Genomic DNA, 56,957 nt, shown 5'->3' with positions numbered 1-56,957 from the left:
TGTCGAAGCCCGTGTACCCGGTGCCGTTGTCGCCGCCCTCGAACTCGAAGGGCGCGTACGGGATGTCGGAGCAGACCGTGAGCGTGCCGGCCTCGACGAGGTCGTACTCGTCACCCGCCGCCGGCTCACCGGATCCGCCGCTTCCTGCGCCGCCCGCACAACCGGCAAGGGCGAGGGTGGCGGTCGCGGCGAGCGCGATCCCGGCGATGATGTTGCGACGCTGCATGTCAGCTCCTGAAAAGTGAGGGGTGTGTTGCTCACGGGCGGGTAGGAGAACATCTAAACACGCGCGCTCCTGCCGAGCCCGCCCCGGGCAGTGTTCTGCGGATCACATTTGTGTTGCAAGTGTGACCGAATATGACGGCCGTGTTACAGCTCGGATCGCGACGCCGATCGCGGTACCTGCAGCACACATTGTTCACCTTGCCTGAGTATCCTCTGTGCCGAACGCGTGAGCCTCTGTGCTCCGGATTCCGAGGAGACCCGATCATGGCCAAGAAGACCGCAGCCCGCCGCGACGCCGAGGCGGCCATCGATGCCGCCGCACGTGCCGCGAAAGACGCCAAGAAGCTGATCAAGAACCTGCCGGGAAAGTCGGCGAAGAAGCTCAAGCCTCTCGTCGAGGACGCGAAGGACGCCTCCAAGGTCTCGAAGAAGAAGGTCGCCGACCGGCCGAAGAAGGTCGCGAAGTCCGCCGTCGCCGCGACGGAGCGACTGCAGAAGGCGAGTGCGAAGCTGCACGCCGCTGCCGAGGCGAAGGCGGCGCCCGTGAAGAAGAGCGAGAAGACGAAAGCTCCCGACAAGAAGACGCCCGCGAAGAAGTCGACGACCGAGAAGAAGGCGGCTCCCGCGAAGAAGGCGGCGCCCGAGAAGAAGGCACCCGCCGCATCCGTCCCCGTGTCGCCGGCCCCGCAGACGCCGACCGAGAACGCCGCCGCGCACGACCTGAGCGCGCGGACAGTCGTCGAGCTCCGCGCGCTGGCGCGCGCTCAGGGCCGCATCGGATACTCGCGCCTGACCAAGGCCGCACTGCTCGATCTCCTTGCGCACTGACGTGCAGGAGGCGCTCGATCGCGGCGAATACGCACCGCTCCCCCGCACGCTGATCGACGTCCTGCGCGACACGACGGCGCGGTATCCCGATGCCTCCGCGGTCGAAGACGGCGACGGCGCGCTCAGCTATGCCGAGCTGCTCGCACGGGTGTGGCGCACGGCGGCCATGCTCCACGAGAACGGGGTGCGGCAGGGCGACCGAGTCGGCATCCGGATGACGTCGGGGCGCCGCGAGCTGTACATCGCGATCCTCGGCACGATGGCGGCCGGCGCCGCCTACGTTCCGGTCGACGCCGATGACCCGCAGGAGCGCGCGGACCTCGTGTTCCGGGAGGCGGGCATCGCCGGCACGATCACCGATGCGGGCTATCGCCCTGCCGAGGGCGTCGCATCCGCCGCGCTGTTCGACAGCGGGTCTCCGCACCCCAGCACCTCCGCGATCCCGGTCGTCGCCCCGCCGACCACCGAGGACGACGCCTGGATCATCTTCACCTCGGGTTCGACCGGGGTGCCCAAGGGTGTGGCGGTCTCTCATCGATCGGCCGCGGCCTTCGTCGACGCCGAGGCGCGCCTCTTCCTGCAGGAGGCACCGCTCGGGCCGGGCGACCGCGTACTGGCGGGGCTGTCGGTCGCGTTCGACGCGTCGTGCGAGGAGATGTGGCTGGCCTGGGGGCACGGCGCCTGCCTCGTGCCGGCGCCCCGGGCGCTCGTGCGCTCCGGCGAGGACCTCGGTCCCTGGCTGCTCGGCCACGGCATCACGGTCGTGTCGACGGTGCCGACCCTCGCGGCGCTCTGGCCGCAGGACGCGATCGAGAACGTGCGGCTGCTGATCTTCGGCGGCGAGGCGTGCCCTCCCGAGCTGGTGGCGCGGCTGGCCTCCGAAGGGCGCGAGGTGTGGAACACGTACGGGCCGACCGAGGCCACGGTCGTCGCCTGCGCGTCTCTCATGGACGGCATCGGACCGGTGCGCATCGGCCTGCCGCTCGACGGCTGGTCGCTGGCCGTCGTCGACGCCGAGGGGCATCGGGTCGCCGACGGCGAGGCGGGCGAGCTCATCATCGGGGGTGTCGGGCTGGCGCGCTATCTCGATCCCGCCAAGGATGCCGAGAAGTACGCGCCCATGCCGACGCTCGGTTGGGAGCGGGCCTACCGCTCCGGCGACGTGGTCCGCGTGGAGCCCGAGGGACTGATCTTCCAGGGCCGCGCCGACGACCAGGTCAAGATCGGCGGCCGCCGCATCGAGCTGGGCGAGGTCGAGACCGCACTCCAGGCCCTCACCTCGGTGTCCGCCGCCGCAGTGGTCGTGCAGAAGACCGATGCCGGCCTTCCTCTCCTCGTCGGCTACGTGGTCCCGGACGAGGGCTTCGACCGGCAGACCGCCCGCTCCGAGCTCGCCGCGCTGCTGCCCGCCCCGCTGATCCCGCTGCTCACGACCGTCGACGATCTGCCCGTGCGCACCTCGGGCAAGGTCGACCGTGCCGCACTTCCCTGGCCGCTCGAGTCCGGCGACGCGGGAGACTCCTCGCTGTCCGGCACGGCCGCGTGGCTCGCCGAGCAGTGGTTCGCCGTGCTCGGCATCCGCCCGGACGACGAGGACGCCGACTTCTTCCAGCTCGGCGGGGGCTCGCTCGCCGCCGCCCAGCTGGTGTCGCGCCTGCGCACTCGCGCCCCCGAGTTCACGATGACCGATGTCTACGACCTGCCGCGGTTGCGTCAGATGGCGGATGCCGTCGACGAGGATGCCGACGACGACGACACCGAGCAGCGGGTCTTCAGCCAGCCGGTTCCCACGCCGCGGCGGATGCAGTGGGTGCAGACGATCGCCGGTCTGCCGCTGTTCGTGTTCACCGGCATCCGCTGGCTGCTCTTCCTCCTCGCCGCGAGCTGGATCCTGCGGCTCTCGCCCGGATTCGAGTTCCTGCCCGATGTCCCCGTGTGGACCGTGATCGTCGGGCTGCTCGTGTTCGTGACCCCGCTGGGCAAGATGACGATCGCGGCGGTCGCAGCCCGACTGCTGCTCGCCGGACTGCGCCCCGGCGACTACCCGCGCGGCGGCGGGGTGCACCTGCGACTGTGGCTCGCCGAGCAGATCGCCCAACAGGTGGATCCGGTCGGGCTGGCCGGCGCTCCCTGGGTCGTCTACTACGCCCGAGCCCTCGGCGCCCGCATCCACCGGGATGTGGACCTGCACACGGTGCCCCCGATCACGGGGATGCTCGACATCGGTCCCGGCGCCTCGATCGAACCCGAGGTCGACCTCACCGGCTATTGGATCGACGGCGACACCGTGCGCATCGGCGGCATCCGCATCGGCGCCGACGCGACCATCGGCGCGCGCAGCACCCTCGCACCCGGCACGAAGATCGGTCGCGGCGCGGAGATCGCCCCGGGGTCGGCGGTGTTCGGGCGCGTGCGCGCGAAGCAGCGATGGGCGGGCTCCCCGGCGGCTCGGATCGGCGGCACCTCGTCGCCGTTCGCCCCCGACCGTCCGCCGACCCGGGTCCGGTGGCTGTGGGCGTACGCCGCGTCGTCGGCGCTTCTCGGCCTCCTCCCCGTCATCTCGCTGGCCGCCGGGGCCGGGATCCTGGTGCTCGGCATCCGAGGCTCCGACTCGCTGCTCGCGGCGGTCCCCGGCATCCTCGCGCTGCTGGTGCCCGCGGTGCTGGTGGCCGGTCTCGTGTTCGCCGGCCTGGTGCTGCTCTTCGTGCGCGTGCTCGGTCTCGGGCTCGCCGAGGGCGTGTACCCGGTGCGCTCGAGAGTCGCCTGGCAGGCATGGACGACCGAGCGCCTGCTCGATTCCGCCCGTACCTTCCTCTTCCCGCTGTACTCCAGCATCGTCACCCCGATCTGGCTGCGTGCACTGGGCGCCGACGTCGGTCGCGACGTCGAGGCGTCGACCGTGCTCCTCATCCCGACGCTCGCGACGATCGCCGACGGCGCGTTTCTCGCCGACGACACCATGGTGGCGACCTACGAGCTGCGGGGCGGGTGGATGCGGTTGCGCAGAGCGCGGATCGGCAAGCGCGCCTTCCTGGGCAACTCGGGCATGGCCGCAGGAGGCCACAACGTGCCGCGCGACGGCCTGGTCGCCGTGCTGTCGGTCGCTCCCCCCAAGGCCAAGGCCGGATCGTCCTGGCTGGGTTCGCCGGCGGCGCGCCTTCGTCGGGTGGTCAACGACTCCGACCTCGAGCGCACCTATCGGCCGCGCGCGAGTCTGCGCCTCGCCCGTGCGCTGTGGGAGTCGTGCCGCATCATCCCGGTGTTCGTGACCTGCGCGATCGGCCTCTCGGTGATGCTGGCTCTGGCCGCTGTCGTCGAGAACGGGGGCCTGGGCTGGGCCGTCGTCCTCTCGAGTGTCGTGATGCTCGCGGCCGGCGCCGTCGCCGCTCTCGTCACGACCATCGCCAAATGGCTCATCGTCGGGCCGATCCGCGCGGGAGAGCATCCGCTGTGGTCGAGCTTCGTGTGGCGCACGGAGGTGTCTGACACGTTCACCGAGATGGTCGCGGCCCCCTGGTTCGCCAACGCCGCCGCCGGCACGCCGGCCCTGGCGATCTGGCTGCGCTCGCTCGGCGCGAAGATCGGGCGGGGCGTGTGGACCGACAGCTACTGGCTGCCCGAACCCGACCTCGTGACGCTCGGCGACGGCGCGACGGTCAACCGCGGATGTGTGGTTCAGACGCATCTGTTCCATGATCGAGTGATGAGCATCGACGCAGTGACCCTCGAGAACGGTGCGACACTGGGTCCGCACAGCGTGATCCTGCCCGCGGCGACGATCGGGGCGGATGCCACGGTCGGCCCCGCCTCGCTCGTGATGCGGGGCGAGTTCGTGCCGGTCGGCAGCCGGTGGAGCGGCAATCCCATCGGCCCGTGGCGAGCGGTCAAGGTGCGCTCGTACCAGGCGACCGACGCATGACCGTCGACCCCTACACCCCGCACAGCGGCGATCGACGCTACGGGGTGCTGCACTACGACCTCGCGATCGACTACCGCGTCACGACCAATCGTCTGGTCGGCACGGCCACCGTCCGACTGCGGATGCAGGAGTCGGCCGCGCACATCTCCTTCGACCTGATCGGCCTCAAGGCCACGAAGGTGCGCGTGACCGGCGACCGCGCCGCATCCTTCCGTCAGGACGATCGGCGGCTGAAGGTGATCTTCGGCGCCGAGCGTGCCAGCGGCCGGGAGATCACCGTGTCGATCGACTACACCGGATCACCGGGGCCGCGGCGCACCCGATGGGGCCTGCTCGGCTGGGAGGAGCTCGAAGACGGCGTGATCGTCGCCTCGCAGCCGACCGGCGCGCCGACCTGGTTCCCGTGCAACGACATCCCCTCCGACAAGGCCACGTACCGACTCGTCTTCACCGCCGACCCCGAGTACACCGTCATCAGCGGGGGTGCCGCCACCCGGTCGACGCAGCGCGGTCGCACCCGCTGGACGTTCGAGCAGCCGGTACCGACGGCCACCTATCTGATGACGGTGCAGATCGGCCAATACGACGACGACAGGGTCGCTCTCGGGGACACACCGGGACGTCTGTTCCATCCGCGCTCTCTGGCCGCGCGCGTGCGAGCGGACTTCGCGGATCTCCCGGCGATGATGTCGGCGTTCGTCGGTGCCTTCGGCCCCTACCCGTACGAGTCGTACAAGGTGGTCGTCACCCCCGATGCCCTCGAGATCCCTCTCGAAGCCCAAGGCATGGCGATCTTCGGCGCGAACCACATCGACGGGAGGGGCGGCAGCGAGCGCCTGATCGCCCATGAGCTCGCGCACCAGTGGTTCGGCAACAGCGTGGGAGTCGCCCGCTGGCAGGACATCTGGCTCAACGAGGGGTACGCCTGCTATTCGGAGTGGCTGTGGTCGGAGGCGGGCGGCGGTGCGACGGCGCATGCGAACGCCGTGGAGCATCACGCCCGGCTCCGGGCACTCCCCCACGACCTCGTGCTCTCCGACCCGGGCGCGGACGACATGTTCGACGACCGCGTCTACAAGCGGGGTGCGCTCACCCTGCACGCTCTGCGCCTGACGGTCGGCGACGAGCTGTTCTTCGCCCTCACCCGCGAGTGGACGAGTCGGTTCGCCGGTCTCGCGGTGACGAGCGACGACTTCCTCGGGCTGGTGGACGAGCTCGCCGGCGGGCAGGCACGCGAGCTGGTCCGCTCGTGGATCGACGGGCGCGCACTGCCCGCACTCCCCTGAACCGGGCGAGCTCCCGTCAGCGAGGCGATCCGATGGCGAGGCTCAGCGCATGGCCGGTGGGACCGCCGAGCGTGACGACGTCGATCGGATCCCTGCGATGGGGAAGGACGGCCGACCACACCCCGGGTGCCGACGCATCCGATCGGACGCGCAGAGTCACCTCGGCGGGGTCGATCGCGAATCCGCGCCCATCGGCCTTCACCGCCGCCTCGATGCGCGTCCAGGCTGCGAGATCAGGAGCGTCCGAGGGAAAGAGCGGTGCGATCTCGGCGAGACGGCTCGCGTGGGTGAGGGGTTCGACGTCGACCCCCAGAGACACGGATGCCGGGCCCACCGCCACCGCGACGAGATCATCGCCGTGGCTCACGCTCAGCGAGGATCCCGCGGTGCGCGGCCTGCCGTGCGGCCCACCGCATCGTTCGCAGGTGCTGTCGAGCGCCACGACACGCTCCGCGTCGCCGCGACGGAGGAGGTCGCGGATCAGCGCTCTACCGGCGAGGAACCCCTGGCGCTGCGCACCACCGAGCTGGAGCAGGCGTTCGTGCTGGCCGCGCCCCATCGCGAGGACGTCGGTCGCATCGAATCCCTCGAGCCGTGACGGAGTCGTCCATGCCACGGTCACGCCCTGCCAGGCGAGCTCCCCCACGGTGCCTCCGCCTGCCTCTGCCGACGACGCCCCCGGGGCGCCGTCTCAGATCTCGATGTCGACGGCGGCCCGTGCGGCGACGACCGAGCGCACGTACGCGACGACCTCTTCGTGCGCGGGGTGCACCTGGTACTCCTCCAGCGCCGCGATCGAGTCGAAGTCCGCGACGAGCGTGACGTCCCAGTTGGTGTCGGGGTAAGCGACGTTCACCCCGGCGGAGATCGCGCGCAGCTGCGGCACCACGCCGTCGAGGGCGTTCAGACGGCGCGCGACATCGGCGGCCTGCTCCGCGCGGAGGTCGGAGTCTTCGGCCGCGAGCTTCCACGAGACGATGTGACGGATCATCGGAACTCCTTCTTCAGGGCGTCCTCGTTGACCGCGGCTTCGAGGGACTCCTTGAGGCGATCGGCGGAGAGACGCCAGTGCGCGTGCAGCTCTCCGTCGATCAGCACGACGGGGATCTTCTCCCACCACAGCTCGTAGAGGGCCGGGTCATCGGCGATCGACGCCTCGACGACCTCGATGCGCTCAGCCGCGGCGTCGGGAAGCTCGGCCACGACGGCATCGATGATCTCGGAGGCCACGTCGCACAGATGGCAATCGGGCTTGCCGATCAGGGTCAGCGTGGTCACGCCGAGGGCATCTCGATGTCGCGGCCCTGGGCGATCCACTCGCCGGTGCCGCCCTCGACGTTCGTGGCGTCGTATCCGCGGGACTCGAGCGCCTCGACGACACGCGCCGAACGGCCGCCGGCCTGGCAGATGACGTCGAACGACTCGGAGGGGAGCTCCTCGAGCCGGTTGCCGATCTCCGACATCGGGATGTTGACGGCGCCGGGAACGTGGCCCGCGGCGAATTCGTGCACCTCCCGCACGTCGATGAGCGGGGTGTTCGAGCGCTCTGCGAGCTCGGTGACGGTGATCGACTTCATGGCATGCTCCTGCGACGAGGGGGAAACCGGGGGTAGAGACACAAAGCGCCCGTCCGGAGACAGGCGCTCGTGTCTGGTCGCTTACTTCTTGTTGCGACGCTGGTGGCGAGTCTTACGAAGCAGCTTGCGGTGCTTCTTCTTCGCCATGCGCTTGCGGCGCTTCTTGATGACAGAACCCACGGAAACCTCACTAAGTCAGTGGCTGGGTGTCGTCGGTGACGGACACCCGGGTACGGGCACGGAAAAAATGCCTCGGATCAGTCTAGCAAACCGGGGCGCCTTCACTGTACGCGATGCGTCGTCGTCGATCGACGACGCACAGACGTGCTGCGGAGGGCCTCGATCCGATCAACCGACGTCGGCGATCGGCCGCTGCAGCGCATCGGCCACAGCGGATTCGGGGACGCGGAAGCTGCGACCGAAGCGGATGGCTGGCAGCTCACCCGCGTGCACCATCCGATAGACGGTCATCTTCGACACGCGCATGAGCTCGGCGACCTCGGCCACCGTCAGGAACCGGACATCAGGAACCTCGGGCATCCCACGTACCCCTTTCTGGATTTGTGCACACTCTATGGGTTATCTGGGACGCATGTAAACCCGTGTGGCCCGTGTGATCAATGAGGCCCGCGGCGGCCACCCATCGCCAGCGACCGTCCTCGTCTCAGCCCAGACATAGGATGTATGGCGGATCCGCCCAGTTTCGTCTGGGAACCTCTGATCACGACTCACGATGGCACCGTCAGAGTCGACGCGGGCTGGGGCCCGCGGCCTCGCCCCTGACGAAGAGCCCCCCGATTCGTCGGGGGCGATGTGCATTCCGCCGCAGGTCCGCGGCAGCGCTGTCAGCCGCCGAAGCGCTTGAGCGCCGAGTCGACCACGTGCTTGGCGGACGCGACCGCGCGGCCCACCACCTCGGCCGCGTGCGCGGCCCCGTCGGGGAGCGGCTGGCCGGGGTACTCGATGTCGGGCGCGTCGTTCCCGTACGCGTCCATGAGGAAGGGGACCAGCCAGTCGTCGACGGCCTCGAGGGGCTCGACGGCGAGGCTGTAGAAGCGGCGCTGGCCGTCTTCGCGGACGCTGACCAGCTCGGCTTCGCGCAGCACCTTCAGATGCTTCGAGACCGTGGGCTGGCTGATGCCCAGATCGGCGACGATATGGCTGACGCTGGTGCCGGCATCCCCTTCGGTCGTGCGACGCAGGAGAAGCTGGAGGATGTCGCGCCTCGTACCGTCTGCGATCACGTCGAAGATGTCCGTCATGTGATCAGGGTAGTCGTCCCCGGCACGGAGTACCATGACGAAGGCTCGGCGAACGACGTCGTGCTGCCACGCACCGCACGGAGAGAACGAAGGGGGACGCGATGTCGGGCATCGTTTCGGCGTCGTCGCCTCGACAGCGGCTCCAGAACGCCGCATCGTGGAGCAAGCACATCATCACGTCGTCGCCCTCGCGCTTCGCGATCGTGATCTTCGCGATGCTCATCCTCGTCTTCACCGTGCTGCTGTCGCTGCCGATCGCCTCCGCGACGCGCACGGTCACCCCGCTGGCGGACGCCCTGTTCACCGCCGTGTCGACGATCTGCGTCACGGGACTCGCGACGGTCGACATGGCGACCCACTGGTCTCCGTTCGGCCACGTGCTGATCTTCATCGGGGTGAACATCGGTGCGCTCGGCGTGCTGACGCTCGCCTCGCTGATGGGGATGCTGATCTCCAAGCGCCTCGGTCTGCGCGCGAAGCTCATGGCCGCCGGCGACACGAATCCGATGCGCGCACACGGCGGCGTCGTGAACGAGAGCCAGACCGTGCGACTCGGAGAGGTCGGTCAGCTGCTCATGACCGTCGCCCTCTCGGCCCTCATCATCGAAGGCGCCCTGGCGATCCTGCTCTACCCGGCGCTCGTCATGGCGGGCGTCGAGCCGATCGCCGCTCTGTGGGAGGCGCCGTACTTCGCCGCGATGGCGTTCACGAACACGGGCTTCGCCCCCAACGCGGGTGGCGTCGCGGTGTTCGCCGACGACTACCTCGTGCTCTCCCTGCTGATGGTCGGCGTGTTCCTCGGCAGCATCGGATTCCCCGTGATCTACACGCTCGCCAAGCACGTGTGGCACGTCAAGAAGTGGTCGCTGCACACCAAGCTCACGCTCGTCACCACCGTGCTGCTGTTCGTGCTGGGTGCCGTCGTCTTCCTCGTGCTCGAATACGCCAACCCGAAGACCTTCGGGTCGATGGACGCGGCCGACACGACCTTCCAGGCCTTCTTCCTGTCGGCGATGACGCGCTCCGGCGGCTTCAACGTCATCGAGATGGACGACTTGAACGGCTCGTCGCTGCTCGCGGCCTCGATGCTGATGTTCGTCGGCGGCGGCTCGGCATCCACCGCCGGCGGCATCAAGGTGACGACGCTCGCCGTGCTCGCCATCGCGGTCTGGTCGGAGGCGAAGGGTCGCCAGTCGGTCGAGGCGTTCGGCCGCCGCATCCCCAGCGACGTGCAGCGGGTCGCGCTCAGCGTCGTGGCGTGGGGCGCGACGATCGTGGCGCTGTCGACGATCATCATCTCCCAGATCACCAAGGCCGACATCAGCCATGTGCTCTTCGACGTGATCTCGGCCTTCGGCACCGTGGGACTCTCGACCGGGTTGACGGCAGAGCTGCCCGATTCCGCCTCGTACGTCCTCGCGACCACCATCTTCATGGGGCGCGTTGGTACAGTGACTCTCGCCGCGGCCGTCGCCGCGACATCGCGAACGCAGTACTACTCACTGCCCGTGGAAAGGCCGATCGTTGGTTGAAGTCCTCCGGGGGGACGCTCCCGTCCTCGTCATCGGTCTCGGTCGGTTCGGCGCCGCGTGCGCGGGCGAGCTCGACCGCCTCGACCGCGAGGTGCTCGCGATCGACGACAACCTCGAACTCGTGCAGAAGTGGTCGGACCGGGTCACCCACACGGTGCAGGCCGACGCCAAGAACATCGACGCCCTGCGCCAGATCGGCGCGCAGGACTTCCAGGTCGCGGTCGTCGCGGTCGGATCCTCGATCGAGGCATCGGTGCTGATCACCGCCAACCTCGTCGACCTCAAGGTGCCGCAGATCTGGGCGAAGGCCGTCTCGCAGTCGCATGGGAAGATCCTGGCCCGCGTGGGCGCGAACCACGTCATCTACCCCGAGCGCGAGGCCGGCGAACGTGTCGCCCACCTCGTCTCCGGCCGGATGCTCGACTTCATCCGCTTCGACGACGACTTCGTGCTGGCCAAGATGTACCCGCCGAAGTTCATCCGCGGCGTCGGCCTGAACGAGTCCGGCGTGCGCACCAAGTACAAGGTCACCGTGGTCGGCGTGAAGAGCCCGGGCAAGCCGTTCCGCTACGCCGAGGCGAACACCATCGTGACCAACCACGACCTCATCATCGTGTCGGGCACCAACAGCGACATCGAGCGCTTCGCGGCCCTCGACCGCTGAGCCGCTCCCCGGCGTCTCGGCGTCGGTCGTCGCCGGTCAGGCGTCGATGTCGAGCGTCAGGTCGACGATGTCATCGATCGTGACGCTCTCGCGGTCCTGCAGCAGCTTCTTGATCGGCACGATGTAGCCGCCGTCCTTCGGCCAGAGCGCGGTCGTCACCGTGGTGGCCCCGATCGTCACCGATGCGGGGATCATGCCCCACCCGTAGGTGACGGCGCTCGCCACCTCGCCGATCATCGCGCTCTCCTCCGGCGGCACGGTGACGAAGTGGAAGGGCGCGGGACCGCGCCAGAACCAGATCGCCCCCGAGAACCGCGCCCGCACGTCAGGCTCCGGCGGCGAGCTCTCGTGCGCGCGCGAGGGCCGCATCGGCCGCTGCGGCGAACGTACGGTCCAGGTGCGCGTCCTGCAGCACGGCGACCGCCCGCTCGGTGGTGCCCTTCGGGCTGGTGACCCGACGACGCAGCTCAGCCGGCTCCTCCCCCGAGGCATCGAGCAGCGCGGTGGCCCCGATGAACGTCTGCTCGGCCATCAGGCGGGCGTCGGCCTCGCTGAACCCCATGCCGACAGCGGCCTTCGTGAGCTCCTCGATCAGCAGGTAGACATAGGCGGGCCCCGAGCCCGAGATGGTCGAGAGCGCGTCGATCTGCGACTCGGGAACCTCGACGACCGCGCCCACGGTCTCGAAGAGGCGGTGCACGAGGGCGAGATCGTCTGCGGACGCCGCCGCCCCCGCGGCCAGACCAGTGACACCCTTGCCGACCGTCGAGGGGGTGTTCGGCATCGAGCGGATCACCCGCACCTCTGCGCCCAGGTTGTCGGCGAACGTCTGCAGGGTGACCCCGGCGGCGAGGCTCACGACGATCGCGTCGTCGGCCAGGTGCGATGCGATCTCCCGCAGCAGATCGGGCACCATGGCGGGCTTCACGCCGACCAGCACGATCCGGGCATCGGCGACCGCCTCGGCGTTGCCGTCGGCGGTCTCCGACAGCGCGATGCTCCTGACGCCGTCGAGATCGGCGAACGCCGCCGCCTTCTCGGGCGTGCGGTTCGTGGCGGTGATGCCACCGTCCACCGGAATGCCGGAGGCCACCACGCCGCGGAGGATCGCACCTCCCATCGAACCGGCACCGACGAACGCGAGGGAGGGAAGGGAGTCAGCCATGTCGTCATCCTACGGCGGGCTCTTCCGGCGTCCGCGGACCAGCGGATCTAGACTCGTCGCATGAGTGCATCGGGTGGCGGCAAGGCGATCATCGCGGCGTTCCTGGCGAATCTGGGCATCGCTCTGGCGAAGTTCCTCGCCTGGGCGCTCTCCGGCTCGGCATCGATGCTCGCCGAGGCGATCCATTCGGTCGCCGACTCCGGCAATCAGCTGCTGCTCATGCTCGGCGGCCGCAAGGCCCGACGCGAGGCCGACAGAGCGCACCCCTTCGGCTACGGACGCGAGCGCTACGTCTACGCGTTCGTGGTGTCCATCATCCTGTTCTCGGTCGGTGGCCTGTTCGCCATCTACGAGGCCATCGACAAGCTCACCCACCCGCACGAGCTCGACAAGACCTGGTGGTGGCTGCCGATCGTCGTGCTCGTGGTCGCGATCGGACTGGAGTCGTTCTCGCTGCGCACCGCGGTCAAGGAGAGCAACCTCGTGCGCGACCGCGACCAGTCGTGGGTGTCGTTCGTCCGGCGCGCGAAGGCGCCGGAGCTGCCGGTCGTGCTGCTGGAAGACGTCGGGGCGCTGACCGGACTCAGCTTCGCCCTGCTCGGCGTCGGCCTCACGATCATCACCGGCAACCCCGTGTTCGATGCCCTCGGGACGCTGATGATCGGCATCCTGCTGGTGCTCATCGCGATCGTGCTCGGAGTCGAGACCAAGAGCCTGCTCGTGGGCGAGGGCGCGACCCCCGCCGACCACGACCGCATCGTCGACGCCATCAACGCCGGCGACGAGATCGAGAAGATCATCCACATGAAGACCCTCTACCTGGGTCCGGATGAGCTCATGGTGGCGGCGAAGATCGCTCTCAACGCCGACAAGCCGCTGCGCGAGGCCGCCGACGACATCGACGCGATCGAAGCCCGCATCCGCGAGGCCGTGCCGATCGCCAGGGTGATCTACATCGAGCCGGACGTCTACCGCCCCGCGATCGATCCCGAGCCGTCGACCGACGTGTTCGTGCTCAAGTCCTCCGACTGAGTCCGGCGCCTGTGCTCCCGTGCGCCTGTGCGCCTGTGCGCCTGTGCGCCTGTGCGCCTGTGCGCCTGTGCGCCTGTGCGCCTGTGCGCCTGTGCGCCTGTGCAGGGTCGGCGCCCGGCGGTCAGCGCCGTTGCTCGAAGAAGTCGCGCAGCAGCGCCGTGGCGGCCGCCGCCTCGACCCCGCCGATCACCTCGGCGCGGTGCGGCAGGCGCCGATCGCGCAGCACGTCGTACATCGACCCCGCGGCTCCGGCCTTCTCGTCCCAGGCGCCGAAGACGACGCGCGCGATGCGCGACTGCAGGATCGCACCGGCACACATGACACAGGGCTCCAGGGTCACGACGAGTGTGTGGCCTTCGAGGTTCCAGGTGCCCGCGGATGCCGCAGCCGCGCGCAGCGCCTCGACCTCGGCGTGCCCGGTCGGATCGTGGGTCGCCTCGCGGGTGTTCCGCCCCTCCGCGACGATCCGCCCCGAGGGATCGAGCACGACGGCGCCGACCGGGATCTCCGCGGCGTCCGCCGCGTCCGCGGCGAGCGCGAGGGCACGGCCCATCGCGGTGAGGTCGGCGGCGGTCATGCGTCGAGCCTACGACAGCGAGCGGCGGCGGCCACGGCATCCGATGTCGTGCGCGGGCGTCCGGCGCATTAGCCTGTATCCATGCGTGTCCACGTCGCCGACCACCCTCTCGTCACCCACAAGCTCTCGGTCCTGCGCGACCATCGCACACCGTCTCCCGTCTTCCGGCAGCTGACGGAGGAGCTCGTGACCCTTCTGGCGTACGAGGCGACGCGAAACGTCAAGGTCAGCCCCATCGAGATCACCACACCGGTGACGACGACGATGGGCGTGAAGATCTCGGAGCCGCGTCCGATCGTGGTCCCCATCCTGCGTGCGGGACTCGGGATGCTCGAGGGGCTCGTCAAGCTGCTGCCGACCGCCGAGGTCGGCTTCCTCGGCATGGTCCGCGACGAGGAGACCTTCGAGCCGACCACCTACGCCGAGCGTCTGCCCGACGACCTCAGCGACCGCCAGTGCTTCGCCATCGACCCGATGCTCGCCACCGGCGGCTCGCTCGCGGCGGCGATCCAGTTCCTGTTCGACCGCGGCGCCAAGGACGTCACCGCGATCTGCCTGCTCGGCACCCCTGAGGGCGTGGCGGCGATCGAGGCGCTCGTCGGCGACCGCGACGTCACTCTGGTGCTCGGCGCTCTCGACGAGCGACTCAACGAGAAGGGGTACATCGTGCCCGGACTCGGCGATGCCGGAGACCGCCTCTACGGCACGGTCTGAGTTCCCGCAGGCTGGTCGAGCAGCGCGACGCCGAAGCCCGCGACGACGTCACGCACCTCGGCGAGGTAGCGCTGCGCCTGCTCGGTGAGGGGGATGGCCGTGCGCCCGACCCACCCGATCTCGATCCGCTCGTCGACATCGAGCGGCACGGCGACGATCTCGGGGTCGAGGTCGTCGCTGATGATGCCGGTGGAGATCGTGTAGCCGTCGAGGCCGATCATCAGGTTGAAGATCGTCGCACGATCGGACACCCGGATCTCCTGCGCGCTCGAGAGGGTCGAGAGGATCTCCTCGGCGAAGTAGAAGGAGTTGTTCGCGCCCTGGTCGAAGGTGAGTCGCGGCAGTCCGACGAGATCGTCGAGGGTCGCGCGCTCCCTCGCGGCGAGCGCGTTGCGGCGCGAGACGAAGATGTGCGGCTCCGCGAGGAAGAGCGGATGGAACGCCAGGCCCGAGTCGCGCAGCAGCTTGTCGATGACGTTGCGATTGAAGTCGTTGCGGAACAGGATGCCGAGTTCGCTGCGTAGAGTCCGCACGTCCTCGATGATGTCCCACGTGCGGGTCTCCCGGAGCGAGAACTCGTACTCCGCCGCATTCGTGCTCTTCACCATCCGCACGAAGGCGTCGACCGCGAAGGAGTAGTGCTGGGTCGACACCCCGAGGAGTCGCCGCGACGGCGGCCGGCCCAGGTATCGCTGCTCGAGCAGTTCCGCCTGCTCGACGACCTGACGGGCGTAACCGAGGAACTCCACGCCGTCGCCGGTGAGCGTCACTCCGCGCGCCGAGCGCGACAGAAGCGCCCGGCCCACCCGGGTCTCGAGATCCTTCATCGCCGCCGACATGGTGGGCTGGGCGACATAGAGCAGATCGGCCGCGGCCGTGATCGATCCCTCCGCAGCGACCTCGATGAAATACTGGAGCTGCTGCAGCGTGATGCCGCTCGGTCGCCTTGGCATAGCCCAATCCTATAGGAACGCATAGTGGAGCCGAATTACCCGATGACCGCGCTCCCGCTGCACGATGAGAGCACAGCTCCTGAGAGGCCGACCCCGGCCTCACCCCTTCGGATTGGCTTCTCATGGCGAACGACATCACGTTCAGCATCACCACCACGCGTTTCGACGAGGACTATGCACCGTCGGATGCGTCCCGGATCACGACGAACTTCGCCAACCTGGCGCGCGGCGAGCGCCGCCAGGAGAACCTCCGCAACGCGCTCGCGATGATCGACCGTCGATTCAACGACCTCGCGCACGAGGACAACCCCGACGGGGACCGGTATACGGTCGAGCTCGACATCATCTCGGTGCAGCTGCGCTTCTCCGACGGCGCGGACGAGGAGTTCCCCGTCCTCGAGGTGCTCGACGTGCACATCCTCGACCGACTCACGGGCGAGCGCCACCAGGGCATCGTGGGGAACAACTTCTCCTCCTACCTCCGCGACTACGACTTCAGCATCGTCCTGCCCGCCGCCAACGCGGGCGGAGGGGGCTTCACGACGCCCGATGACTTCGGCGCGCTGCACGGCAAGCTGTTCCAGCACTTCGTCGAGTCCGACGCGTATCGGGAGCGGTTCCCGCAGTCGCCGGTCATCTGCATCAGCGTGTCGACGAGCCGGACGTACCGACGCACCGGCGAGGAGCATCCCGTGCTCGGCGCCAAGTACGTGCAGGATTCGTTCTCGCTCACCGACGAGTACTTCGGCAAGATGGGTCTGCAGGTGCGGTACTTCATGCCGCGCGGCAGCGTCGCCCCCCTCGCCTTCTACTTCCGGGGCGACCTGCTGAGCGACTACTCCGATCTGCAGCTCATCGGCACGATCAGCACCATGGAGACCTTCCAGAAGATCTACCGCCCCGAGATCTATCACGCCGACGCACCCGCCGCGGAGGTCTATCGTCCGAGCCTCGAGCACGAGGACTTCCAGCGCACGGACATCACCTACGACCGCGAGGAGCGGAGCCGACTGGCGGTGACGCAGGGACGCTACGCCGACGAGCACTTCGTCACCCCGCACCGTCGGGTGCTGGACGAGTGGGCCGCCTCCTACCCCGCTCTGGTCCGATGAGCGGCGCGGGATCGACGGCCGTGAACACGCTGCTGCCCACCTCGATCGTCGGAAGTCTGCCCAAGCCGGCGTGGCTGGCGAAGCCCGAGGTGCTCTGGTCGCCGTGGGAGCTGCAGGGTGACGCGCTCGTGGAGGGCCGGCAGGATGCATTGCGCGCGGCGGTGCACGAGCAGCAACGACGCGGCATCGACATCGTCAGCGACGGTGAGCAGACCCGGCAGCACTTCGTGACCACCTTCATCGAGCACCTCGACGGGGTCGACTTCGAGAAGCGCGAGACGGTCCGCATCCGCGACCGGTACGACGCGAGCGTGCCGACCGTGGTGGGCGCGGTGAGCCGACGCCAGCCGGTGTTCGTCGCGGACGCGGCCTTTCTGCGCCAGCAGACCGATCGGCCGATCAAGTGGGCGCTCCCCGGCCCGATGACGATGATCGACACCCTCTCCGACCACCACTATCGCAGCCGCGAGAAGCTGGCGTGGGAGTTCGCCACGATTCTCAACCAGGAGGCCAGGGAGCTGGAGGCCGCGGGCGTGGACATCATCCAGTTCGACGAGCCCGCCTTCAACGTCTTCTTCGATGAGACCAAGGACTGGGGCATCGCCGCACTCGAGCGCGCTGCCGAGGGACTGCGTGCGGAGACGGCGGTGCACATCTGCTACGGATACGGGATCAAGGCGAACAACGACTGGAAGGCGACGCTGGGTGCGGAGTGGCGACAGTACGAGGAGTCGTTCCCCCTTCTGCAGCAGTCCTCCATCGACATCGTCTCTCTGGAGAGTCACAACTCCCACGTGCCGATCGATGTCATCGAGCTCATCCGCGGCAAGAAGGTCATGCTCGGAGCCATCGATGTCGCGCGCGAGCAGATCGAGACTCCGGAAGAGGTGGCCGGCACCCTCCGGCGCGCCCTCGAGTTCGTCGATGCCGACCTGCTCATCCCCAGCTCCAACTGCGGCATGGCCCCCCTTCCGCGGGGCGTCGCGTTCGACAAGCTCAGCGCATTGTCGGCGGGGGCTCGGATCGTCCGACAGGAGCTCGGCGTCGGCGTCGGCGCAGAGGTGGGCGTGGGCTGACACCGGGTCTCGACACGGTGACGGCCGGCGATGTCGGTGCGGCGCATGTTTCGACGAGGACCGGCTCTGATCACACCGTCAGGCGGTATCCGCGCTCCTCGCCGAGACGGAGGAAACCCGAACGAGCGAGTATCGGAGCCGATGTCGCGGTGCGTCCCTTGACGAGCGCCGTCTTCGCCCCGAAAGACGCGCTCACCCGCAGCCGTTCGGCGAGCACCGCACGATAGGCGCCCCTGCCTCGGGCCCGCTCGATCGTGGCGGCGCCCCACAGACGAGCGAACCCCTCGACGATCGTGCACCCGCCGGTGCTGACGGCCTCCCCGTCGAGGCGCGCGAGCACGCGGACGTGCGTTCCCGCCTCGAACGTCGAGGTGACCTCCTCGAACTCGACCCTCAGACCCTCGTCGTCGAGTGGCTGCTGCTGCCACACCGGCACATTGATCGCATCGACCTCGCGGACCTGATCGAGCGTCCGCACGACCTCGGCGGTGACGCCGTCGGGCACGTCCACCGTTGCTCCCTCGACCGGACAGGCGAACACCGCCACCGTGTCGATGTGTTCGGCACCGCGTCGGCGCAGCTCGGGCTCGAGGTCGGGCTGATCCGACGCGTTCGTCCAGAAGACGAGCTCGCTCTCGCCCCATGCCCGGGTACGGGCGAGGGCATGATCGAGGACGTCCGCGGCATCGGCCTCCGACTCGACCTGAGATCCGCGCACGCCACCGCCGAACCGCTCGGGGTGGCGCACCAGCTGCAGGCCCGTCTTCTCCTGCTCGCTGCCGCGCGGGAACCACACCCACTGCGCCGATGCGCGCAGGATCTCTTCGGTCGTGTGCAGGAGCTGCGCCCCGTGACCACCTGTCATGTCGTGAACACCTGTCATGTCGTGACCGCCTGTCAGCTCGCGGCACCGACGAGGCGGGCGAACGCGCTCATCCGCGCGACTCCCTCGGGAGTGCGCGGAAGGTCGTCGAGGAGCGCCGGAGAGTGGATGAGGTAGGCCGCGACCTGTGCTCGCGAGATCGCGACGTTGAGCCGGTTCTGCAGCAGCAGGAACTCCGGCCCGCGGGGAGCGTCCCGTCCGCTGGACGCCGCGAGCGTCGTGATCGAGACCACTGCCTCCTTGCCCTGGAAGTTGTCGACGGTTCCGACCGGCACGTCCGGGAACCCGGCCTCGGCGAGTGCGTCGTGCACCAGCTGACGCTGTGCGTTGTACGGCGCCACCACGATGATGTCGTTCTGGGCGAGCGGACGCACCGTCGCCGTCGCGTCGTTGTCGGTGAAGGCACGGCCCACCAGGTCGGAGACGAGCGCGACGACCTGGGCCGCCTCTTCGGGCGACTCGGTGGCGTTGCCCCGATGCCGCAGAGGGACGACATGCAGACCGGGATCGACGCCCTCGAGTTCCCGCCGCTCGGTGCCGGGAGCGGATGCGAGCTGCCCGGCGTAGGCGAGCGTGGACACCGGCTCGGCGAGGAGAGGATGCATCCGCCAGGAGCGCGCCAGGAAGTAGCCCTGCTCGGGCCGGACGACCGCATCGCCGTCCATGACCCAGCCGAGGGCCGAGGTGTCGACCGGCTCAGGGTGCGCACCCTGGCTGACCTGGGGAAGCTGCTGCGGGTCACCGAGCAGCAGCAGGCGTTGCGCGCTCGCGGCGACGGCGATCGTCGAGGCGAGCGAGAACTGGCCGGCCTCGTCGACCACCAGCAGGTCGAGTCCTCCTCGATCGACGCGAGCGGTGTTACTGAAGTCCCAGGCCGTCCCCCCGACGACGACGCCGTGGTGCGCATGCTCGCCGAGGAAAGCCGCCATCCCGCTCTTGGGGATCGCGGTGTACGACGGGTCGATCGACGGATCCTTCGGGGCCTTGCCCACCTGCGCCGCGGGAACGCCGTCTGCCACCACGCGGTCGAGCAGGTTCTCGATGATCGCGTGCGACTGCGCGACCACGCCGATCCGGAAACCGTGGTCGGAGACCAGACGGGCGATCACCTGCGAGCCGGTGTAGGTCTTACCGGTCCCGGGTGGCCCCTGCACGGCGATGTAGCTGCGGTCGAGGTCGAGGATGCCGCGAACGATCGCATCGATCGTGTCGCCGTCGCCCGTCGGCAGCGGCGCACCCGAGATCGTGCGAGGAGGAACACGACGCAGGATGTCGGTCGCCGCATCGCGCGGGAATGCCGGCGCCTCGGCGTGCACGGCGTCGGCCCACTCGTCGATCGCCCCCTGCAGCGACACGACCCGGGGCGGGGCGGCCGGGGTGAGGGCGAGCGGCACCTCGCTCCAGGTCTGTCCCTGGATGGCCGTCTCGGTGATCAGGAAGCCGTCGTCGAGCACTTCGGCGACGGTGACCGTGTGCGGCACATGGACCGCGCGCGAGGGCACCTCCGTGTCGAAGGGAGCCGGCACCGCGTAGAGGGCGAAAGGCTGAGCACCGGCACCCACCGTCGTGCCGGGCGACACCTCTCCCCTGATCTCGACATCGCGCGACATCACCCGTCGACCCTCGGGCACGCTCCAGTCGCGCACCACGCGCGACGCACCCCTGTCGATGCGCACCACGTCGCGCGTGCCGTCCCACATCGTGACCGGCTCGCGCAGCCTCTGGAAATGCGACACCCAGAAGCTCTTCGCCTCACGGGGGAAGTAGTCGATCGCCGCGGCGGCGATCCGGTGCACGAGTCCGTCGCCGCCGTCGTCGATGGCGCGCTCGGCGTCGGCGAGCAGAGCGACCGAGCGCGGAGACGGCTCGTAGATGATCTCGTCGGCCTCGTCGGGCGGGGCGGGGTTCACGCCCTCCTTCTTGGCGATCTCGATCAGCCAGTTGCGCAGACGCCTCGTCGACACGCAGTCGTACCGGTTGTAGTCGGCCAGGTCGGCGAACACCGCATCCGCCTCCGCACGCTGCCCGGCGGCGGCGAGCTCACGGGCGGCGACGTACTGCACGATCGAGTCGTCGCCCTTCTGGACATCGCTGGTGCGGACGTCCGCACCCATGTACAGGGGCTCGAGCTTCTTTATCGAGTACGACCTCGACCCCACCCGCACGGTGCGCAGCACCAGCGGGTAGAGGTCGACGAACACTCCCTCGCGCAGCAGCCGATCGATCTCCGCCTCGCGCACACCGTGACGCGCCGCCATCGCCACCAGGTGCGAGGTCTCATAGGGCGCGTAGTGGTAGATGTGCATGCCCGGATGGGCGGTGCGGCGGACCTTCACGAAATCCAGGAATCTCTCGAACGCCTCCCGCTCGGCGGCGAAGTCGTGCGCCCAGAGCGCGGTGTACTGATCCGCGTTGTCGACCCATCCGAACAGATAGTCGATGCCCCAGTGACTCTGCCCGTCGGGCGCGGGCTCCGTGTAGAGCGGGTCGCCCTCGAAGTCGAAGAAGATGTCGCCATGACTCGGCACGGGCAGTGTGTGGATCGCCGCGGCGTAGTGCACGTCGTAGGTCGGCACGCCCTCGGCATCCGCCCGGATCTGCAGCCGCGCCTGCGCCCGCAGCGTCTCGAACGTGTCGGCGTTCATGCCGTCGGGCGGCGCAGCGGCCTCCGCCAGCGCGTCGATCGTCTCGATCCCGCCGGCACGCAGACGCGCACGCTGCACTGGGCGCATACGCGCGACCATCAGCAGATCGCGGTGCGCGATCACCTGCTCCTCGCAGGTGGCGCACCGGCCGCAGGCCACCACCTCGAGGTCGCCGCGATCATCGCCCCACGCCAGGGCGGCCTCGGGAGACGGATCGTCGATCCGCCTGTCCGCGATCAGCGCTCGGAGGCGGGCACGGCGCACCTGGAACAGCGGGAGCAGATCGTCGACGGCATGCGTGCTGAGGGAGCCGTCGCCGAGGATGAGGTCGACGGAGTCGGATCGCGGAACGCCGAGCCGGTCGAGCTGGTCGACATATGCCGCCAGCTGCATGAGGGCCGTGACCCGTGCGGTGCGGGCGAGCTTGGAATCCTGCACGCGCCAGCGGCCGTCGTCGTCACGCTTCAGGAAATCGGCGAACCCGACGAATTCGGGAGTCGCGAACGCCGCCTGGAAGACGACCGCCGCGTCGGAGGCGAGCGCCTCGACCGTCTCGTCGACGGCGGCCGCGAGCGCCTCGGCATCGACCGACGACACCTTCTCGATGCGGTGGACCCGATCATCGCCGAGGTCGTCGATGTACCGGGACAGGACGTTCTGCTCGTGCACGTCTCCGAGCTCGGCGGCCCGGGCGAGCGTGGCGTTCTCAGGCTCGACGACAGCGGGGACCCGCCCCAGCTTGGCGTCGATCGCCCGACACCAGGCGAACTCGCATTCCGCAGCCGCCTTGAGGTCGCTCGCGCTCCAGATGACGCGCTGCGCCTGAGTGTCGATCCGCACGATTCTCCCGTTCCCTCGGATGCTTCGACACTAGCCGCGGCATCCGACACGGGATCACGACCGAGCCGGCGTCAGCGCCACCAGGTGTCGTCGGGGGTGACCGGGAGGCTCCGCTTGTGCTGGGTGGCGAGGTAGCGCGACTCGATCCGCCCTGCGACGTCGGGGTCCACCTGCCGCCCTTCGAGGAAATCGTCGATCTGCTCGTAGGTGAGCCCCAGCTCGTCCTCGTCGGCGCGGCCGGGCTGACCGTCCAGGAGGTCGGCGGTCGGCACCTTGAAGGCGAGGCGATCGGGGGCCCCGAGACGCAGCAGCAGCGAGCGCCCCTGGCGCTTGCTCAGGCCGGAGAGGGGCAGGATGTCGGCGGCACCGTCTCCGAACTTCGTGTAGAAGCCGGTGACCGCCTCGGCGGCATGATCCGTGCCGATCACCAGGAGCCCGTCATGACCGGCGAGCGCATACTGCGTCACCATGCGCACCCGGGCCTTGATGTTGCCGCGGTTGAAGTCGCTGATGTCACTGGTGACGGCGAACTCGATGTCCTCCTCGACGCCGTCGACGCCGTTCTGGATGTTCACCTCGACAGACGCGTCAGGGGCGATGAACTCGAGCGCGGCCTCGGCGTCGTCGGCATCCTTCTGCACCCGGTACGGCAGCCGTACGGCCAGGAACTTCGCCTCGCCTCCCTCGGCTCGCACGCGTTCGACCGCCATCTGGGCGAGCCGGCCGGCGAGGGTGGAGTCCTGGCCGCCGGAGATACCGAGGACGAACCCCTTCGCACCGGTCGCGCCGAGGTAGTCGACGAGGAACTGCACACGGCGCTCCACCTCGACCTCGGGGTCGATCTCGGCCACGACACCGAGTGCTTCAGAGATCTGCTTCTGCAGGGACACGTGTTCCTCCGGTCTACTCGACGTCAGTATCCTCCTCCAGTGTTACATCGGGATGAACCGAGCGCACGCGCACGGCTTCGCGCCCCGCGATCCACCTGGCAGGATGGCGGGGTGAAACTTCTCGTCGCAGCCATGGCCTCCGAACTCGCAGCCTTCCCGGAGGACCTCGAGGGATTCGACCGGCTCGTGACGGGAGAAGGCAAGATGCAGGCCGTCTACGCGCTCACACGCGCGCTCGACGCCGCCGAGTACTCCGAGGTGGTGGTGGTCGGCACCGCGGGCGGCATCGACCCCGACCTCGAGGCCACCGTGCACGAGATCGGCAGCGCTCTGCAGCACGATGTGTTCGACCTCGACGGCGTCGCCGGCCAGCACGTATCGCTCCCCGCCCGGGTGTCGACCGGCCGGGAGGGCGTGCTGATCGCCACCGGTGACAGCTTCGTCGGCGATGCCGGGATCACCGCCGTCATCCGCCCGTCCGGTGCGGGGCTGGTCGATATGGAGACCTACGCCTACATCTGGGTCGCTCAGCAGTTCGGCGTGCCGATCCGGGCTTTCCGTGCGATCTCCGATCGCGCGGAGGACGGCGCTCTCGTCGACTTCCGCGAGGCCATCGCGCGGTGCAGCGTGCAGCTGCGCGAGGTGATCCGTCGCGAGTACGGCGTCTGACGACATGCACTGAGCGCACGCGCCCGTGACCGTGGCGTGCGCATCAGCGCGACTCGATGACGCTGGGCCCCTCCGAGGTGGCGCGCACGCGGAGTTGCGCCGGGATCTGCTCCTGCATCGCCTCGACATGGCTGATGACCCCGACCGTGCGTCCGCCCTGGCGGAGCTCGTCGAGGGTGCGCATGGCGACCTCGAGGGTGTCGCCGTCGAGCGAGCCGAACCCCTCGTCGATGAAGAGGGTGTCGAGACGGATGCCGCCCGCCCGCGCCGTGACGACCTCGGCGAGGCCGAGAGCGAGAGCCAGGGAGCTCAGGAAGGTCTCGCCTCCGGAGAGCGATTGCGCGGGCCTCGTCTGCCCGGTGAAGGCGTCGAAGACGACGATCCCGAGACCTGAAGCCGCCCCGCGCGCTGCGAGAGCGTCGGAGTGGCGGAGCTGATAGCGCCCGGTCGACATGTCGCCGAGGCGACGATTGGCCGCGGCGACGATCTCTTCGAGCTCTGCGGCGAGGACGAAGGTCTCGAGCGTCATCTTGCGCGTGTTCGCCCCGCGCCCCGCGATGGTGTCGGCGAGATCGCGGAGGACCTCGTATTCCGCGGCATCGTCGGCCGTGCGTGCGTGCTCCGAGGCGGCCGCGTCGATCGCTGCCCCGAGCTGCTCGGCCATCGCGGTCGCGCGGCTGGCCTCGTCGACGGCCGTCGTCCATCGTCGCCGTGCCGCCTGCGACTCCTGCTCGGCGGACTGAAGGTCGATCGGCTCCTCCGGCAGCGTGCGCAGCTCGAGGTCGAAGAGGATCTCCCGCTCCTTCTCCCGGCGCACGGAGTGGGCGGTGACCCGAGCCTCCAGCGCCTGCTGATCCGACGCCGAGCGCAGCGCTCGCTCGACCGACGCCACGTCGTCGAACACGGAGTCCTCGATCGCCGCATCCCGCTCGGCGGCCGCGGTCGATGCTGTCTCGTCGCGGCGCGTGCGTTCGGCCGCGGCCTCGATCAGGGCATGCGCCGCCGCCACCTCGGCGATCGTCGCGGCCAGGCGCTCGGCCACCGACGCGAAGCCCCCGCGGGCCTCCGCGATCGCCGCCCGCGTCTCCTCGACCCGCTGGGTCAGCAGGGCGTGCGTCTCGCGCGCAGAGGCGAGAGACGCCTCGTCGGCCTCGCGTTCCTCATCGAGGCGACGGATCCGCTCGGTCAGTGCGTCACGGTGCTCCTCCAGCTGGCGCATGCGCTCCGCCGCCGACCGGCTCTGGGCGAGGGCGTGCGCCGCCTGTGCCTGCTCGGAGGCGGCGGTGTCGACATCACGACCGTCGGCCTTCGTGAGAGCCGCCGCATGCGCGAGACGGAGAGACGCCACGACATCGCTCGCGGTGCGTTCCCGCTCGGCCAGGCGGTCGCGTTCGGCCTCGGCCCGATCGATGTCCTCGGCGGAGACGGGGTCGGCGTGCTCGGCCGGTGCCGGGTGCTCGAGCGAACCGCAGACAGGGCATGCCTCGCCCTCGTGCAGCGCGGTCGCCAGCTCGCCGGCGAACCCGTCGAGACGGCGCTTCCGCAGCTGCGCGAGCGTCGACTGCGCGGTGGCCAGCACGGCGCTGGCGTCGGCGAGGGCGCGATCGGCGACGACGAGCTCGGCGTCGAGACGCACCACATCGAGTGCCGCCGCATGACGGTCCGCCGCCGCACGCTCCGCGGATGCGAGGTCGTCGGCACGGTCGGCGAGGCGCCTGGCCTCATCACGTTGGATCGTGAGTTCCTCGAGTCGGGCGGGCACGGCCCGCCGCTCCTCCTCGCTCTCCTCCCTGCGGGCGAGGAGGGCGTCGAGCTCCTCCCTCGCCGCCACGATTTCGGCATCGAGCTCCGGTGCCGAGAGCTCCCACTGCGATGCGCGCTCCCAGGACCCGGTCTGCCTGGTGCGCTCCTCCGCCCACTCCGCGAGGTCCGGCGCATCGGTGCCGTACGCCTCCCAGGCCGCGTGCGCGCGCGATTCCGCATCTCGGGCGAGTGCCGACGCCGCCACCGCCGTCGCCGCCGCGTTGATCGGCGCACGCAGGATCTCGGCGGCTCTCGCGTTCTCCCACTCGGAGCGCGCCTGGGCGATCTGGGGCTCTTCGGCGTCGAGGCGCGCGAGCGCCGCCCGTGCCCGATCGCGCTCGACCTGTGCGCGCTGGTCGTCGCGGAGAGCCGAGAGCGCGGCATCGGCAGCGCTCGACAGCCTCTCGGCCTCGGCATGCTCAGCCACGCGGCGTTCGGCGCGGTAGTCGGCTCTGGCCTTCGCCTGACGCAGTCGAGCCAGGCGCTCCTGTGTGGTTCCCGCCACCGCGACGGACTCGGCGGGATCTCCCGCACCGTCGACGATCTCGCCGACGCGCTCACCGCTGAGCTCACCGCCGAGTTCACCGCCGAGTTCATCGGCGGGTTCACTGCCGAGTTCAGCGGCGGGTTCACTGCCGATTGCACCGCCGAGTTCAGCGGCGGCCACGATCCGTTCGCCCTCGTCGAGACGTGCGGCCACCGTCGCCAGGCGGGAACCGAGCGCGCGTTCCGCCTCTCTGCGCCTCTCGTCGAACCGCGCCTGCACGTCTTCGAAGCGTTCGGTGCCGAACAGCCGTCGAAGCAGTGCCTGGCGATCCTTGCTGCCGGCGAGCAGGAATTCCGAGAACCGGTTCTGGGCGAGCAGGATCACCTGCAGGAACTGTTCCCGGCTCAACTGAAGAATCTCATCGAGCTCGTACGCGGCCTCGCGCTCTTTGGCCGCGAGGCCGATCCATTCCCCGCCGACGAGCACGTCGAGCTGCACGGCTGCGGGCTGGACGGTGAGCCCGCCCCCGCGCTTCTTGGGCCGCTCGTACTCCGGAGACCTGGTGACCCGGTAGCGGCCGGCCGAGGTGCTGAACTCGACGACGACCTGAGTCACGTCATCGGGTTCGCAGTGGTCGCTCCTGAGCCTCTTTTCACCGCCTTCGTACCGAGGGACGCCGCCGTAGAGCGCGAAGCACACGGCATCGAGGATGCTGGACTTGCCGGCTCCGGTACGTCCGGCGATCAGGAAGATGCCGTCGTCGGCGAAGACGTCGAAATCAACCAACTGACGCGCACGGAAGGGGCCGAATCCCTCGACCTCGAGACGGTGCAGCTGCATCAGAGGGTCCTCGTCGCCGTCCGGAGGTCGTCTTGGTGGGAGTTCATCGCCGGATCAGATCAGCGCGTCGGCACGGACGCGGTCGTCGAGCACCTCTCGGATCAGCTCGCCCTCGCGCTCGGTCGGGCCGTGTCCGGAGCGGACGTGCTCGAGGAAGGCCTCGATGCGCTCGGGGTCGGTGACCGCACCGCGCAGACGGTCGGCGTACGAACGCTCGATCACCCGATCGGTCTCGGCAGGCTGGTGCATCACCATGGCGCAGTGCGGGTAGCGCTCGCGCAGACGCCGCATGGGCTCGGTCTGGGCGAGGGAGTCGGTGTAGACGGCGCAGACCCAGTCGTCGGCGTGCGCTGCCACGTTCTCGGCGGAGAGGATCTCGTCGAGCGCGCCGGTGAGCGTCACGAGTCGGCGGGGCACCGGCAGATCGAGCCACGTGACCGAAGCCAGACCTGCCGCGTCGAGATCGACCATCCACGACCCGCGCGGCTTGCTCTGCTCGCCGAAGCTGTAATGCAGGGGCGCACCCGAATAGCGCACGCGCTCGCTGATCTGCTGGCGTCCGTGGATGTGGCCGAGCGCCACATAGTCGGGGCCGTCGAACACCGAGAGCGGCACGACGTCGAGACCGCCCTGCCTCACCTCGCGCTCGAGGCCGATCGTGGCGTCGACGCCGGCGGAGAAGCAGTGGGCGATCGCGACCGACCGACCGGGGTGCTCGGCCATGCCCGCGCGGACCAGATCCATCGCGTGGGCGAGGGTCTGCGCCTGCGTGCGCAGCTCGACCCCGTTCCAGTGCTGACGGACGATCGCGGGTTCGAGGTACGGGATGCCGTAGAACTGCACCGGACCGTCCGCATCCGTCAGCGTCACCGGGGTGCCGATGGCGCGGGGATCGGTCAGCACGTGGATTCCGTCGCGCAGCAGGCGTGCCTGGAATCCGAGGCGAGCGGCGGAGTCGTGGTTGCCGCTCGTGACGATCACCCGTGCGCCCGTCTCGTGCAGCGCGACCAGAGTGTCACCGAGCAGTGTGTACGCGGCGCCCGCCGGGGTCGCGGAGTCGAAGACGTCGCCAGCCACGATCACCACGTCGACCGCGTTCTCCCGCACCTGCTCGGTGAGCGCCTCGAGCACCTCGGCCAGCGCGTCCATGGTCGAGTTGCCATGGAAGGTGCGGCCGATGTGCCAGTCGGAGGTGTGCAGGATTCGCATACTCACACGCTACGAAGTGCCACCGACATTCGGTCCGAGGCGTGCCGCAGCGCCCGTTCCTGACCGTCGATCTCTTCGGATCCGGTCGGGAACGGGCGCCACGAGCGCGTCAGCGGGCGCCGACGGACGTTCCCGGACGCACCGGTGTCGGCACGTCCTTCGTGGTGCGGATCATCAGGGCGGCGATCACCGCGGCGGCGACCATGAAGATCGACGCGACGATGAAGATCCAGCCGTACGCGTCGGTCAGCTGCCGGGCGGACAGGTCCGCCTGCGCGTGCCCGCCGACGGATGCCGCGTACACCGCGGTGAACACCGACAGGCCGATCGACCCGCCGATCTGCATCGCGGAGTTGGTGACGGCCGATGCCACGCCCGCATCGTGCGGCGCGACTCCCGTCAGCGCGACGTTCTGCAGCGGGATGAACACGAACCCCATGCCGATGCCGAGGAGCACGAGCGCCGGGGCGATCTGCACGAGGTAGGCGCCGTCCGGGGTGATTCCCGAGAGCAGGAACAGACCGGCCGCCGCGATCAGCGGTCCCACGATCAGCATCGGACGCGGGCCGATCACGGCGAGGAGCTTCGTGGCGATGGGGGCGATGATCATCGTGGCGATCGGCAGCGGAAGCGTCGCGGCCCCTGCGGGCAGCGCGCCCATGCCGAGCACGAACTGGAGGTGGAAGGTCAGGTAGAGCGTCGACCCGATCATGATCGCTCCGGCGACCCCCTGGATCAGGAACGCACCGCCGCGCACGCGATCCGCCACCACGCGCAGCGGAAGCAGCGGCTGCGCGACCCGACTCTCGACCCACACGAACACGCCGAGCAGCACGACGCCGAGAGCGAGGAACGCGATCGTCAGAGGATCACCCCAGCCGTTCTCCGCGAGGCTGAATCCGTAGACGAGGGCTCCGAGGCCCAGGGTCACGGTGATCGCGCCCCAGACGTCGTAGCGGTTGTCTCCCTCGGCGCGGCTCTCGGTGAGGAAGAGCGCACCGCCGACGAGACCGACCGCGACGAAGAAGAGGTTGACCAGCAGGCACCAGCGCCAGTCGGTGAACTCGGTGAGGAATCCGCCGAGCAGCAGTCCGATGGCTGCACCGGTTCCCGCGACCGTTCCGAAGACCGCGAACGCGGTGTTGCGCTCCCGCCCGGACGGGAAGGTGACGGTCAGCAGAGCGAGCGCCGCCGGGGCCAGGAGAGCCGCGAAGACGCCCTGCAGACCACGCGCGAGGATGAGCTCCCATCCCTGCTGCGCGAGCCCGCCGAAGAGGGATGCCGCGCCGAACCCGACCATGCCGATCATGAACGTGCGCTTGCGGCCGAGGTAGTCGGCGATGCGACCGCCGAGCAGCAGCAGCGCGCCGAACGCGAGGGCGTAGGCGGTGACGACCCACTGCCGCTGGCCGTCGCTGAGGCCGAGAGCGGCCTGGGCGCGCGGGAGGGCGATGCTGACGATGGTGCCGTCGAGCACGACGATCAGCTGGGTGAGGGAGATGACGGCGAGCGCCCACCATCTGGTCTGGGGGCGGGCGCGCAAGGACGATGACATGGAAGAACCTCCGGTGTCGGGGACGATGCCGGAGGTTTCGAGCCTCGGACCAGCACGCTGCGAGCGCCTGACCACCTCAGCCGACGGGGCTGAGCAGAAGATCCATGATACCCGAGGTGAGACTCGGCGACTGCGAGCGGAAGGTCCCCTGACCCACCCTCGTCACGATGATCGGCACGTGGTGATGCGACATGCGCGATGCGCGGTCACATGTGCGGGGTGCGGGGCTGCGCGATGCGAATCAGGGCTGCCCTCCGCCCGACATGTGCCGGAATTGCCCCTCCGGCTGGGGGTGTGCCCGCCTCGTCGTGACTACCGACTTCCGCTCGCTACTCCTTCAGCTCATGCAGCCAGTTCGCCTGCTGGATCCGATTGTCGAGTTCTCGCAGCTCCTGCGCGACGGCGTCCGCGCGCGAGCGCAGCTCGGCGACGGGGAGCGCGGAGATCTGCCGCAGCTCCGAGCGCATCTGCCGGAGGAACTGGTCGTTCGCCCCGGATGCCGCAGCGGCGGCGTCGGCCAGCAGCGAGTGCCGCAGTCGGAGCACGTCGCGCGCGGCGAGCGCATCCGTCATCGTCCCGTCCGCACCGAGGTCGAGCGCCGCGTTGGTCGCGTTGATCCGGCGGATCAGATCCCGCAGCTGCACGAGGGCGGCATCGGCCTCGGCGAGGAGGGCCACCGCGTCCTCCGCCGGCTCCTCGCCCTCCTGATACCTGGCGTTCGCGGTGATGCGGGCACGCAGCTGCTCGATACGACGCTGCAGATCGGCACGGGCGGCGAGGGCCTCGGCGAGTTTCATGCCTTCATCCTGTCAGGGCGCCGTCGTGTAACACAGCGTCACACGGCGAGCGTCGCACGAACGCCTCAGCGCACCCGCAGGAGCGAGGCGTGCTCGGGGTGCGCCTCGAACCAGTCCGAGACGTACCAGCACACGGCATCGACCTTGCGGTCCCCGCGCTGCTCGATGTCGGCGACCGCACCCTCGACGACGACCGCTGCGTAGCCGTGTCCGCGGAAAGTCGGGATCGTGAAGGCCCGTGTCAGCGCGATCGTGTGTCCGTCGTCGCGATAGTCGAGGACGCTGACGAGCTGGCCGTCTCGCGTCAACGAGTATCGCGAGGCGTCTTTCTCGTCGGTGAGCATGAAGCCGGCTGCGAGGCTGGAGGAGGTCACACTCCCACGTTAAGCCCGCCGCCCGCACCGACGGCCGTTTTGACACGCGCGGACTTCTTCGGTCATAATCCCCCCATGACTACCAACGCAAGCCCTTCGTCCGCCCAGGAGGCGAACAGGACTGCCGGGATGATGATGCCCGGTCGCGTTGGCATGTGTTGCCGAATGTGTCGCTGAACGAACAGCCACTCCGTCTGACCTGACTCCTCGCGATCTGCGAGGACTGGTCTCCGAGCACCCACCCTTGCTCGCTTCCCGGCTCGCCCGGTCATTCATGCAACGCATCAGAGCCTCTCTCCGGCTCACGTCCTGAGGACTTCATCATCATGTCGAACATCGCACTTCTCGAGCGTCCCGTCGCCACCTCCGCACGCCCCGCCCCGCAGGCTCCTGTCGCCGCACCGCTCGACGCGGATCTTCCCGCCGTCCGATCGCCCCGCGGCTTCGCCCTCTACGTCGGTCTCGACGAGATCAAGGCGGCCGAAGCAGGCGTCAGCCTTCCGCTCCTCGTCGATGCCCTGCGCCGCACCCTCGCCGAACTGGCGCCGGGGGCCGAGACGCACGCCACCGTCGCCCTCGCCCCACACGGATCGGGGGGCCGCGACCTCGACGTCGTCCGTCTGGCGCTGCACGAGCCCGGCGCGATCGCACGCACGAAGGCGGCGGCCGAAGAGGACATCACCGACGAGGAGGGCGGTGTCGTGGTTGACATCTCCCGCAAGCGCGTGCTGATCGACGGCGAGTCCGCCGCGTTCACCTACAAGGAGTTCGAGCTGCTGCAGTACCTCGTGCTCCGAGAGGGACGCACGATCGAGCGCAGCGAGCTCGTCTCCGCCCTGTGGCAGGCGCAGGACGACGAGACCCCGGGGGAGCGCACGATCGACGTGCACGTGCGGCGACTGCGCGCCAAGCTCGGCCGCTACGAGGACATCGTCCGCACCGTGCGCGGCATCGGCTACCGCTTCGACCGTCACGCCGACGTCGTCATCCGCTACGGCCACGGAACGCCCTCGCCCGACCGCTTCTGATCCGAGTGTCAGTCCCGCCACGTATGGTGGGCGGCATGACCCTGACCGCGGATGCCGGAGCTGCCGACGCAGCCTCTCGGGAGCATCCGCGAGAGAGCGTCTACCGACCTTCCGCGCCGCTCGATCTGCGCGCGACGGTGGGGATGCTGCGACGCGGCCCTGGCGACCCGACGATGGTGCACGACGGCCCCGTCATCTGGCGCGCGGTGCGCACCCCGTCCGGCCCCGCGACCGTCGCGCTCCGAGCACAGGGCGGCGAGATCAGGGCGAGCGCATGGGGCCGCGGCGCGGATCACGCTCTCGATGCGGTGCCGCGGCTGTGCGGGGCCGACGATGATCCGTCGGGCTTCGATCCGTCGCATCATCCGTTCATCGCCGAGGTCGCCCGCCGCTCCCCCGGCATCCGTCTGTCTCGCACTGACGTCGTCTTCGACGCTCTCGCGTGCGCCATCCTCGAGCAGAAGGTCACCGGGCTCGAGGCGTTCCGCGCCTGGCGCCTGATCGTCACGAAGTACGGCGAGCGTGCACCGGGCCCGACCCCGCGACCGATGTTCGCCGCTCCGACGGCGGAGCAGTGGCGGCGCATCCCCTCGTGGGAGTGGCATCGGGTGGGCGTGCAGCCGCCGCAGTCGAAGACGATCGTCCGGGTCGCCGAACGGGCCGAGAGCATCTCCCGCGCCCTGCGGGGCGCGCAGGACGGCGCCGACCGTGACCGCATTCTCACCAGCCTGCCCGGCGTCGGGGTGTGGACCTCCGCCGAGACCCGCCTCCGAGCGCTCGGCGACCCCGATGCGGTGAGCGTCGGCGACTACCACCTGGCGCATGAGGTCGGGTACGCACTCACCGGGCACCGGACCGACGACGACGGGATGCTCGAGCTCCTCGCGCCGTGGTCCGGTCACCGGCAGCGGGTGATCCGGCTGATCTTCGCGAGCGGCGTCAGCGAGCCGCGCCGTGGCCCGCGGCTCTCGCCCGAGGACCACCGCTCTCGCTGACCGCGCCGCGACCGATCCGCTCGTGGCTCGATCACCTCTAGGCTGAGGCCATGTCCCGCAACGTCCTCCGCTTCTCCGTCACCGCAGGACTCCTGATCCTCGGGATCGTGATCGGTCTGATCTTCCAGAACGTCTGGCTCGGCATCCTGCTCGCGGCGATCGTCTGGCTCGGCTGGTTCATCGGCTACGAGTCCCGCCGCGGACGCAACGCCGGGGTCAACGACGAGGATCACGGCATCGAGCTCTGACCGCTCTCGGGTGCGCCCGGTCGCGCGCCCCTGGCGCGACGCCGAAACCTCCTGCAAGACTGGCGGCATGGCTCTTCTCGATCACCTGGGCATCACCGTCGACGACCTCGCACGCGCGAGGGCGCAGTTCCATCCCGTGCTGACGGCTCTCGGATACGAGAGCGGCGGGGAGGACGACCACTCCCTCTCGTGGCATCACGGCGAAGAGACCGAGATCATCCTGTACGCGTGGGACGAGAGCTCGGGCCCGCACCGTCACGGACGCGTCGGCTGGCAGCACATGGCATTCGCGGTCGCGTCGCGCGACGAGGTCGACAGGCTGCACGAGGTGGCCCTGGAGGCGGGGTGGTCCTCCGTCCGCGATCCGAAGGAATACCCGCGGTACACGGACCGCTACTACGCCTCTTTCGTCGAGGATGCCGACGGCATCAGGGTCGAGTTCATGCACAACCCGCCGCGCGGGTCCGCTTGACGCCCGGGCGTGTCGCGGCATAGTGTGACAGCGTTGCGCCGATCGCGCGCCGCGATCACGCCGAGGAGACGACGGATGACCGCCCTGCGGAAGTTCCCCTTCATCGCGGTCTTGCCGCTTCAGCCGAAGCGCAATGACCGCTATGAGTCGTACCCTCCGGCGCGCGCCGTGTGACAGCATCCGCTGTTCGCATGCCCCGCACCGTCAGGTCCGGGGCATTTCTGTTTCTCACGAGATCCCCGAGCCTGTGGCTGACCATCACAAGGAAGGGAATCATGGAGAGGCTCTCCGCACGGCTGCTCTCGTGGGCGTCGATGATCGACGAGAAGACACTCGATCAGGCACACACCACCGCTCGCATGCCGTTCATCCACCCGCACCTGGCACTGATGCCCGATGCCCACCTCGGCAAGGGAGCGACGGTCGGTTCGGTGATCCCGACGCTCGGCGCGATCATTCCCGCTGCCGTCGGCGTCGACATCGGCTGCGGCATGATCGCCGTCCGCACCCAGTTCACGGGGAGCGACCTGCAGGGGCGTGCCCTCGCGGAGCTGCGCGAGCAGATCGAACGCGCCATCCCGCTGTCCGCCGGCCGCTACAACAACAAGGTGGTCGCGACCGCCGCTCCGCGCATCGCCGAGCTCGAGGCGCTCGCGGAGAAGAGCGGATTCGACCCAGAGACGTACGCCGAGAACTGGCGCCTGCAGTTGGGAACGCTCGGCTCCGGCAACCACTTCATCGAGGTGTCGGTCGATGAGCTCGACCGGGTCTGGCTGTTCCTGCACTCGGGGTCCCGCGGCGTCGGCAACAGGATCGCGGGACACCACATCGCCGTCGCGCAGAGACTCGCGAAGCAGTGGTGGATCGACCTTCCCGACCGCGATCTGGCATACCTGGTCGAGGGCACACCAGAATTCACCCGGTACATCAGCGAGCTGCGGTGGGCGCAGTACTTCGCGCTGCTCAACCGGGAGGAGATGATGGACCGCGTCGCACGGCAGGTGTCCGAGTTCCTCGGCACGCCGGTCGATGAACAGGAGCGCATCAACTGCCACCACAACTTCACCGAGTCGGAGAAGCACTATGGCATGCAGGTCTGGGTGTCGAGGAAGGGTGCGATCCAGGCGGATGCCGGGCGCCCCGGGCTGATCCCCGGGTCGATGGGAACCGCGTCGTACGTGGTCGAAGGACTCGGCGACCCCCAGTCGCTGAACTCCTCGCCGCACGGCGCCGGGCGGGAGTACTCGCGGTCCGCGGCGCGCCGCACGTTCTCGCACGAGCAGCTGCGCGAGGCGATGACCGGCATCGAGTTCCGCGACACCACCGCCTTCATCGACGAGATCCCGCAGGCGTACAAGCCGATCGATCGGGTCATGGCGGATGCCGCGGGTCTGGTGTCGATCCGGCACACGCTGCACCAGCTCGTCAACGTCAAGGGCGACTGAACAGAGGAGGAGCCGGTGGACGATCGTCGTCGGCTCCTCCTGCACAGCTGTGCTGTCGCGACAGTTCTCCCCGCAAGATGGGATGACGGTATACAGCGACGTCGATCCCGACGCGCCGTCTGGAACGATGCGAGGATGACACGGTGCACCTCATGAACGACGCTCAGATCTGGACGATGATCGGGTGCTTCACCGCGCTCATGCTCGGCATGCTGACGGTCGTCTCGACGCTCTTCATCCGCGTCGTCCGGGCCGAGATCGGCGGACTCCGCGGGGAGGTCGGCGGGCTCCGCAACGAGATGAACGCCCGCTTCGACGCGGTGAACTCGCGCATCGACGGGCTCGATCGTGACATGCAGGCCGTCGTGAAGCGCACCTTCGGCCTCGACCGCGACTGACGTCAGACGATCGGGGCGGCGACCGCCTCGGCGTCCGCCCGGTCGGTGAACGCCTGCTTCGGGACGAACACGAGGATCGCGGCCGCCACGAGTGCGGTGACACCGCAGACCACCCAGACCGTGATGTAGCCGGCGAAGGATCCGGCCGTGCCCTGGACCGCTCCGCTCACGCCGTTCAGCAGCGCGATGCCGAAGACGCACGACGCGATCGCCCCGCCCACGGTCTTGACCGAGTTCGTGAGTCCCGTCGCGACGCCGGTCTGGGTGGCGGGCGCGGCCGAGGCTGCCGCCGCGGGAAGAGCCGCCACGAGCGCACCCGATCCGAGTCCGACGACGGCCATGTTCGTGACGACCTGCAGATACGAGTCATGGAACGGCAGGAAGAGGAGGAAGCCGATGCCCACGAGCAGCGACGCACCCATGAGAGTCACCCGCGGGGTGAGCACCCGCGCGATCGCCGGGAACAGCAGGGCGCCGACGATCATCGCGATCAGATACAGCCCGATGATCAGGGAGGTCGCGAACCCGGTCGTGCCCAACCCGTAGCCGTACTCGCCGGGGTCGGTGCGGGCGAAGGTCGACAGCGGCGCCTGGGCTCCGAGCACGCTCACGCCGAACAGTCCGGCGGTGAGGAACACCGGGCCGAGCGCGGGCGAGCGGAACATGCGCACGTCGATGAGCGGATCCTCGCAGCGCAGCTCCCAGAGCACGAAGGGGATCACGAGCAGGATGCCGAGGAGCACCACCGCCCACGACCACGGGTTCACGAGTCCGCCCTCGAGGCGCAGCAGGCTGAGGCCACCGGTGAAGCAGATCAGCGCCATCGAGATGAGCACGACGCCGACGGTGTCGAAGACGCCGCCTGTCGGGTCGGGCGATTCCTTCACCCCGAACAGGACGACGAAGAAGCAGACGACGATGAGCACGGCCGGGATGAGGAGCACGACCGTCAGCGGCAGCACGTCGATGAGAGCCCCGCCGACCAGCGCTCCGATGATGGCACCGCCCTCGAGCGCCGCGACGAGGAGTCCTGCCGCCTTCGCCGTGATCGACGACCGTCCCTCCATGCGCCGCGAGCGCGACCAGATCAGCGCGATCTCGAGCGGCAGCCACACGACGTAGAAGCCCATCAGCGTCCAGCCGATGAGGAACACGGGAAAGGAGTCGGTGAAGGGCAGCACCAGGGCTGCCGCGGCGGTCAGCGCGGTGGAGATCAGCAGCATCCGCTTGTGGCCGACCATGTCGCCGAGCTTCGCGAACGCGGGCACGACGAGCGCCGACAGCATGAGCTGCGTGCCTTCGAGCCAGTTGACGTCGGCGTCGTGGATGCCGAGATGACGAGCGATGTCGGTGAGCATGGGCGTGTAATAACCCTGCAGGACGCCGCTGGTGAATTCGACGAACGCCAGGAACCCGACGACCGTGGCCAGAGTGCCCAGAGTGCGGCTGCGCGTCATCGCGGCTCCTCGATGAAAGGGATACCCGGACGCTCGAGCACCCGGCGGGGTGAGATCACCCTAGCCCGAGGATGAGGGCGCGGTGGAACCGCTCCCCCCGCTCGAGGGCTGCGATCTCGACGTATTCATCGACCCCGTGGATCGACGCGCGCTGCGCGTTCGACATCTCCAACGGTGCGAAGCGGTAGACGGCGGGCGCGAAGCGATGGAAATGCCGCGAATCCGTCGCCGCCATCATCACGTACGGCACCGCTGCGACCCCCGGATGCGACACCGCGAGCGCATCGGCCAGCAGCGCGAACTGGGCGTTGTCGGTCGCGGACTCGGGCGACGGAGCACTCGCCTCCTCGACCGTCACGGTGACGAGCGGATCGCGGATGCGCCTGCGGACCCGCAGCACGGCCTGCTGGGGCGTCTCCCCGAGCGCGATCCGCAGGTTGAGAGTCGCCGATGCCTGCGACGGAAGGACGTTCGCGGCCGTGCCGCCGGACTGCATGGTCGGTGCCACCGTCGTGCGCACGAGAGCCGCGGACTCGCCGCCGAGAGCGGCGAACAGGCGACCGGTGAGCCACGGCGCGGATCCCAGCAGTCTCAGCAGATGACCTGCCGGCCCCGGGGTCTGCGCCCCGAGCTGCGACAGCATCCGACCGACGGCCCTCGACGGACGGGGACGGAACGTCGACGGCCCCAGACGCTCGAGAGCGCGGGCGATCCGGCGGACGGCCGTGCGCGTCGGAGGCGCCGACGCATGCCCGCCGTCGCCGCGTGCCGAGAGCGTGAGGGTCATCAGGCCCTTCTCCCCGACCCCGATCATGGCGGCGCGCCCAGGGACGAACGGCAGCGGAGCGTCGACGACGGCGCCGCCCTCGTCGACCACGAGCCAGGGAACGATGCCGCGCTCGCGGAACGAGCGGGCGATCTCCCTGGCGGCATCTCCGTACGTCTCCTCATTGCCGCCGAACGAGAGATAGACGTCTCGAGCGGGCACGACGCCCTCGGCGAGGAGGTTCTCGACCGCTTCGAGCACCACGAGCAGCGGTCCCTTGTCGTCGAGTGCGCCCCGCCCGTGCACGAGACCGTCGGCGATCACACCGGCGAACGGCGGGTGCGTCCACTCGTCGCTCTCGTCGACCGGCACGACGTCGTAGTGGGCCATGAGCACAACGGGGCCACCGGGCGCGGCGCCGCTGCCCGCCCAGTGGAAGAGCAGTCCGAACTCGGTGTGCCTCTCGACGGCGAGCCGCTCGTGCACGAGCGGGTAGAGCTCGGCGATCAGTGCCACGAAGTCCTCGAACGGCCCGGTTCCCCGCTGCTCGAGTTCTGCCGAGACGGTCGGCAGCTGGATCATCTGCGCGAGGCGCTCGGCGATTCCGGGGCGGGGTGCGGTCACGTCGGCCATCGTATCGCCGGCCTCCGCGTCACGGGCGGCGAGCGAGGCGCGAGACAATGGAGGGATGAGTCTGTTCGCTCTGGCCCCCACGCGCGGTCCGCGCTGGCACCTGGCGACGCAGGCCGCTCTCGGCATCGCCGTCCCGATCGCCGTCATGACCGTGCTCGGCGCGCCGTCGCTCGGCTACATCGCGGCGTCCGGGGCCTTCACCGTGCTCTTCGCGGGCGCCGCGCCGGTGCGGGATCGGGCGCGGATCCTGCCGTTCGTGGCCGCCGGCCTCATCGTCAGCGCCCTTCTCGGCGTCCTGGCCTCCGCGAGCCCGTGGCTGGTGAGCATCGGCGTGGTCGTCGTCGCGATCGTCGGCGCGGCTCTCTCGTTCGGGTTCCGCCTCGGCCCGCCCGGCCCCCTGTTCTTCGTGCTGGTGTTCGGTCTCTCCGCCCATGTGATCGCCAGTTCGCCGATCCCGCCGACCGGCTACATCGCGGCACTCGCGGCAGGCTGCACGTTCTCCTACGCGGTCGCGATGGCGCCGCTGCTCCTCCCCCGCGCACGGGCGGTAGCCCCGACCCCGCTGCGACGGCTCTTACCCGGCCCCGCGTTCACGTCCGACACGCGCATGCTCGTGCTGCGCGTGTCGATCGTCGCGGTCCTCGGCGTGCTGCTGGGCCTGCTCATCGATCCGACACGGACCTACTGGATCGTCGGTTCCGCGGTCGCCGTGGTCGGGGTCGCCGCCGCGCGTCGCGCCGCCCTGCAGCGAGGACTCCACCGGATGCTCGGCACCGTGGTCGGCGCAGGCGTGTACGCACTGCTCGCGCTGCTGCATCCGTCAGGTCTCTGGCTGGCGCTGCTGCTGGGCGCCCTCCAGTTCACGATCGAGCTCGTGGTGGTGCGCAACTACGCCCTGGCGCTCGTGTTCATCACTCCGCTGGTGCTGCTGCTCACCGGCGCGGCGACCGGCGAGATCGGATCGATGCAGGTCGCCGGGGAGCGGATCATCGACACCCTGGTGGGTGCGGCGCTCGGCGCGGCCTCGGGGGTGCTGCATCCCCGAGCGGCCCCCGCAGCCCCCTGACCCGGGCGCTCCGCAGGCGGGGACACCGCACCCGGGAACACCACACCCGGGAACACCACACCGAGCCGATCGGTTGCACCGGGAGGATCGAGAAGGAGCCCGATGGAACTGACGCTGGTCACATCCGCGTTCTGCGGAGCCTGCTCCCGCACGCGCGCGGTTCTCGCGGATGCGGTGCGATTCCTGCCGGACGCGACGGTGACCGAGATAGACGTCGCCCGCGAACCGGATGCGGCCGAAGCCCTCGACATCCGCTTCACACCGACCGTCATCATCCGCGATGCGTCGGGCGCCGAGGTGTTCCGCGCCGAGGGCGTGCCGACCGTGCCTCAGGTCCTCACCGCGGCGGTGAAGGCCCTCCCGGCCTGAGCGCCGGTCAGCGCAGCGCGTTCGCCTCGATGAACGCGCGCAGCTCGTGCTCGTCGTCGGCCATCTCGGTGGTGCGCTGCGGGGCATCGAGCATCGTGCGCAGCTCCGACGGGTACTCGAGCTCGACACCGATCGCCTCACGGATCGTCTCGGCGAACTTCTGCGGCTTCGCGGTCTCGAGCACCAGCATCGGCACTCCGGGCTCCACGTACTCCCGCGCGACCTTGACGCCGTCGGCGGTGTGCGGATCGATGATGTCGCCCGAGGCGTCGTAGACCGCTTCGATCGTGGCGAGCCGGTCGGCGTGCGTCGAGGTGCCGCTCACGATGCCGAACTCCTCGATGAACCGCGAGAGGTCCGCGGTGAAGTCGAAGTGCCCCTTGTCGTCGAGGTCCTTCCAGGCGCTGACCACGCGCGAGGCGTCTCGCCCCACCAGCTCGAAGATGAAGCGCTCGAGGTTCGACGCCTTCGAGATGTCCATCGAGGGGCTCGAGGTCGCCAGGGTCTGCGCGGCGCTGCGGGGACGGTAGACCCCGGTGCGGAAGAACTCGTCGAGCACGTTGTTCTCGTTCGCGGCGAGGACGAGGCGACGGATCGGCAGCCCCATCTGCTTCGCGAAGAACCCGGAGAGGATGTTGCCGAAGTTGCCCGACGGCACCGTGAACGAGACCTCGGTCCATCCGCCGACGTCCGTCGCCCTCAGCCAGGCCCAGAAATAGTAGACGACCTGCGCGGTGATGCGCGCGAGGTTGATGGAGTTGACTGCGCCCAGGTTCTGCGCGCGCTTGAAATCGAGGTCGCCCGCGAGCTTCTTGACGAGGTTCTGGCAGTCGTCGAACACGCCGTCGACGACGATGTTGTGGATGTTCTCATCGTCGAGCGAGAACATCTGCGCACGCTGGAACGCGCTCATGCGTCCCTTCGGCGACAGCATGAAGACCGAGATGCGATCCTTGCCGCGCAGGGCGTGCTCGGCCGCAGATCCGGTGTCTCCCGAGGTCGCGCCGAGGATGTTCAGCACCGAGCCCTTGCGTTCGAGCGCGTACTCGACGACCTGGCCGAGGAACTGCATCGCCATGTCCTTGAACGCCAGCGTCGGCCCCTCCGAGAGCCCCACCAGGGTGAGGTCGTCGTCGATCGCCCGCAGCGGCACGACCGCCTCGGGGAACGGCTCGTAGGCCGCCGCCGTCATGCGCGCGAGGTCGGCGCGGGGGATGTCGGTGGCGAAGAGACCCAGCACCTCGGTCGCGAGCTGCGGATAGGTCAGTGCGCGCCAGCGCTCGAGGGTCTCGCCGTCGACCGTCGGCATCGTCTCGGGCACCGCGAGACCGCCGTCGGGGGCGAGTCCTTCGAGCAGCGTCTCGCAGTACGGCAGCGGCTGCATGCCGCCTCGGGTGGAGATGTACTGCACGGAAGCTCCTCGGTTCGGGATCGGCGCGGGAACTCCATTGTCGCAGGTGCGACCGCCCTGATTTCACGGGTCGGCCACGGGCGCGCGGGCACGACTCGAGACATAGCGCGTGATCGCTCTGCTGGCAATGGGATATCCCAGATTCACCCCCGCTCCTATCGTGAGAGCATCAAGAGAATCAGGAGCCATCATGACTGCGAAGACCCATGCCGCACATGACCGGGAGTCCCCGCGGGACCAGGCTTCACAGGGAACCACGACTCCGGTCGAGACCCTCTACGAGCGCGTCGACCTCGATCGTTACGTCGTCATGCACGACGGCCCGATAGGTTACATCGAACACGTTCATCCGGTCTTCGTCTGCTACGTCGGCCACCCCTACCCGAAAGCCGACGAGGTGGCGCAAGTGCACGACTTCCACGATGCTCTTCAGACCGTTCTGCACCGTGCAGTCGCGATGCGGCACGCGCGGTGAGCCACGACGTCTGGCCTGGATCCCCTTACCCGCTCGGCGCGACCTTCGATGGTCAGGGCACGAACTTCGCCCTGTTCAGCGAGGGCGCCGAGAAGGTCGAGCTGTGCCTGTTCGACGACGAGGGCAATGAGGAGCGGGTGCCGCTCGACGAGGTCGACGCGTTCGTGTGGCACGGCTACCTGCCGTCCGTGCAGCCGGGCCAGCTCTACGGGTACCGCGTGCACGGCCCCTACGATCCCGCGCAGGGTCAGCGCTTCAACCCGAACAAGCTGCTGCTCGACCCGTACGCCAAGTCCGTGTCGGGTGAGATCGACTGGGGTCAGCCGCTCTTCGGCTACACCTTCGGCGACCCCGATTCGCGCAACGACGAGGACTCGGCCGCCACCATGGCGAAGGGCGTCGTCATCAACCCCTTCTTCGAGTGGGCCGGCGACCGCCTCCCGAAGACGCCGTATGCGCAGAGCGTGATCTACGAGGCCCACGTCAAGGGGCTCACCCAGCTGCATCCCGACGTCCCCGAGGAACTGCGCGGCACCTACGCGGCGATCGCGCACCCGTCGGTCATCGAGCACCTGGTGCACCTCGGGGTCACCGCACTCGAGCTCATGCCGGTGCATCAGTTCGTGAACGACTCGACGCTGCAGGAGAAGGGCCTCTCGAACTACTGGGGCTACAACACGCTCGCCTTCTTCGCCCCGCACAACGACTACGCCTCCAGCGGCGAGCACGGCCAGCAGGTGCAGGAGTTCAAGGCGATGGTGCGCGCGCTGCACGCGGCGGGCATCGAGGTCATCCTCGACGTGGTGTACAACCACACCGCCGAAGGCAACCACATGGGCCCGATGCTCTCGATGAGAGGCATCGACAACGAGGCCTACTACCGGCTCGAAGAGGACCGTCGCTACTACACCGACTACACCGGCACCGGGAACAGCCTCAACGCGGGCAACCCGCACGCGCTGCAGCTCATCATGGATTCGCTGCGGTACTGGGTGACCGAGATGCACGTCGACGGCTTCCGCTTCGACCTCGCGTCGACCCTCGCGCGGGAGTTCTACGACGTCGACCGGCTCGCGGCGTTCTTCGAGCTCGTGCAGCAGGACCCGATCGTCTCTCAGGTGAAGCTCATCGCCGAGCCGTGGGACGTCGGCCCCGGCGGCTACCAGGTCGGCAACTTCCCCCCGCAGTGGACAGAGTGGAACGGCAAGTACCGCGACACCGTGCGCGACTTCTGGCGCGGGGAGCCGCAGGCCCTCGGCGAGTTCGCCTCGAGGCTGACCGGCTCGGCCGACCTCTACGAGCACTCGGGCCGTCGCCCTGTCGCGTCGATCAACTTCGTCACCGCGCACGACGGGTTCACGCTGCGTGACCTCGTCTCGTACAACGAGAAGCACAACGAGGCCAACGGCGAGGACAACAACGACGGGGAGTCGCACAACCGCTCGAGCAACCAGGGCGTGGAAGGACCGACCGACGACGAGAGCGTCAACCGGGTGCGCGCCCGGCAGCAGCGCAATTTCCTTGCCACCCTTCTGCTGTCGCAGGGCGTGCCCATGATCGCCCACGGCGACGAACTCGGACGCACGCAGCACGGCAACAACAACGGCTATGCGCAGGACAACGAACTGACCTGGATCGACTGGGAGGCCGCGGATCGACCCCTCGTCGAGTTCACGGCCGCCGTCGCAAGACTGCGTCGTGCGCACCCGACCTTCCGGCGCAGCCGATTCTTCGACGGACGCCCTGTGCGGTCGGAGGACGGCGAGCGCGTGCCGGACGTCGTCTGGCTGCGCCCCGACGGCGGTCGGATGGAGCCGGAGGACTGGGATTCGGGCTTCGGGCTCGCGATCGGCATGTTCCTGAACGGACAGGGCATCCGGGAGAAGGATCGCCGCGGCCGGCCCGTGTCGGATCAGAACTTCCTCGTCTACTTCCACAGCGGAGCGGATGCGATCGACGCGATGCTCCCCGATGACAGGCACGGTCGCGCCTGGGAGGTCGCCATCGACACCGCCGGCGATCGCGCAGGCGGACCCGCGATCGACGCCGGCGCCCCGGTGACGCTCGAGGCCCACTCGATGCTGGTGCTGCGCGAGGTCGACCAGACCGAGGTGCCAACCGACGATTCCGTGGAGGCGTCGTTGCGCATCCAGACCGAACGCGCGGAGGCCCCGGCGCCCGCACCGAGCCCGGAGCTGCCTCGATGACGCGACGACCTCTCTCGACGTACCGGTTGCAGATCCGACAGGGGTTCACCCTCGACGATGCGGCGGAGGCGGCGGGATATCTCGCCGACCTCGGCGCGTCGTGGGCGTATCTGTCGCCGCTGCTCGCAGCGGTGCCCGGATCCGATCACGGGTACGACGTCGTCGATCACTCCCGTGTCGACCCGGAGCGCGGAGGGCCGGAGGGCCTGACGCGATTCGCCGCTGCGGCGCGCGCGGCGGGTCTCGGCATCCTCGTCGACATCGTGCCGAACCACGTCGGCGTGGCCCTGCCGCGCGCGAACCGCTGGTGGTGGGATCTGCTGCGCCTCGGCACCTCGTCGCGGCACGCGATCGCCTTCGACGTCGACCGGCGGGTGTCGGCGGGTCGGGTGCGGCTGCCGATTCTCGGCTCGTCGCCCGCCGAGGTGCTCGCCGCCGGTGAGATCACGATCGACACCACCCCCGCAGACGACGCCCCCGACGGCACGCTGCACTACTTCGACCACGAGCTTCCGCTGGCCCCCGGCACGGCCGCCCTCGCGGACGATCTCCCCGCCCTCCTCGACGCCCAGCACTACGAACTGCGCTTCTGGGAGGACCAGAACACCGACCTCGACTACCGCCGCTTCTTCGCGGTCTCGGAGCTCGCCGGCATCCGTGTCGAGATCCCCGACGTCTTCGAGGAATCCCATCGGGAGATCGTGCGGTGGATCACCGAGGGCCTGGCGGACGGCCTGCGGGTGGACCACCCCGACGGGCTCGTCGACCCCGGCACCTACCTGGAGCGCCTCGCGGATGCGACCGGCGCCGCCTACACGGTCGTCGAGAAGATCCTCGAGCCCGGCGAGGAGCTGCCCTCGTGGTGGCGCACCGACGGCACCACCGGATACGACGCTCTCGTGGAGTTCGATCGCGTGCTGATCGACGGCGACGGCGTGCGCGCGCTCGACGAGCTCGACGCACGCCTGCGGGAGGACTCCGGTCTCCCGCCCGCCGCATCCTGGCAGGATCTCATCCACTCGACGAAGCGGATGATCGCCGACGAGCTGCTGCGGTCCGAAGTGCGACGCCTGGTGCGCGCCCTGCCGTTCGGCGTCGTGGACGCCGAGGAGGCGCTCGCCGAGATCATCGCGAGCTTCCCCGTGTATCGCGCGTACCTGCCTGCGGGAGGCGAGCATCTGCAGCACGCGCTGGACGATGCGGCCGCCCGGCGACCCGACCTCGCGACAGCGATCGCCGAGCTCGCTCCCCTGCTCGTCGACACCGGCCTCGAGATCGCCGAGCGATTCCCGCAGGTCACCGGCGCAGTGATGGCGAAGGGCGTCGAGGACACCGCCTTCTACCGCTGTACGCGCCTCGGCACCCTCACCGAGGTCGGCGGCGATCCGTCGATCGCCTCGATCACGGTCGAGGCCTTCCATGACGCCCAACGCGCGCGACTCGCGTCCTGGCCGCACTCGCTGACGGCTCTGTCGACCCACGACACCAAGCGCTCGGAGGATGTCCGGGCGCGGCTCTCGGTGCTCGCCGAGATTCCGGGGCGCTGGGCAGAGGTCCTCGCGGAGCTCCGCGGCATCGCCTCCACCGGGCACGGCCCCCTCGACGCGCTGCTCTGGCAGGCGGCGGTCGGCGCCTGGCCGATCACCGCCGAGCGGATGAGCCAGTACGGACTCAAGGCCGCCCGAGAGGCCGCCGAGTCCACCGCCTGGCAGCATCCCGACGAGGACTTCGAGACGGGCGTCATCGCGATCGCGGAGGCCACCGAGGGTTCCGCCCGCGAGGTGCTCGACGCCTTCGTGGCCGAGATCGTCGACGCCGGACGGGTGAACTCCCTCTCCGCGAAGCTCCTGCAGCTCACGTCCCCCGGCGTCCCCGATGTGTATCAGGGCACCGAGCTGTGGGACCACTCCCTCGTCGATCCGGACAATCGGCGGCCCGTGGACTTCGGCGCGCGCGCCGACCTCCTGCGTCGGATGGATGCGGATGCCGTACGCGGCATCCTCCCTCCGATCGACGACTCGGGCGCCGCGAAGATGCTCGTCACCTCTCGCGCGCTGCGCCTGCGCCGCGACCACCCCGAGCTCTTCGACGGCTACCGCCCCGGTACCGTGGCGGGCGAGGCGTCCGCGCACGCCGTCGCCGTCGACCGGGGCGGCGTCCTCGCCGTCGCGACCCGCCTCCCCGTCGGTCTCGCCGACCGGGGCGGGTGGGGCGACACCGTGCTGCTGCGGCGTGAGATCCCCGCGACCGACGTGCTGACGGGTCGGCGGATCGCCGCGGGTCCCGTGCGCCTGTCCGAGCTTCTCGACACCTACCCCGTCGCCCTGCTGGTGGAGGACCGATGATCTCCGTCTGGGCGCCGCGCGCCGAGTCCGTGCGGCTTCGCCGACTCACCCCGGCCTGCGTGACCATCTCGGAGCACGATCTCAGCCGTGACGGACAGCCCGACGGGTGGTGGAGCTCCGACGTCGCCATGGCCGAAGGCGAGCGCTACGGATTCCTGCTCGACGGGAGCTCGATGCTGCGCCCCGACCCGCGGTCGCGTCGACAGCCCCGAGGCGTGCACGGACCGTCGGCGCTCTACGATGCGTCCCGGTTCGAGTGGACGGACGACGACTGGGCAGGGCGCGAGCTCGCCGGGGGCATCGTCTACGAGCTGCATGTGGGGACCTTCACGCCGGAGGGGACCCTCGACGCGCTGATCGGACGACTCGACCACCTCGTCTCCCTAGGCGTCACCCATGTCGAACTGCTGCCGGTGAATGCGTTCAGCGGACGATGGAACTGGGGATACGACGGAGTGCTGTGGTACGCCGTCCACGAGGGCTACGGCGGGCCCGCCGGGTACCAGCGACTCGTCGATGCCGCGCACGCCCGCGGGCTCGCGGTGATCCAGGACGTCGTCTACAACCATCTCGGCCCGAGCGGCAACTACCTTCCCGAGTTCGGTCCGTACCTGCGCGACGGCGAGCACAACACGTCCTGGGGGGACTCGCTGAATCTGAGCGAGCCGACCGTGCGCGAGTACATCCTCGAGAACGCGCTCATGTGGCTGCGTGACTTCCACGTCGACGGTCTGCGCCTCGATGCCGTGCATGCGCTGCACGACGAGCAGACCCCGCACATCCTCCAGGAGATGGCGGAACGCGTCGATGCTCTCGCCGCCGAGCTCGGCCGACCGCTCACCCTCATCGCGGAGTCCGACCTCAACGACCCCACCCTCGTCCTGCCCAGGGACGAGGGCGGATACGGACTGACCGCGCAGTGGTCGGACGATTGGCACCATGCGGTGCACGTCGCCCTCACCGGGGAGACCGAGGGCTACTACGCCGACTTCGCCGCCTCGGATGCCGTCGCGAAGGTGTCGCAGAGCGGTTTCTTCCACGACGGAACCCACTCCTCCTTCCGCGGCCGCGCGCACGGGCATCCACTGCCGGCCGAGGTTCCGTCCTGGCGCCTGGTCACCTTCACCCAGGACCATGATCAGATCGGGAACCGCGCGGCGGGCGACCGGCTCTCGGCATCGCTGTCGGCGGATCGCCTCGCGGTCGCCGCCGTGCTCACGCTCACCGCGCCGGGCACACCGATGCTGTTCATGGGCGAGGAATGGGGGGCGACCACCCCCTGGCAGTTCTTCACCTCGCACGAGGAGCCGGAGCTCGCCAAGGCCACCGCGGAGGGTCGCATCGCCGAGTTCGCGCGCATGGGGTGGGACCCCGCCCAGGTGCCCGACCCGCAGGATCCGGCGACCTTCGAGCGCTCGCACCTCGACTGGGCCGAGCTCGACCGCCCTCGGCAGGCGCGCATGCTCGATCTTCATCGACGACTGATCGCGCTGCGCCGGGAACTGCCCGATCTCACCGACCCCGATCTCGCGCACACCCGTGTGACCGTGATGCACGAGGATGCCGCCCCCGATGCCCGCGCGTACCGCCTCGATCGCGGCGACGTGTCGGTGCTGGTGAACCTGACCGCCAGCGAGATCGAGTTCGAGCTGGCGCCCGACGCCCGGGTGCTGCTCGAGACCACGCCTGTGCGCATCTCCTCCCGGACCATCGTGCTCCCCTCCGAGTCGGCGGTGATCGTCGGGCCGGCCGACTAGGGTCCGGAGTGCTGAGCGCAGCGTCGATCACTCGATGCGTGCCCCGCATCGCTCCGCGTCAGAGGCGACGCCGCTGCGCCTACGCGATGCGGATGAGCTTCTTGTTGACGAACTCGTCCATCGCGGGCCTGCCCATCTCGCGGCCGGTGCCCGAGCGCTTCACGCCGCCGAAGGGCAGCTCCGTCGCATCGGCGAGGACGAGGTTGATCCACACCATGCCGGCATCGATGCCGTCCGCGACCCGCAGCGCCTGCTCCTGGTCGGTCGTGTAGACGTAGGAGCCGAGTCCGAACGGTGTGTCGTTCGCGAGGCGCACGGCCTCCTCCTCGGACGCGACCCGGTAGAGCGCCGCGACGGGCCCGAAGAACTCCTCGTGGAACGCGTCCATCGTCGGCGTCACGTCGGTGAGGACGGCCGGCGGGAAGAAGTTCCCCGCCGGCTCTCCCGACGCCAGGATCGCCGCGCCCTGCTCCTTCGCGCGCCCCAGCTGCTCGGTGAGTCGCTCGGTCGCGGCGGCCGACGACAGCGGGCCGAGCTGCGTGCTCTCCGCCATCGGGTCTGCGGGTGCGTTCGAGGTGAAGACCTCGGTGAACTTCGCAGCGAACTCGTCGAACAGCTCGTCGATGATGATGAACCGCTTGGCGGCGTTGCAGGACTGCCCGTTGTTGTCGAGGCGGGCGTTGACAGCGTCCTGGACGGCGGCGTCGAGGTCGTCGGTCGACAACAGGATGAACGGGTCTGACCCCCCGAGCTCGAGCACGACCTTCTTGAGATGCCTGCCGGCGATCTCGGCGACGGCGGAACCGGCGCGCTCCGAACCGGTGACCGAGACGCCCTGCACGCGCGGGTCGGCGATGACCGTCGCGATCTGGTCGTTCGTGGCGAAGATGTTCACGTACACGGAATCGTGGGCGCCCAGCTCGGCTTCGGCGTCGTCGAAGATCTGCGCGATCGCCAGCGCCGACTCGGGGCACTGCGGTGCGTGCTTGAGGAGGATCGTGTTGCCGTTGACGACGTTCGGGCCGACGAACCGCGCCACCTGGTAGTAGGGGAAGTTCCACGGCATGATGCCGAGCAGCACGCCGAGGGACGCGCGGCGGACGAACGCGGAACCGGTGCCGTCGGACAGCTCGATCGGCTCATCGGCCGAGAAGGCCTCACCGTTGTCCGCGTAGTACTGGTAGATCGCGGCGGCGAAGTCGACCTCGCCGAGCGCCTGCTCAAAGGTCTTGCCCATCTCGCGGACGACGATCTCGGCCAGCTGCTCACGGCGCTCCGTGTGGAGCGCGGCGACGCGGGCGATGAGCGCCGCGCGATCCGCCACGGGGGCGCGACGCGACCACTCCTCGTGGGCGGCGGACGCGGCGGCGATGGCCTGTTGCAGCTCCTCGTCCGTGATCGTCGGGTAGTCGCGAAGGGTCTCCCCCGTCGCGGGGTTGACGACGGCGTAGTCACTCACTGGTGTGCTCCTCTGTCTGGAAAAGTATCGGGTTCTCTCAAGGATTCCTGCGGGCGGCTCGAGGCGCGGATCGCTCGTCGGCGCATCATCCGTCACGCTCCCGCCGAGGCGATGCCGCGGAGAACCTGTTCATTCACGCTTATGTGCTCGAGGACGGCAGCGAGAGCGGTCTCGGGGTCGCGTCTGAGAAGAGCTTCGGCGATGAGGACGTGGTCCCGGAGCGCGTCTTCGTGGTGCCATCCGGCCACGACCTCCCGGCGCTGGAGGAGCCTGATGGCGAAGGTCATCTGGCTGCGGATGGAGGCGAAGAAGCGGTCGAGCAGAGGGCTGCCGGCGAGGGCGATGACCGAGGCATGGAATTGCACGTCCGCTGTCGCGTGACGCGATGAGTTCTGCCCCTCTGCCGCCGCCCGCCGTAGATCGGCCAGCGAGACCATCACCGCGTCGAGGGCGTGATCCGGCGCATCGAGGCAGGCGCGAGCGCCCGTCCCCTCGAGGACGGCGCGTGCCGCATAGAGGTCGATGACGTCGTTCGTCATGAACTGCCGGACGCGGGCTCCCCGGTGCTTCTCGTGAGTGACCACGCCCTCCTGGGCGAGCATCAGAAGGGCCTCTCGGACGGATCGTCGCGATGCGCCGAACCGGTCCGAGATCGAGATCTCTCGCAGGGGCTCCCCCTGCTCGAACCGCAGTGAGAGGATGTCGTCGCGCAGATGGTCTGCGATCAGCGAGGGTGCAACCATTTCTTACCTCCGGGCCGGTGGGAGCGGCCGCATGCGTCGTGATCTGGTGTCGTGGTCGTCGTCAGTGTACCTACGGGGTCGTCGTGACGAGATCGTCGTCCGGGGTCTCGGACAGGACCTCGCTGAGCGCCGTGAGCAATCGGTCTGCGTGCCGCGACTCGAAGACCAGCGGAGGTCGGATCTTGAGGACGTTCTCGTGCCGACCGGACGCGCTGACCAGCACTCGCTTCGCGCGCAGTCCGTTGACGACCTGATTCGCCAGACCGGGGTCAGGGGCGGCGACGGGCTGACTGCGGCTCCGGACGAACTCGACGGCGAGGAAGAGGCCCTCGCCGCGGACCTGACCGAGACGCCGATCGTGGCGCGCCAGCTCGCTCAGTCCGTTCATGAGGGTGTCTCCGACGGTCGCGGCGTTCTGAAGAAGCTCGCGGTCCTCGATCTCATCGAGGACGGCGGTCGCCGCGGCGATGCTGACCGGGGTCCCTCCGAAAGTGTTGAAATATCGGACGTCCCGCCCGAAAGCGTCCATGTGCTCGCGCCTGCCCACCACGGCGGAGATGGGGAGGCCATTGCCCATCGGTTTCCCCAGGACGACGAGATCGGGCTCGACGGAGTGCCGGAGGAAGCCCCACCACGCGGATCCCAGCCGACCGAAGCCCGGCTGAACCTCATCGGCGATGTAGAGACCACCGCGACGGCGAGCGACCTCGACCGCAGGCCGCAGGACTTCCTGCGGGTGCGTGACAAGACCGTCGCTGGAGAGCACGGAGTCGACGATGAGCGCCGAGAATCTCACGCCCCTGCGCTCGAGGCGGGTGATCGCGTCTTCGACGCGCTGTGCGAAGAGCGCAGCCGACGCGCCGTCATCCGACGGGTCTCGCAAGGGGTCGGGCGCGGGAACGGTCACCACGTGCTCAGGGAGCACGTTGTTCGGCCCCAGGCTGGGCGAGATGGCGGCGCTCGCCTGGGTCGTCCCGTGATAGGCGTTCGAGGTGATGACGACGCCGGTCGCGCCGGTGACATGCCGTGCGATTCGGAGCGCGAGATCCACCGCCTCACTGCCGGTGCACGTGTACACCACCTGCTCCAGGTAGTCAGGAAAGAGCGAGACCAGTCGTTCGCTGTAGTCGACGAGCTGATCGGTGAGATACCGGGTGTGCGTGTTGACTCTTCCGAGTTGCTCGTCGACCGCTGCCCGCACTCGCGGATTGGCGTGTCCGACGGCCGGCACGTTGTTGTACGCGTCGAGGTAGTCGACGCCGTCGGGGTCGAACAGGAGCGCACCGTCTCCACTGGCCACCTCGACGGGCTGTCGGTAGAAGAGGCGGTAAGGGGCGCCGAGCACTCTCTGCCGACGCTCGATCAACGCGGACGCTCTGCGGCCCACCTCCGCGTCCGAGGCAGGGTCGTAACTGTTCACCATGTGCATCTGACCGGGTGCACCCATGTCGCCTCCTTTGGTCACCAACTCGACTATTGGTCACCAATATGGATACTCTACTTGCATGAACATCACAACCGACGCCGATTCTGCGACAGCAGGCGCGCCTGCTGTCGACGTCGACGTCGTGACAGTCGGCGACGACGAGATCGTCGAGATCCTTCGGACGCGGTTCGAGATCCACGCGTCGGCCGTTCAGGCCGTCGGGGCCGAGAGCGCCGCCGTCTTCCGGGTGACCGATCGCCGGGACGCGGCATTCGCCGTCAAGGCCTTCTGGGCGGACACGCCCTCGAGCACAACCCTTCGTTGGCACCAGGAGGTCGTGCAGAGAGTTGCGGAAGCGGGACTCCCGGTCGCCCGGCCGCGACGCTCCGTCGCCGGAGAAATCACCGTCGAGGCGGGGACGGGGACGGGGACGAGGGCGCTGCTGGTTCAGGTGTCAGACTGGCTGGGGGGCACACCGCTGGAGCGCGTGCCCATGCGGAGGGAGTTGCTCCGAGAGATCGGCCATGTCGCAGCACGACTTCATCGACGCCTTCGGCTGGAGAGCCCGCCGCCCGAACTCGGAGAGCACCCGTGGCAGATCACCGAGTCCAGAACGATTATCGAGCGTGCTCTCACTCGCATCGGGACCCTCGCGGACCAGGGCCGGCTTCCGGGGGCCGCGCAAGAAGTCGCACGGCTCGAGCGCGCCGCCGCCACCGTCTTCGCCCTCCTGACGGAGAGCGTCGCGCCTCGGCTGAGCAGACTCCCCACCGCCGTCGTCCATCACGACCTTCACGACTCCAATCTCCTGGTGGGGCCGGGAGCCGAGCACACGACGATCACCGGCATCCTCGATTTCGGTGACATGACTCGCAGCATCCGCATCTCGGAACCGGTGATCGCCGGCGCCTACGCCGCGCGTCATTGGGGTGATCCGGCGGCGGCCGTGGACGAGGTGATGGCCGGATGGTCTGAGTCCGTCGCCGTCACGTCGGACGAAGCTGCGGTCGTGTTGCCGCTCGCGGCCGCTCGCCTGCTCACCAATGCCACGGTGTGGATGTCACGCCTCGGCACCGCCCGGGGCGATTACGCCGCACACCGTCGCCGCGGCTCGCTCGAGACCGCGGAGGCGCTCCTCCACGCGGTCTAGCGGCCAGGGAAAGTGCGGGCGAGGCCACGCCCCGTCCGCACGTCGACTCCCCAGCCAGACCTCCAGACACACCGAACGTCCAGAAAGCGAGGGGCCCATGGATACCCCAGGCCGCACAGCGATCATCACCGGAGCGGGCAGCGCCGAGGGAATCGGAGCCGCCGTGGCGATGATGCTCGGTCGGGCCGGCATGAAGATCGTCGTCACCTCGACGACGGACCGCATCCTCGAACGGGTCTCCGACCTTCGTCGAGCCGGTATCGACGCCAGCGGGGTCGTGGCCGACCTCACGGAACAGCGCGGGGTGGATGCCGTTCTCACTGCCGCGCGCGAGAGCCACGGAGTCCCGACCGTCCTCGTCAACAACGCAGGACTCACTTCCGTCTCGCGCGCCGAGTCTCCCGCCGCCATCGACGACATCTCCATCGAACAGTGGCGCATCTCGCTGGATCGGAACCTCACCACGGCCCTGCGGATGACGCGCGCCGTCGTGCCGCACATGCGGGACGCCGGTCATGGGCGCATCGTGAATGTCGCCTCTCTCTCCGGGCCGGTGATGGCCTACCGGGGAGACGTCGGCTATCACGCCGCCAAGGCGGGAATGATCGGCCTGACGCGCGGAACCGCGATCGACGTCGCAGCAGCCGGGATCACGGTGAACGCCGTCGCACCCGGCTGGATCTCGACCTCCTCGTCCAGCGAGCATGAGCTCTCCATGGGGCGGGCCACCCCGGCGGCCCGCCCCGGTACGGCCGAGGAGGTCGCGTCTGCCGTCTGCTTCCTCGCAGGAGACGGAGCCTCCTACATCACGGGCCAGCTGTTGATCGTCGACGGAGGCAATTCGATCGACGAGGAGCGTGGCATGGGATGACCAGCGTGCGGCGACCGACCTCCTCCCCTTTTCACACACCACCCAAGGAAAGACCATGACCGACTTCTTCGACTACTTCGCACACGTCGATCTCCCCACTCCGACGCTCTCCGACGAAGAGGTGCAGCGGCTGTTCGTGGAGACGTTCGGCATCGAGGTGGACGTGCAACCGCTCGGCAGCCAGCAGGATCAGAACGTCCGCGTCTTCGAGCGGGGGTCGACGCAGCCCCTCGGTGTCCTCAAGCTGAGCAACCCCGCCTTCAGCGAAGCGGAGATCGACATGCAGGGTGCCGCGGCGGCAACGGTCGCGCAGCGGCGTCCGCATGTGCGTGTCCCCCGCATCGTCGACGGACCCCGCGGCGCGATGTCCGCATGGTGGAAGTCGTCCCAGGGGCCCATCCACGCCCGCGTCATCGAGAACGTGTCCGGTCGGACGCTCATGGGGTCGTCCTATCTCTCACCCGCCGTGGTGGAGGGTCTCGGCGCACTCTCGGGCGCGGTGAGTGCCGCTCTCGCGGACTTCACGCACCCCGCAACGAGTCGTGTCCTCCAATGGGATCTGCGTCACGCCGAGCGTGTCATCGATACGCTCCTGCCCCTCGAACCGGATCCCGAGATGCGCGACATCGTGCAGCGCGCGGCGGACACCGCCCGCGCCGCCCTCGCCCCGGTGAAGGCGTCGCTGCCGATCCAGACCGGGCACTTCGACGTCACCGACGACAACGTGCTGCGCGCTCCCGGCGCCACCGTGCCCGACGCGGTCATCGATTTCGGTGACACATGCGCGTCGTGGCGGGTCGGCGAGATCGCCGTCACCGTCTCCTCCGTGCTGCATCACGATGGTGCGTCCCCAGAGAGCACCTTCCCCGCGATCCGCGCCTTCGATCGCCTGCGCGACCTCACCGACGACGAGCTGATCGCGCTGTGGCCCCTCGTCGTCCTTCGCGGCGCCGTGCTGGTGCTGAGCGGCCGCGCTCAGGTGCGCCTCGACGAGGAGAACGAGTACGCCGCCGTTGCGCTCGATCGCGAGTTCCGGATCCTCGAGCAGGCGATATCGGTGCCGATCCCCGTGCTGACCGCGGCGACACGCGCTGCCCTGGGCCGCCGCGGCGCGCCCGAACGTGCCTGGGCGGGTCCGAGCATCCTCTCGTCCGGCCGGCACATCGCGCTCGACACCACCACCGAGTCGCCCCTGAACGACGGTGGCGCCTGGCTCGACACCACGACCCTCGACCACGCAGCGCAGCGCGCACTCGATGCCGGTGCCGATATGGTCACGGCACCTGCCTGGTCCGCGCGCCTCACGGGCGAGACCGACCCGCTGCCCTCGACGACCGATACGATCCCGACAGACCTTCTGCTGTGGCTGGCCGCCCCGACGCGCATCGACGGCGAGGCGGTCGTGGCGGGGGGAACGCTCACGTGGACGGCCGGCGAGGAGATCGTCACGATCTCCGGCGCCTCCGGGGACCTGGCATCCACCGTTCTGCCGGCGCGCACCCGCCTGGTTTTGCGACGCGGTGTCGACGGGACGATGCCGTCGGAGCGCGCCACGCCCGCTCTCGCCGCCGCCTGGCGTGAGGTGGCAGGCGACCCGGGCGCCGCGATCGGCGTGCCCACGCCGGCAGCGGCCGACGATGACTCGCTCGCGCGTCGTCATGAGGTGCTCGCTGAGGTTCAGGAGCACTATTACGCCGTACCACCGCGGATCGAGCGCGGGTGGCGCGAGCATCTGATCGACGTGCACGGCCGGGTCTACCTCGACATGGTGAACAACGTCGCCTCGGTGGGCCACGCCCACCCGCACGTCGTCGCGGCGGGCTCGCGGCAGATGCACCTGCTGAACACCAACTCGCGCTTCCACTACCGCGCGATCATCGACTACGCCGACCGCATCGCGGCCACCCTGCCTGACGGGTTCGACACCGTGTTCTTCGTCAACTCCGGGTCCGAGGCGACAGACCTCGCGATCCGCCTCGCGATGGCCGCGACCGGTCGCCCCGACATCGTCGCGATGCGCGAGGCGTACCACGGGTGGACCTACGCCAGCGATGCGGTGTCGACCTCGATCGCCGACAACCCGAACGCCCTCGCCACGCGCCCCGACTGGGTGCACACCGTGGATGCGGCGAACTCCTACCGTGGAAAGCACCGGGGAGCGGATGCGGTGAACTACGCGCCCGAAGCCGCCGCGGTGATCGACGCGCTCGCGGCATCCGGTCATCCTGCCGCGGGCTTCATCACCGAGACGTACTTCGGCAACGCCGGCGGGGTGGCGCTGCCCGACGGGTACCTCACCGAGGTCTACGCCGCGATCCGCCGCCACGGCGGCCTCGCGATCGCCGACGAAGTGCAGGTCGGGTACGGCCGACTGGGCGAGTGGTTCTGGGGCTTCCAGCAGCAGGACGCGGTGCCCGACATCGTCGCCGTCGCCAAGTCCATCGGCGGCGGGCAGCCCCTCGGTGCCGTCATCACTCGCCGCGAGGTCGCGGACCGCTACCGCAACGGAGGGTACTTCTTCTCATCGACCGGAGGCTCCCCCGTCTCCGCCGCCATCGGCACGGCCGTGCTCGATGTGATCGAGCAGGAGGGACTGCAGGAGAACGCGCGCGTCGTCGGCGGGCACCTCAAGCGACGCCTCGGGGAGCTCGGCGCGAAGCACGACCTCATCGGCACCGTGCACGGTTCCGGCCTCTACCTGGGCGTCGAGTTCATCCGCGATCACGAGACGCTCGAGCCCGCCACCGCCGAGACCGCGGCGATCTGCGACCGCCTCCTCGAGTTGGGAGTCATCATGCAACCCACCGGCGATCATCAGAACGTCCTCAAGGTCAAGCCTCCGCTGGTCATTTCGCAAGCCTCCGTCGACGTCTTCGTCGACGCCCTCGACCGCGTCCTCACCACCGGATACTGACCCCGACCGACACACAGCGGATGCGCGGCTCGAGGCCAGGGGCTAGCCGCATCCCGAAGACCGAATCCCACACTCGTTAGGCTGTTTTCATGAACATTCCCCCTGTTCCCTTCGACCTGCTCCCCACGGAGGGCTCAGTCTGGAGCGTCACGACGTCGGGTATCGGCGGAGCCGCCCCCGCGGGGACCGACCTCTTCGTCGACCCCAGCGGAGAGAGCGGTGTCGCCGCGGAGACTCTGCTGAACGCCCACACCCTCCTCGGGACTCCGCCGGAGGGTGACTTCACCTTCTCCGCCGAGGTGACGCCCGACCTTCGAGCGACGTTCGACGCGGGGGTTCTGCTCGCGTGGGTCGACGACACCAATTGGGCGAAGCTGTGCTTCGAGCGTTCTCCGGCAGGAGAGGTGA

52 protein-coding genes (1 of these 52 running past the window's edge) are annotated in these 56,957 nt (G+C 69.3%); 26 read left to right on the top strand and 26 right to left on the bottom strand.

Translation table 11 applies throughout. The annotated features are described in order from the left end of the window. Positions 1-226 carry the beginning of a transporter substrate-binding domain-containing protein gene (locus ABTZ43_RS04400; RefSeq protein WP_149423729.1) on the bottom strand. Its footprint begins 590 nt before the window's first position, so only the first 226 of its 816 coding nucleotides appear in the window; the start codon lies at positions 224-226; its stop codon lies off the left edge, out of view. Between the two features lie 263 nt (positions 227-489). On the opposite strand from ABTZ43_RS04400, the gene ABTZ43_RS04395 reads away from it, so the two are divergent. Genes ABTZ43_RS04395 through ABTZ43_RS04385 form a run of 3 tightly spaced genes read left to right on the top strand, consistent with a single transcriptional unit; the run spans position 490 to position 6,258 of the window. After that, complete coding sequence (locus ABTZ43_RS04395) at positions 490-1,053, top strand: hypothetical protein (protein WP_350537939.1); 564 nt, start codon at positions 490-492, stop codon at positions 1,051-1,053. After that, the gene (locus ABTZ43_RS04390) at positions 1,043-4,972 is read left to right on the top strand and encodes a Pls/PosA family non-ribosomal peptide synthetase (protein ID WP_350537938.1); all 3,930 of its coding nucleotides are present in this window, start codon (positions 1,043-1,045) and stop codon (positions 4,970-4,972) included. The genes ABTZ43_RS04395 and ABTZ43_RS04390 overlap by 11 nt, the downstream gene beginning before the upstream one ends. Then, positions 4,969-6,258: a M1 family metallopeptidase gene (locus tag ABTZ43_RS04385; protein ID WP_350537937.1), complete on the top strand. Its 1,290-nt coding sequence runs from the start codon at positions 4,969-4,971 to the stop codon at positions 6,256-6,258. The genes ABTZ43_RS04390 and ABTZ43_RS04385 overlap by 4 nt, the downstream gene beginning before the upstream one ends. Positions 6,259-6,274: 16 nt before the next feature. On the opposite strand, the gene ABTZ43_RS04380 is transcribed toward ABTZ43_RS04385, so the two are convergent. The 7 genes from ABTZ43_RS04380 to ABTZ43_RS04350 form a co-directional block, all read right to left on the bottom strand. Next, complete coding sequence (locus ABTZ43_RS04380) at positions 6,275-6,904, bottom strand: 4'-phosphopantetheinyl transferase family protein (protein ID WP_350537936.1); 630 nt, start codon at positions 6,902-6,904, stop codon at positions 6,275-6,277. Positions 6,905-6,949: 45 nt separating this feature from the next. Then, positions 6,950-7,249 carry a Dabb family protein gene (locus tag ABTZ43_RS04375; RefSeq protein WP_253385555.1) on the bottom strand — a complete coding sequence of 100 codons (300 nt, stop codon included), beginning with the start codon at positions 7,247-7,249 and terminating at the stop codon, positions 6,950-6,952. Continuing rightward, positions 7,246-7,536, bottom strand: a complete 291-nt coding sequence (locus ABTZ43_RS04370) for a glutaredoxin family protein (RefSeq protein WP_253385554.1) — start codon at positions 7,534-7,536, stop codon at positions 7,246-7,248. Before ABTZ43_RS04370 ends, ABTZ43_RS04375 begins: the two co-directional genes overlap by 4 nt. Beyond that, on the bottom strand, positions 7,533-7,835 hold the full coding sequence (locus ABTZ43_RS04365; RefSeq protein ID WP_056412525.1) for a rhodanese-like domain-containing protein: 303 nt from the start codon (positions 7,833-7,835) through the stop codon (positions 7,533-7,535). The genes ABTZ43_RS04370 and ABTZ43_RS04365 overlap by 4 nt, the downstream gene beginning before the upstream one ends. A gap of 81 nt (positions 7,836-7,916) precedes the next feature. Beyond that, positions 7,917-8,015, bottom strand: coding sequence for a 30S ribosomal protein bS22 (locus tag ABTZ43_RS04360; protein ID WP_003792170.1), 99 nt, complete (start codon positions 8,013-8,015; stop codon positions 7,917-7,919). Between the two features lie 168 nt (positions 8,016-8,183). Beyond that, positions 8,184-8,375 carry a helix-turn-helix domain-containing protein gene (locus ABTZ43_RS04355; protein WP_042538977.1) on the bottom strand — a complete coding sequence of 64 codons (192 nt, stop codon included), beginning with the start codon at positions 8,373-8,375 and terminating at the stop codon, positions 8,184-8,186. 305 nt (positions 8,376-8,680) lie between these two features. Further along, a complete protein-coding gene (locus ABTZ43_RS04350) occupies positions 8,681-9,097 on the bottom strand; it encodes an ArsR/SmtB family transcription factor (protein ID WP_056412530.1) in 417 nt (138 codons plus the stop codon). Positions 9,098-9,198: 101 nt separating this feature from the next. On the opposite strand from ABTZ43_RS04350, the gene ABTZ43_RS04345 reads away from it, so the two are divergent. After that, a complete protein-coding gene (locus ABTZ43_RS04345; RefSeq protein WP_314095544.1) occupies positions 9,199-10,629 on the top strand; it encodes a TrkH family potassium uptake protein in 1,431 nt (476 codons plus the stop codon). Further along, positions 10,622-11,293, top strand: a complete 672-nt coding sequence (locus ABTZ43_RS04340) for a potassium channel family protein (protein ID WP_045254746.1) — start codon at positions 10,622-10,624, stop codon at positions 11,291-11,293. Before ABTZ43_RS04345 ends, ABTZ43_RS04340 begins: the two co-directional genes overlap by 8 nt. 36 nt (positions 11,294-11,329) lie before the next feature. On the opposite strand, the gene ABTZ43_RS04335 is transcribed toward ABTZ43_RS04340, so the two are convergent. Then, positions 11,330-11,617, bottom strand: a complete 288-nt coding sequence (locus ABTZ43_RS04335) for a DUF1905 domain-containing protein (protein ID WP_350537935.1) — start codon at positions 11,615-11,617, stop codon at positions 11,330-11,332. 1 nt (position 11,618) lies between these two features. Continuing rightward, the gene (gene proC / locus ABTZ43_RS04330) at positions 11,619-12,458 is read right to left on the bottom strand and encodes a pyrroline-5-carboxylate reductase (protein WP_350537934.1); all 840 of its coding nucleotides are present in this window, start codon (positions 12,456-12,458) and stop codon (positions 11,619-11,621) included. 60 nt (positions 12,459-12,518) lie between these two features. On the opposite strand from proC, the gene ABTZ43_RS04325 reads away from it, so the two are divergent. Continuing rightward, on the top strand, positions 12,519-13,490 hold the full coding sequence (locus ABTZ43_RS04325; RefSeq protein ID WP_056412538.1) for a cation diffusion facilitator family transporter: 972 nt from the start codon (positions 12,519-12,521) through the stop codon (positions 13,488-13,490). A 121-nt stretch (positions 13,491-13,611) separates the two neighbouring features. On the opposite strand, the gene tadA is transcribed toward ABTZ43_RS04325, so the two are convergent. Then, entirely contained in the window at positions 13,612-14,067 is a 456-nt protein-coding gene (tadA, locus tag ABTZ43_RS04320; protein ID WP_056412541.1) for a tRNA adenosine(34) deaminase TadA, read from the bottom strand. An 81-nt stretch (positions 14,068-14,148) separates the two neighbouring features. On the opposite strand from tadA, the gene upp reads away from it, so the two are divergent. Further along, positions 14,149-14,781, top strand: coding sequence for a uracil phosphoribosyltransferase (gene upp / locus ABTZ43_RS04315; RefSeq protein ID WP_045254751.1), 633 nt, complete (start codon positions 14,149-14,151; stop codon positions 14,779-14,781). Here the strand turns inward: upp and ABTZ43_RS04310 are convergent. Further along, a complete protein-coding gene (locus ABTZ43_RS04310; protein ID WP_056412544.1) occupies positions 14,766-15,734 on the bottom strand; it encodes a LysR family transcriptional regulator in 969 nt (322 codons plus the stop codon). The genes upp and ABTZ43_RS04310 overlap by 16 nt on opposite strands. Before the next feature lie 122 nt (positions 15,735-15,856). On the opposite strand from ABTZ43_RS04310, the gene ABTZ43_RS04305 reads away from it, so the two are divergent. Together ABTZ43_RS04305 and ABTZ43_RS04300 are read left to right on the top strand one after the other, a co-directional pair. Next, positions 15,857-16,846 carry a putative oxygenase MesX gene (locus ABTZ43_RS04305; protein ID WP_350537933.1) on the top strand — a complete coding sequence of 330 codons (990 nt, stop codon included), beginning with the start codon at positions 15,857-15,859 and terminating at the stop codon, positions 16,844-16,846. Positions 16,847-16,866: 20 nt separating this feature from the next. Then, on the top strand, positions 16,867-17,922 hold the full coding sequence (locus tag ABTZ43_RS04300; RefSeq protein WP_314095582.1) for a methionine synthase: 1,056 nt from the start codon (positions 16,867-16,869) through the stop codon (positions 17,920-17,922). A 70-nt stretch (positions 17,923-17,992) separates the two neighbouring features. On the opposite strand, the gene ABTZ43_RS04295 is transcribed toward ABTZ43_RS04300, so the two are convergent. The 3 genes from ABTZ43_RS04295 to nadE all read right to left on the bottom strand — a co-directional run bounded on the left by ABTZ43_RS04295 (position 17,993) and on the right by nadE (position 23,180). Further along, the gene (locus ABTZ43_RS04295) at positions 17,993-18,787 is read right to left on the bottom strand and encodes a hypothetical protein (RefSeq protein ID WP_350537932.1); all 795 of its coding nucleotides are present in this window, start codon (positions 18,785-18,787) and stop codon (positions 17,993-17,995) included. Positions 18,788-18,819: 32 nt separating this feature from the next. Further along, entirely contained in the window at positions 18,820-22,290 is a 3,471-nt protein-coding gene (locus tag ABTZ43_RS04290) for a TM0106 family RecB-like putative nuclease (protein WP_350537931.1), read from the bottom strand. A gap of 71 nt (positions 22,291-22,361) precedes the next feature. Then, the gene (gene nadE, locus ABTZ43_RS04285) at positions 22,362-23,180 is read right to left on the bottom strand and encodes an NAD(+) synthase (protein ID WP_056412554.1); all 819 of its coding nucleotides are present in this window, start codon (positions 23,178-23,180) and stop codon (positions 22,362-22,364) included. Between the two features lie 111 nt (positions 23,181-23,291). Here nadE and ABTZ43_RS04280 point away from each other — a divergent pair, with 111 nt between their 5' ends. Next, entirely contained in the window at positions 23,292-23,849 is a 558-nt protein-coding gene (locus ABTZ43_RS04280) for a phosphorylase family protein (RefSeq protein ID WP_253385547.1), read from the top strand. Positions 23,850-23,892: 43 nt separating this feature from the next. Here the strand turns inward: ABTZ43_RS04280 and ABTZ43_RS04275 are convergent, their stop codons facing one another. The 5 genes from ABTZ43_RS04275 to ABTZ43_RS04255 all read right to left on the bottom strand — a co-directional run bounded on the left by ABTZ43_RS04275 (position 23,893) and on the right by ABTZ43_RS04255 (position 30,884). Continuing rightward, a complete protein-coding gene (locus ABTZ43_RS04275; protein ID WP_350537930.1) occupies positions 23,893-26,979 on the bottom strand; it encodes an AAA family ATPase in 3,087 nt (1,028 codons plus the stop codon). A gap of 54 nt (positions 26,980-27,033) precedes the next feature. Then, the gene (locus ABTZ43_RS04270; RefSeq protein ID WP_350537929.1) at positions 27,034-28,188 is read right to left on the bottom strand and encodes an exonuclease SbcCD subunit D; all 1,155 of its coding nucleotides are present in this window, start codon (positions 28,186-28,188) and stop codon (positions 27,034-27,036) included. 109 nt (positions 28,189-28,297) lie between these two features. Further along, positions 28,298-29,743 (bottom strand): MFS transporter, encoded by a 1,446-nt coding sequence (locus tag ABTZ43_RS04265; protein WP_056418835.1) that lies wholly within the window; start codon positions 29,741-29,743, stop codon positions 28,298-28,300. A gap of 329 nt (positions 29,744-30,072) precedes the next feature. Then, positions 30,073-30,540, bottom strand: coding sequence for a DIP1984 family protein (locus ABTZ43_RS04260; protein ID WP_149423747.1), 468 nt, complete (start codon positions 30,538-30,540; stop codon positions 30,073-30,075). Between the two features lie 65 nt (positions 30,541-30,605). Continuing rightward, the gene (locus ABTZ43_RS04255; protein ID WP_082539412.1) at positions 30,606-30,884 is read right to left on the bottom strand and encodes a GNAT family N-acetyltransferase; all 279 of its coding nucleotides are present in this window, start codon (positions 30,882-30,884) and stop codon (positions 30,606-30,608) included. 356 nt (positions 30,885-31,240) lie between these two features. On the opposite strand from ABTZ43_RS04255, the gene ABTZ43_RS04250 reads away from it, so the two are divergent. The 6 genes from ABTZ43_RS04250 (at position 31,241) to ABTZ43_RS04225 (ending at position 35,500) form a co-directional block, all read left to right on the top strand. After that, the gene (locus ABTZ43_RS04250; protein ID WP_056412574.1) at positions 31,241-31,942 is read left to right on the top strand and encodes a winged helix-turn-helix domain-containing protein; all 702 of its coding nucleotides are present in this window, start codon (positions 31,241-31,243) and stop codon (positions 31,940-31,942) included. 35 nt (positions 31,943-31,977) lie between these two features. Continuing rightward, entirely contained in the window at positions 31,978-32,937 is a 960-nt protein-coding gene (locus ABTZ43_RS04245) for a DNA-3-methyladenine glycosylase family protein (protein WP_350537928.1), read from the top strand. 50 nt (positions 32,938-32,987) lie between these two features. Further along, positions 32,988-33,185 (top strand): hypothetical protein, encoded by a 198-nt coding sequence (locus ABTZ43_RS04240; RefSeq protein ID WP_253385541.1) that lies wholly within the window; start codon positions 32,988-32,990, stop codon positions 33,183-33,185. A gap of 67 nt (positions 33,186-33,252) precedes the next feature. Continuing rightward, the gene (locus tag ABTZ43_RS04235; protein WP_350537927.1) at positions 33,253-33,657 is read left to right on the top strand and encodes a VOC family protein; all 405 of its coding nucleotides are present in this window, start codon (positions 33,253-33,255) and stop codon (positions 33,655-33,657) included. 275 nt (positions 33,658-33,932) lie between these two features. Beyond that, positions 33,933-35,102 carry an RtcB family protein gene (locus tag ABTZ43_RS04230; RefSeq protein WP_350537926.1) on the top strand — a complete coding sequence of 390 codons (1,170 nt, stop codon included), beginning with the start codon at positions 33,933-33,935 and terminating at the stop codon, positions 35,100-35,102. A gap of 152 nt (positions 35,103-35,254) precedes the next feature. Then, positions 35,255-35,500 carry a hypothetical protein gene (locus ABTZ43_RS04225; protein WP_253385538.1) on the top strand — a complete coding sequence of 82 codons (246 nt, stop codon included), beginning with the start codon at positions 35,255-35,257 and terminating at the stop codon, positions 35,498-35,500. A 2-nt stretch (positions 35,501-35,502) separates the two neighbouring features. On the opposite strand, the gene ABTZ43_RS04220 is transcribed toward ABTZ43_RS04225, so the two are convergent. After that, a complete protein-coding gene (locus ABTZ43_RS04220; protein WP_350537925.1) occupies positions 35,503-36,957 on the bottom strand; it encodes an MFS transporter in 1,455 nt (484 codons plus the stop codon). 55 nt (positions 36,958-37,012) lie between these two features. Beyond that, the gene (locus ABTZ43_RS04215; RefSeq protein ID WP_350537924.1) at positions 37,013-38,356 is read right to left on the bottom strand and encodes a M20/M25/M40 family metallo-hydrolase; all 1,344 of its coding nucleotides are present in this window, start codon (positions 38,354-38,356) and stop codon (positions 37,013-37,015) included. A 55-nt stretch (positions 38,357-38,411) separates the two neighbouring features. Here ABTZ43_RS04215 and ABTZ43_RS04210 point away from each other — a divergent pair, with 55 nt between their 5' ends. Both ABTZ43_RS04210 and ABTZ43_RS04205 read left to right on the top strand, forming a co-directional pair. Continuing rightward, positions 38,412-39,422 carry an FUSC family protein gene (locus ABTZ43_RS04210; protein ID WP_350537923.1) on the top strand — a complete coding sequence of 337 codons (1,011 nt, stop codon included), beginning with the start codon at positions 38,412-38,414 and terminating at the stop codon, positions 39,420-39,422. A gap of 102 nt (positions 39,423-39,524) precedes the next feature. Further along, complete coding sequence (locus tag ABTZ43_RS04205; protein WP_056412595.1) at positions 39,525-39,791, top strand: glutaredoxin family protein; 267 nt, start codon at positions 39,525-39,527, stop codon at positions 39,789-39,791. A 7-nt stretch (positions 39,792-39,798) separates the two neighbouring features. On the opposite strand, the gene thrC is transcribed toward ABTZ43_RS04205, so the two are convergent. Further along, positions 39,799-41,202, bottom strand: coding sequence for a threonine synthase (gene thrC / locus ABTZ43_RS04200; protein WP_350537922.1), 1,404 nt, complete (start codon positions 41,200-41,202; stop codon positions 39,799-39,801). A 190-nt stretch (positions 41,203-41,392) separates the two neighbouring features. Between thrC and ABTZ43_RS04195 the strand changes: the two genes are divergently transcribed. Genes ABTZ43_RS04195 through treZ form a run of 4 tightly spaced genes read left to right on the top strand, consistent with a single transcriptional unit; the run spans position 41,393 to position 47,986 of the window. Beyond that, complete coding sequence (locus tag ABTZ43_RS04195; RefSeq protein WP_056412602.1) at positions 41,393-41,677, top strand: hypothetical protein; 285 nt, start codon at positions 41,393-41,395, stop codon at positions 41,675-41,677. Then, complete coding sequence (gene glgX, locus ABTZ43_RS04190) at positions 41,674-43,884, top strand: glycogen debranching protein GlgX (RefSeq protein WP_350537921.1); 2,211 nt, start codon at positions 41,674-41,676, stop codon at positions 43,882-43,884. The genes ABTZ43_RS04195 and glgX overlap by 4 nt, the downstream gene beginning before the upstream one ends. Then, entirely contained in the window at positions 43,881-46,229 is a 2,349-nt protein-coding gene (gene treY / locus ABTZ43_RS04185; RefSeq protein WP_350537920.1) for a malto-oligosyltrehalose synthase, read from the top strand. Before glgX ends, treY begins: the two co-directional genes overlap by 4 nt. Further along, positions 46,226-47,986, top strand: a complete 1,761-nt coding sequence (gene treZ / locus ABTZ43_RS04180; protein ID WP_350537919.1) for a malto-oligosyltrehalose trehalohydrolase — start codon at positions 46,226-46,228, stop codon at positions 47,984-47,986. Before treY ends, treZ begins: the two co-directional genes overlap by 4 nt. A gap of 79 nt (positions 47,987-48,065) precedes the next feature. On the opposite strand, the gene ABTZ43_RS04175 is transcribed toward treZ, so the two are convergent. From ABTZ43_RS04175 to ABTZ43_RS04165, 3 genes are all read right to left on the bottom strand, one after another. Next, complete coding sequence (locus tag ABTZ43_RS04175) at positions 48,066-49,445, bottom strand: NAD-dependent succinate-semialdehyde dehydrogenase (RefSeq protein ID WP_350537918.1); 1,380 nt, start codon at positions 49,443-49,445, stop codon at positions 48,066-48,068. Between the two features lie 92 nt (positions 49,446-49,537). Continuing rightward, on the bottom strand, positions 49,538-50,188 hold the full coding sequence (locus ABTZ43_RS04170) for a GntR family transcriptional regulator (RefSeq protein WP_350537917.1): 651 nt from the start codon (positions 50,186-50,188) through the stop codon (positions 49,538-49,540). Between the two features lie 70 nt (positions 50,189-50,258). Then, a complete protein-coding gene (locus ABTZ43_RS04165; protein WP_262492156.1) occupies positions 50,259-51,635 on the bottom strand; it encodes an aspartate aminotransferase family protein in 1,377 nt (458 codons plus the stop codon). Positions 51,636-51,693: 58 nt separating this feature from the next. On the opposite strand from ABTZ43_RS04165, the gene ABTZ43_RS04160 reads away from it, so the two are divergent. The 4 genes from ABTZ43_RS04160 to ABTZ43_RS04145 all read left to right on the top strand — a co-directional run. After that, positions 51,694-52,764: a phosphotransferase gene (locus ABTZ43_RS04160; protein WP_350537916.1), complete on the top strand. Its 1,071-nt coding sequence runs from the start codon at positions 51,694-51,696 to the stop codon at positions 52,762-52,764. Positions 52,765-52,861: 97 nt separating this feature from the next. Further along, on the top strand, positions 52,862-53,635 hold the full coding sequence (locus tag ABTZ43_RS04155; RefSeq protein ID WP_149423765.1) for an SDR family NAD(P)-dependent oxidoreductase: 774 nt from the start codon (positions 52,862-52,864) through the stop codon (positions 53,633-53,635). Positions 53,636-53,690: 55 nt separating this feature from the next. Continuing rightward, positions 53,691-56,549 (top strand): aminotransferase, encoded by a 2,859-nt coding sequence (locus ABTZ43_RS04150; protein WP_350537915.1) that lies wholly within the window; start codon positions 53,691-53,693, stop codon positions 56,547-56,549. 89 nt (positions 56,550-56,638) lie between these two features. Beyond that, positions 56,639-56,957 (top strand): DUF1349 domain-containing protein (locus ABTZ43_RS04145; RefSeq protein WP_350537914.1); only part of this gene is annotated, 319 nt, incomplete at its 3' end.

It is taken from the genome of Microbacterium sp. NPDC097977 (assembly GCF_040302605.1).
Taxonomy (GTDB): Bacteria; Actinomycetota; Actinomycetes; order Actinomycetales; family Microbacteriaceae; genus Microbacterium.
Note: the sequence above shows the minus strand (reverse complement) of the source record. Positions and strands in the feature narration are given on the sequence as shown.

Bases quoted from the DNA above. Each gene is read 5' to 3' on its own strand.
- ABTZ43_RS04395 (WP_350537939.1), top strand. From the start codon at position 490: ATGGCCAAGAAGACCGCAGCCCGCCGCGACGCCGAGGCGGCCATCGAT.
- ABTZ43_RS04385 (WP_350537937.1), top strand. From the start codon at position 4,969: ATGACCGTCGACCCCTACACCCCGCACAGCGGCGATCGACGCTACGGG.
- ABTZ43_RS04375 (WP_253385555.1), bottom strand. From the start codon at position 7,249: ATGATCCGTCACATCGTCTCGTGGAAGCTCGCGGCCGAAGACTCCGAC.
- ABTZ43_RS04365 (WP_056412525.1), bottom strand. From the start codon at position 7,835: ATGAAGTCGATCACCGTCACCGAGCTCGCAGAGCGCTCGAACACCCCG.
- ABTZ43_RS04355 (WP_042538977.1), bottom strand. From the start codon at position 8,375: ATGCCCGAGGTTCCTGATGTCCGGTTCCTGACGGTGGCCGAGGTCGCC.
- ABTZ43_RS04350 (WP_056412530.1), bottom strand. From the start codon at position 9,097: ATGACGGACATCTTCGACGTGATCGCAGACGGTACGAGGCGCGACATC.
- ABTZ43_RS04345 (WP_314095544.1), top strand. From the start codon at position 9,199: ATGTCGGGCATCGTTTCGGCGTCGTCGCCTCGACAGCGGCTCCAGAAC.
- proC (WP_350537934.1), bottom strand. From the start codon at position 12,458: ATGGCTGACTCCCTTCCCTCCCTCGCGTTCGTCGGTGCCGGTTCGATG.
- ABTZ43_RS04325 (WP_056412538.1), top strand. From the start codon at position 12,519: ATGAGTGCATCGGGTGGCGGCAAGGCGATCATCGCGGCGTTCCTGGCG.
- tadA (WP_056412541.1), bottom strand. From the start codon at position 14,067: ATGACCGCCGCCGACCTCACCGCGATGGGCCGTGCCCTCGCGCTCGCC.
- upp (WP_045254751.1), top strand. From the start codon at position 14,149: ATGCGTGTCCACGTCGCCGACCACCCTCTCGTCACCCACAAGCTCTCG.
- ABTZ43_RS04310 (WP_056412544.1), bottom strand. From the start codon at position 15,734: ATGCCAAGGCGACCGAGCGGCATCACGCTGCAGCAGCTCCAGTATTTC.
- ABTZ43_RS04305 (WP_350537933.1), top strand. From the start codon at position 15,857: ATGGCGAACGACATCACGTTCAGCATCACCACCACGCGTTTCGACGAG.
- ABTZ43_RS04295 (WP_350537932.1), bottom strand. From the start codon at position 18,787: ATGACAGGTGGTCACGGGGCGCAGCTCCTGCACACGACCGAAGAGATC.
- ABTZ43_RS04275 (WP_350537930.1), bottom strand. From the start codon at position 26,979: ATGCAGCTGCACCGTCTCGAGGTCGAGGGATTCGGCCCCTTCCGTGCG.
- ABTZ43_RS04270 (WP_350537929.1), bottom strand. From the start codon at position 28,188: ATGCGAATCCTGCACACCTCCGACTGGCACATCGGCCGCACCTTCCAT.
- ABTZ43_RS04265 (WP_056418835.1), bottom strand. From the start codon at position 29,743: ATGTCATCGTCCTTGCGCGCCCGCCCCCAGACCAGATGGTGGGCGCTC.
- ABTZ43_RS04260 (WP_149423747.1), bottom strand. From the start codon at position 30,540: ATGAAACTCGCCGAGGCCCTCGCCGCCCGTGCCGATCTGCAGCGTCGT.
- ABTZ43_RS04255 (WP_082539412.1), bottom strand. From the start codon at position 30,884: ATGCTCACCGACGAGAAAGACGCCTCGCGATACTCGTTGACGCGAGAC.
- ABTZ43_RS04250 (WP_056412574.1), top strand. From the start codon at position 31,241: ATGTCGAACATCGCACTTCTCGAGCGTCCCGTCGCCACCTCCGCACGC.
- ABTZ43_RS04245 (WP_350537928.1), top strand. From the start codon at position 31,978: ATGACCCTGACCGCGGATGCCGGAGCTGCCGACGCAGCCTCTCGGGAG.
- ABTZ43_RS04240 (WP_253385541.1), top strand. From the start codon at position 32,988: ATGTCCCGCAACGTCCTCCGCTTCTCCGTCACCGCAGGACTCCTGATC.
- ABTZ43_RS04235 (WP_350537927.1), top strand. From the start codon at position 33,253: ATGGCTCTTCTCGATCACCTGGGCATCACCGTCGACGACCTCGCACGC.
- ABTZ43_RS04230 (WP_350537926.1), top strand. From the start codon at position 33,933: ATGGAGAGGCTCTCCGCACGGCTGCTCTCGTGGGCGTCGATGATCGAC.
- ABTZ43_RS04225 (WP_253385538.1), top strand. From the start codon at position 35,255: ATGAACGACGCTCAGATCTGGACGATGATCGGGTGCTTCACCGCGCTC.
- ABTZ43_RS04220 (WP_350537925.1), bottom strand. From the start codon at position 36,957: ATGACGCGCAGCCGCACTCTGGGCACTCTGGCCACGGTCGTCGGGTTC.
- ABTZ43_RS04215 (WP_350537924.1), bottom strand. From the start codon at position 38,356: ATGGCCGACGTGACCGCACCCCGCCCCGGAATCGCCGAGCGCCTCGCG.
- ABTZ43_RS04210 (WP_350537923.1), top strand. From the start codon at position 38,412: ATGAGTCTGTTCGCTCTGGCCCCCACGCGCGGTCCGCGCTGGCACCTG.
- ABTZ43_RS04205 (WP_056412595.1), top strand. From the start codon at position 39,525: ATGGAACTGACGCTGGTCACATCCGCGTTCTGCGGAGCCTGCTCCCGC.
- ABTZ43_RS04195 (WP_056412602.1), top strand. From the start codon at position 41,393: ATGACTGCGAAGACCCATGCCGCACATGACCGGGAGTCCCCGCGGGAC.
- treY (WP_350537920.1), top strand. From the start codon at position 43,881: ATGACGCGACGACCTCTCTCGACGTACCGGTTGCAGATCCGACAGGGG.
- treZ (WP_350537919.1), top strand. From the start codon at position 46,226: ATGATCTCCGTCTGGGCGCCGCGCGCCGAGTCCGTGCGGCTTCGCCGA.
- ABTZ43_RS04170 (WP_350537917.1), bottom strand. From the start codon at position 50,188: ATGGTTGCACCCTCGCTGATCGCAGACCATCTGCGCGACGACATCCTC.
- ABTZ43_RS04165 (WP_262492156.1), bottom strand. From the start codon at position 51,635: ATGGGTGCACCCGGTCAGATGCACATGGTGAACAGTTACGACCCTGCC.
- ABTZ43_RS04160 (WP_350537916.1), top strand. From the start codon at position 51,694: ATGAACATCACAACCGACGCCGATTCTGCGACAGCAGGCGCGCCTGCT.
- ABTZ43_RS04155 (WP_149423765.1), top strand. From the start codon at position 52,862: ATGGATACCCCAGGCCGCACAGCGATCATCACCGGAGCGGGCAGCGCC.
- ABTZ43_RS04150 (WP_350537915.1), top strand. From the start codon at position 53,691: ATGACCGACTTCTTCGACTACTTCGCACACGTCGATCTCCCCACTCCG.